The sequence below is a fragment of the Pseudomonas sp. SDO524_S393 genome (assembly GCF_054071875.1).
In genome coordinates, this window is sequence record NZ_JBSVVZ010000044.1 from 1 (window position 1) to 53,717 (window position 53,717).

A 53,717-nucleotide genomic window follows, 5' to 3' on the forward strand; every position below is an offset into this window, starting at 1 on the left:
ACTCCTCCAGTGACTGACACACCGCTATCGCAGGCAAGCCAGCTCCCACATTAGATCGATGTATGCCCTTAAAAGCTTTTTGACAGCGCGCCAATTCAACAGGTTAGAATCGCTGGCACGCGGACTGCATGGTCAGTTTGCGTCCCGTCCCTATTGCTCATGGAGTACTGCCTTTGAATGCGACGACCATCAACAGCCTGTTCTTGATCGGCGCGTTGCTGGTGGGTGCGAGCATTCTGGTCAGTTCTCTTTCGTCCCGCCTGGGGATTCCGATCCTGGTGATCATCCTGGCCGTGGGCATGGTCGCCGGCGTCGACGGCGGCGGCATCATTTTCGACAACTACCCGACCGCCTACCTGGTGGGTAACCTGGCACTGGCCGTGATCCTGCTCGACGGCGGCCTGCGCACGCGGGTGGCGAGTTTCCGCGTGGCCTTGTGGCCGGCGCTGTCGCTGGCCACGGTGGGGGTGCTGATCACCACCGGCCTCACCGGCATGGCCGCCGCCTGGCTGTTCGACCTCAATATCATTCAAGGCTTGCTGATCGGCGCCATCGTCGGCTCCACCGATGCCGCAGCGGTGTTCTCGCTACTGGGCGGCAAAGGCCTGAACGAACGGGTTACCGCCAGCCTGGAAATCGAGTCCGGCAGCAACGACCCGATGGCGGTGTTCCTCACCGTCACCCTGATCGACATGCTCGCCAGTGGCCAGACCGGCCTGCATTGGAGCCTGCTGACGCATCTGGTGCGTGAATTCGGCATCGGCGGCGTCGTCGGCCTGGGCGGCGGCTGGCTCATGCTGCAAATGGTCAACCGCATCAACCTGGCCACCGGCCTGTACCCGATCCTGGTGATCGCCGGTGGCCTGGTGGTGTTCGCCCTGACCAACGCCCTGCATGGCAGCGGCTTCCTGGCCGTGTACCTGTGCGGCCTGGTGATCGGCAACCGCCCGGTGCGCAGCCGTCATGGCATTCTGCATATGCTCGACGGCATGGCCTGGCTGGCCCAGATCGGCATGTTCCTGGTGCTGGGCCTGCTGGTCACGCCCCACGACCTGCTGCCCATCGCGTTGCCGGCCCTGGGCCTGGCGTTGTGGATGATCCTGTTCGCGCGGCCTTTGTCGGTGATCGTCGGCCTGCTGCCATTCAAGGCGTTCCACGGTCGCGAAAAAGCCTTTATCGCCTGGGTGGGCCTGCGCGGCGCGGTACCGATCATCCTCGCGGTGTTCCCGCTCATGGCCGGGCTGCCCCATGCGCAGCTGTACTTCAACCTGGCGTTCTTTATCGTGCTGGTCTCGCTGCTGGTGCAGGGCACGAGCCTGCCGTGGGTGGCCAAACTGCTGAAAGTCACCGTCCCGCCGGACCCGGCGCCGATCTCCCGCGCCGCCCTGGAAGTGCACGTCACCAGCGAGTGGGAGTTGTTCGTCTATCGCCTCGGCGCAGAAAAATGGTGCATCGGCGCCGCCCTGCGCGAGCTGAAAATGCCCGAAGGCACGCGGATCGCCGCACTGTTCCGTGGCCAGCAACTGCTCCATCCGTCGGGTAGTACGGTGCTGGAAGTCGGCGATCTGCTCTGCGTGATCGGCCATGAACACAACCTGCCGGCCTTGGGCAAACTGTTCAGCCAGGCGCCGCAACGCGGCCTCGACCTGCGCTTCTTCGGCGACTTCGTATTGGAAGGCGACGCCCAGCTGGGCGCGGTGTCCGCCCTGTACGGCCTGAAGCTGGAAGGCATCGACCCGGACATGCCGCTGAGCCGCTTCATTACCCAGAAAGTCGGCGGCGCACCGGTGGTGGGCGACCAGGTGGAGTGGAACAACACCATCTGGACGGTCGCGGTCATGGACGGGAACAAGATCGGCAAAGTGGGCGTCAGATTCCCCGAAGGAAGTCGCCCGGGCCCCGGACTCTTCCTCTAAACTGCGGAGCGACAGCACGCTCCCTTTTTCTCCATCTTGCTCGACCGGTCTCTATGCCAACCCTGCGCACTTTTCTCGCCACTGCCCTGCTGGGCCTGACCCTCTGTGTCGGCAGCGTGTACGCCGCCGACCCGCCCAGCGCCGACGCCATCCAGCAAAGCCTGGACAAGCTGCCCGACCGCAAGCTGCCCGACGCCGACATGAAGGCGCTGCAAACCATCCTGCAACAGACCCTGACTTACCTGGGCAACAAGCAGGATTACGACCAGCGGCTCATCGACCTCAAGCGCCAGCTCGAAGAGGCACCACGCCAGACCAGCGACAACCAGCGCGAGCTGACCCGGCTCAAGGCGACCAAAATCATTCCCGTAGCCCAACGCTACGCCACCTTGCCGGTGCCGCAGCTTGAGCAACTGCTGGTCCAGCGCAGCACCCAGCAAGGTGATCTGCAAAAAGACCTGGCCGATGCCAACAGCCTGACCATCGCGGCACAGACCCGCCCCGAGCGCGCCCAGACCGAAATCAGCAGCAGCCAGACACGCATCCAGCAGATCAACGCCACCCTCAAGCTGGGCAAGGACAACGGCAAGGCCCTCAGCGGCGACCAACGCAACCAGCTCAACGCTGAACTCGCGGCCCTGAACGCACTGATCCCCCTGCGTCGCCAGGAACTGGCCGGCAACAGCCAGTTGCAAGACCTGGGCAACAGCCAGCACGACCTGGTGGTGGAAAAAACCGCGCGCCTGGAACAGGAAATCCAGGACCTGCAAACCCTGATCAACCAGAAACGCCTGGCCCAATCCCAGGAGACGGTGACCCAGCAGTCCATCGAGGCCCAAAAGGCCGGTGGCAGCAGCCTGCTCGCCACCGAAAGCGCCGCCAACCTGAAACTGTCCGACTACCTGCTCAAAAGCACCGACCGGCTCAACGCGCTGACCCAGAAGAACCTGCAAACCAAGCAGCAGCTGGACACCGTGACCCAGAGCGATTCGGCACTGGACGAACAGATCAACGTGCTCAAGGGCAGCCTGCTGCTGTCCAAGATCCTCTACAAACAGAAGCAGGCCCTGCCGCGCCTCACGGTGGACCGCGACCTGGCGGACGACATCGCCAACATTCGCCTGTACCAGTTCGAGGTCAACCAGCAACGCGAACTGATCAGCTCACCCGGCACCTATGTGGATAACCTGCTGGCGAATCAGTCGCCGGAGGACGTCACCCCGCAATTGCGGCGCACCCTGCTGGAACTGGCGATCACCCGCAGCGATCTGCTCGAACGCCTGAGCCGCGAACTGAGTGCACTGCTCAATGAATCCATCACGCTGCAACTGAACCAGAAACAACTGCTCAGCACCGCCACCACCCTGCGCGCCACGCTGGACGAACAGATGTTCTGGATCCCCAGCAACAAGCCGCTGGACACCGAATGGCTGGAAACGGTGCCGTCGCACCTGAGCAAGCAAGTGGCCACCCTGCCCTGGGCCTCCAGCGTCAGCGAACTGTATGACGGCCTGACCCAGCGCCCGCTGTTGTTCCTGCCGTTGTTGCTGCTGATCGGCGCCCTGCTGTGGCGGCGCAAGCACCTGTATCAGCGCTTGAGCAAGGTCCACCTGGATATCGGCCACTTCAAGCGTGACAGCCAGTGGCACACGCCCCAGGCCATCCTGATCAATATCCTGCTGGCGATGCCGGTGGCCCTGGGCCTGGCGTTGTGCGGCTACGCGTTGCAGATCGACGCCCGCGGGCAAAACGCCAACCTGGGTGCCGCACTGCTGCAGATCGCCCAGGCGTGGCTGGTGTTCTACACCGCTTACCGCATCCTCGCGCCGGGCGGTGTGGCCGAGCTGCACTTCCGTTGGGAAAAACCCCAGGTCGAATTCCTCCAGGGCTGGGTGCGCAAACTCGGCCTGGTGGTGTTGGCCCTGGTAGCCGTGGTGGCCATCGCCGAACACCAGCCGGCGGCGCTCGCCGACGATGTACTGGGCATCGGCGTGGTGTTGCTGTGCTACGCGTTGATGGCCTGGCTGCTGGGCCGCTTGCTGCTGAACAGCCCGACCCACGAAAAAGCCTCGCTGTTCCGCAAGGCCGTGGGCTTGCTGTTTACCGCCCTGCCCATCGCGCTGTTCGTGGCCGTGTGCTTCGGCTACTACTACACCGCGCTCAAGCTCAGCGACCGGCTGATCAATACCCTGTACCTGCTGATGTTCTGGCTGGTGATCGAAGCCACCTTCGTCCGCGGCCTGGGCGTTGCCGCACGACGCCTGGCCTATGCCCGCGCCCTGGCCAAACGCCAGGCTGCCAAGGAAGCCGGGGAAGGCGAAGCCGTCATCGAAGAGCCAACCCTGGACATCGAACAGGTCAACGAACAATCCATGCGCCTGATCCGCCTGGCCCTGCTCGGCGGCTTTATCGCCGCGCTGTATTGGGTGTGGGCAGACCTGATCTCGGTGTTCTCCTACCTGGACAACGTCACCCTCTACGAATACACCAGCGGCACCGGGGCCAATATCAGCATGGTGCCGATCAGCATCGGCGACTTGCTGGGTGCGCTGATCATCATCGGTATCACCTTTGCCCTGGCGCGCAACCTGCCCGGTTTGCTGGAGGTGCTGGTGCTGTCCAAGCTGGACCTGGCCCAGGGCAGTGCATACGCGACGACCACGCTGCTGTCCTACGTGATCGCCGGCGTGGGCTTCGTGTCGACGCTGTCGACCCTCGGCGTGAGCTGGGACAAGTTGCAATGGCTGGTGGCGGCACTGTCGGTGGGCCTGGGTTTCGGTATGCAGGAGATCTTCGCCAACTTCATCTCCGGCATCATGATCCTGTTCGAACGCCCGGTGCGCATCGGCGACACCATCACCATCGGCAACCTGTCGGGTACGGTGAGCAAGATCCGCATCCGTGCCACCACGATCACCGACTTTGACCGAAAGGACATCATTGTTCCGAACAAGACGTTCATCACCGGGCAATTGATCAACTGGTCGCTGACCGACACCATCACCCGCGTCACCCTCAAACTCGGCGTGGACTACGGCTCCGACCTGGACCGCGTGAAGGAATTGCTGCTCAAGGCCGCCCGTGAAAACCCGCGGGTGCTCAAGGAACCGGAGCCCCACGTGTACTTCCTGAACTTCGGCGAAAGCACCCTCGACCACGAACTGCGCATGCACGTGCGCGACCTGGGCGACCGCAACCCGGTCATCGACGAGGTGAACCGCTTTATCAACCGCGAGTTCAAGAAAGAACACATCAACATCTCTTTCCGCCAGATGGAGGTCTACCTCAAGAACCTCCATGGCCAGGAATACAAACTGGTGGAAGTCGACGCACCGACCAAGCCCGCCAACGATGGCGGCGTGCAGGAACCACCGCCCACCAAGCTCGACTAACCGCGCTATCCCCAGCAGAATGCTCGGACATTCTGCTGGAGATGGCCGGTGAAAGCCCTCGACGAACTCACCTTCGACAACCGCTTCGCACGCCTGGGCGACGCGTTTTCGACCCACGTATTGCCTGAACCCCTCGACAACCCCCGCCTGGTCGTGGCGAGTGATGCCGCCATGGCCTTGCTCGACCTTGACCCCGCCGTGGCCGAAACCCCGGTATTTGCCGAACTGTTTGGCGGCCACAAACTGTGGGCCGAGGCGGAACCCCGGGCGATGGTGTATTCAGGGCATCAGTTCGGCGGCTACACCCCGCAACTGGGTGATGGTCGCGGGTTGCTGTTGGGTGAGGTGTACAACGCGGCCGGCGAGCACTGGGACTTGCACCTCAAAGGTGCCGGCATGACGCCTTACTCGCGCATGGGCGATGGTCGCGCGGTGCTGCGCTCGTCGATCCGCGAGTTTCTGGCCTCCGAGGCGCTGCATGCGCTGGGCATCCCCAGCAGCCGCGCGCTGTGCGTAATCGGCTCCGACACCCCGGTGTGGCGCGAGAAACAGGAACGCGGCGCGATGGTATTGCGCATGGCGCCCAGTCATATCCGCTTCGGCCACTTCGAATATTTCTACTACACCCAGAAATCCGAACAGCAAGCGCAACTGGCCGAACACGTACTGAACCTGCACTACCCCGAGTGCCGCGAACAGCCTGAGCCGTACCTGGCGATGTTCCGCGAAATCGTCGAGCGCAATGCCGAACTGATCGCCAAATGGCAGGCTTATGGCTTCTGCCACGGCGTGATGAACACCGACAACATGTCGATCCTGGGGATCACCTTCGACTTCGGGCCGTTCGCGTTCCTGGATGATTTTGACGCGCACTTCATCTGCAACCATTCGGATCACGAAGGGCGCTATTCCTTCAGCAATCAGGTGCCGATCGGGCAGTGGAACCTCAGCGCACTGGCACAAGCATTGACGCCGTTCATCAGCGTCGATGCCTTGAAAGAAGCGCTTGGGCTCTACCTGCCGCTGTACCAGGCCAACTATCTGGACCTGATGCGCCGCCGCCTGGGGCTCACCACCGCCGAAGACGCTGACCAACAGTTGGTCGAGCAACTGTTGAAACTGATGCAGAACAGCGGCGTGGATTACACCCTGTTCTTCCGGCGCCTGGGAGATGAATCGGCGGCGTTGGCCCTGGCGCGCTTACGTGATGACTTTGTCGACCTGGCCGGGTTCGATGCCTGGGCCGAGCGGTACAAGGCGCGTGTTGCACGGGACGGGGACGACAGCCAAGCGCAACGCCGGGCGCGGATGCATGGGGTGAACCCGCTCTATATCCTGCGCAACTACCTGGCGCAAAACGCCATCGCTGCTGCCGAGTCTGGGGATTACAGCGAAGTAAGACGCCTGCATGAAGTGCTTTCCAAGCCGTTTGAGGAACAGACGGGGATGGAGCAATACGCGCAGAGGCCGCCGGATTGGGGCAAGCATTTGGAGATTAGTTGCTCCTCATAAAAACCTTTAGATGAAGGTTTCTACTGAAACACTGAATCGCTCGGCCAGCCAACGAATTTGACGTATGTTGAGCTGGCGTTTACCGCTTAACACCTCAGAGACCACCGACTGGGCGCCCACCCCCGGCAGGTCGCTCTGAGTAAGATTGTGTTCACGCATCATGTACCGCAATACTTCAGCACCACTGGCGACGGGCATGGGGCGGTGCTCATGATCGTAGGCTTCGATCCAGTCACTGAGGATATCCACCAGACTCATCAACGGGCTGTCTTCATTTTCACCGATCAGGGTCAGCAACTCATCCAAACCACATACCAGCGCATCGTAGTCTGCTTCGTTCTCTGGTTTGCGCATCACTGGCGAAACGAATTGCCAATGTTCGGCCGCTACTCGCATAAGCGCGCTCATCTGTTTTTTTCCTTCCATTTGTCTTTCTCATAATCGCGATGATCAAGCAGATGCTTGATGTAAACGCGCTGCGCCCGATACTCCACACCCGCAATCAACCTCAGCTTGTTCCCTCCAATATCGAATACGTGAAATTCCCCAACCTTATCCGTGGCGGGAAACATGGCTTTCATCGCTGCGAAATCCTTGGGGAAATTTCGCTTCATTATCCGATACCACTGATCCAATGCCGTTGCTGACCGCGGCCACTTTTCCTTTGCCTCCCAGATCCTTTTCTCACTGATCACTCGCATGCAACATCCTTATCGCATCTTGCTATGAAGGCTAGACCCGTCGCTTGAATATCGCAATTTGCTATAGCCATAAACAGACCAATGGAGCCAAAACAGAACAAGCGCTAACAGCCTAGATAGGCGACCGCGCATCAGCACGGGCGACATTGTGAGTGGATGAGTCCTCCCCTTCCCGCCTTGATAAACCCAAGACCCGACTCCAAATAAAGTCCATTGGCCACATCCAAGGAGCCTCACCATGTCCGACCCACTTGTCATCCCCTGCCCACATTGCAACGGCCTCAACCGCATCCCCGGCGAACGCCTGGGCGATGCGCCCAAATGCGGGCGCTGCAAGCAGCCCGTGTTGCTGAACAAGCCGTTTGAGCTGAAGCAAGGCGACTATGCCAGCCAGATCAAGGGCGATTTGCCGTTGCTGGTGGATGTATGGGCCGACTGGTGTGGGCCATGCAAATCGTTTGCGCCAGTGTTCGAGCAGGCGGCCGGGCAGTTGGAAGGCAAGTGCCGGCTGGCCAAGCTGGACAGCGAGGCCAATCAACAGTTGTCGGCGCAGTTGGGGATTCGCTCGATTCCCAGTTTGATTCTGTTCAAGAACGGCCGCGAAGTGGCGCGCCAGAGCGGGGCGTTTCCGTTACCGCAGTTGATGGCGTGGCTGGGCAGCCAGGGTGTGTAACTCGGTCAAATGTGGGAGCTGGCTTGCCTGCGATGCAGGGACCCGGTCTGCCTGATACACCGAGGCGATGCCATCGCAGCGGTGCGAAGATTCGACAAGCCAGCTCCCCCACTGATCGCATTTCAAACTCAGGTCCGCGCTGCCTGTCAGATCACGCGTTTTCCAGCAGGTTATGCAACTCCACAAACTGCTGCGTCAGCTTGTGCCGTGGGTCGAGGTGGATCAGCGGCCTGCTCTCCTGGTGCGACTCACGCATACGCACGGAACTGGCCAGGTACACCGGCAGTACCGGCAACCCTTCTGCAATCAGCTCATCAAGCATCTGCTGGGGCAGGCTCGCCCGGGCCTGGAACTGGTTGACCACGATGCCTTCCACTTCGAGTCCTTCGTTGTGGTCTTCTTTCAACTCTTCGATTTCCGCCAGCAGGCCATACAGCGCCTGGCGCGAGAAACTGTCACAATCGAAGGGAATCAGCACGCGATCAGCAGCAATCAGCGCCGAAACCGCATAAAAATTCAACGCTGGCGGCGTATCCAGGTAAATCCGATCGTAATCCTCACTCAGATCATCCAGCAGCTTTCTCAGCTTGTTGATCTTGTGCTTGGCCTCGAGCTTGGGTTGCAGGTCGGCCAACTCCGGGGTCGCGGTAATGACGTGCAGGTTGTCGAACGGTGTTTCGTAGATATCCACCTTGTTCTTCTTGGAAAACGGCCCGGAAGACAGGGTTTGCTTGAAAAAATCCGCGATCCCCATGGGGATATCGTCACCGGTCAATCCGGTGAGGTACTGGGTTGAGTTGGCTTGTGCATCGAGGTCCACCAACAGGGTTCGATAGCCTTCGCTGGCGCTGACCGCCGCCAGGTTGCAGGCAATGCTGGACTTGCCAACACCGCCTTTCTGATTGAACACCACACGCCGCATGGAAAAACCTCCGTGTATCAATGAATGTCCGAGTGTAGAGGGCAAAAGCGCCTGTTAGCTACCTCGTTCATCCATGCACGCCTGCATCAACGGCAGTGGGCGACCCGACTCTCATACGCAACCGACATCTGAAGAGGAAGGGGCCGACAATACAGTCAGCGGTCAGGTAAAGGACAATCTGTAATTCTTTCCAACCAATTTGTAATCATCCGTGAACAATTCTTTACCAAAGTTTGCTAGAACCCCGCAGCACCGGGATAATGCGCGCCACTCGGCTCTTGCTCTCTGTCCCGGTAAACCGGGCCAACGGCCGCACATGGAAGCCCGCAGGGGCGGGATAACTTCTCAGTGATCACTTTCAACATCGCCCAATGGCGCGCATGGGCGCCTGGCCTGGACAGCGCGGACGACTGGCACGCCTGGTGCCGCGACCCGGTGTTGCTGCCCGCAAGCGATTCGGCCCCCGACGTGTCGTTCCTGCCGGCCATGCAGCGCCGCCGCCTGAGCCGCCTGGCACGCATGGCGTTCAGCGTCGGCTGGCCATTGGCCGAGGGCCTGCAGAATCTGCCGCTGGTGTTCATCTCCCGGCACGGCGAAACCCCGCGTACCCTCGACATCCTCAGCGACCTGGCCAATGACCAGCCGCTGTCGCCGACCCAATTCAGCCTGTCGGTACACAACGCCGTGATTGGGCTGTGGTCGATCCTGCGCAATGAAACCAGCGAAATGACCGCCCTCGCCGCCGCTGGAGACGGTCTGGAGCACGGCATGCTCGAAGCTGCCGCGCTGCTCGACGAAGGCGCCCCGGCGGTATTGCTGGTGATCACCGAAGAACAACCGCCTGCAGCCTACAGCCGCTGGATCAGCGATGTGCCTTTCCCCTATGCCCTCGGCCTGCTGCTGACCCCGGGCGACGAGTGGCAGCTGGAACTGCGCACCGGCACTGTCCAACCCACGAAAACCCAGTGGCCACACGCCCTGGACCTGCTGCGCACCCTGCTCACTGAACAGGTCGCCTGCCAACATGCCTGGAAGAACCGCGTATGGAACTGGCAACGCAAGCCGTGACCGATAAACCACGGGACGCCTATTACTGGCGCCTGTTCGCCACCGCCGCCAGCTTCTTCCTGTTTGGCGTCGGCGGGCTGTGCCTGCGTCTGCTGGTGTTTCCGCTGCTCAGTTGCCTGCCGGGCGGTGTGGAAAAACATCGGCGCCGTGCCCGCCATACCGTCAGCAAGCTGTTCTGGTTCTTCATCCGGTTGATGCAGCGTGCCGGCGTGCTCACCTACAGCGTCGAAGGTGCCGAGAAACTGGGGCGCCCCGGCCAGATGATCGTTGCCAACCACCCGTCGCTGATCGACGTGGTGTTTCTGATCGGCCTGGTGCGCCAGGCCAACTGCGTGGTCAAGAAGAGCCTCTGGCAAAACCCCTGCACGCGAGGCCCGGTGCGGGATGCCGGCTATATCAGCAACGACGGCAGCGCCGACATGCTGGACGCCGCCGCCGATGCGCTGCTGGCCGGCCAGACCCTGATCATCTTTCCCGAAGGCACCCGCACCACACCCGGCGCGGCGCCTGCCTTTCATCGCGGGGGCGCCGCCATCGCACTGCGCGGTGCGACAATCATCACCCCCGTGGTGATCAAGGTCAGCCCCACCACCCTGACCAAGGCCGAACCCTGGTACCGCATCCCCAAATGCCGCGTGCACTTCAGTTTGCGGGTGGGTGCCGATATAGAACCACACGCGTTCAGTGCGCTCGGGCCCGCGCCCCAGGCGTCACGCAAGCTTAACGATTACCTGCATCACTATTTCATTAAGGAGCTCGCCGAAGATGAGCGACCAACACCGCCTTGAGCACGATATAAAGGCCCTGATCATCGAGGCCCTGGGCCTGGAAGACATCAGCGTCGACGACATTGGCAGCGATCAGATCCTGTTCGGCGAAGGCCTGGGCCTGGACTCGGTCGACGCCCTGGAATTGGGCCTGGCCATCCAGAAAAAGTACGGCATCAAGATCGACGCCGACGCCAAGGACACCCGCAATCACTTCACCAACGTGGCCAGCCTCGCGGCGTTCGTCACGGCCAGACAGGCAGCTTGAGACCGGACCATGCAAACTCGTGACGATATTTTCAACACCCTGCGCGATGCTCTGGTGGAACTGTTCGAACTGGACCCTGCACGCGTCACCCTTGACGCCAACCTGTACCAGGACCTGGAAATCGACAGCATCGATGCCGTGGACCTGATCGACCATATCAAGCGCCAGACCGGCAAGAAGATCGCCGCCGAAGAATTCAAGGCCGTAAGCACCGTGAACGATGTGGTTGAGGCGGTATACCGCCTGGTGCAACCGGCCGCATGAGCCGGCTGATCGGCCTTGGCCTGTTGCTGGCGGGGCTGCTGTACCCCTTTGCGGTGTATTACGGCACTGAGCACTTCGCCCCCTGGCAATTCGGCCTGCTGCTCGGCGGCCTGTGGCTGTTGCGCGCACTGACGGGCGCGCGCCGCCCCGGCAGCCGCTGGATGGCAGTCGCGGTGATCCTGTTCTGCCTGTTGCTGGCCTGGCTCGATGACCCGCACCTGTTGCGCTGGTACCCGAGCCTGGTCAACGGCTTCATGCTCGTGCTGTTCGGCCTGAGCCTGAAATACGGCCCGCCCATGGTGGAACGCCTGGCCCGCATGACCGACCCGGTGCTGCCGGCCCACGCCATTGTGTATACGCGCCAGGTCACCGTGGTGTGGAGTGTGTTTTTTCTGTGCAATGGCCTGCTCGCCACCGCCCTCACCCTGTGGGCGCCGCTGAGCTGGTGGACGTTGTACAACGGCCTGATCGCCTACGGGCTGATGGGACTGTTGTTTGCCGTGGAATGGCTGGTACGACAAAGGGTTCGAGGCCGCGTATGAATGGGTTGAAACTTGAGCACATGCTGCTTGAGCCGCTGGAGCAGCGTCCGGTCACCACCGAACCTGCGATGAATCACGCCCAGTTGTGGGTGCAATCCCTGAGCCTGGCGGCAGGCCTGCAAGCGCGCGGCATACGGCGCCTGGCCGTGTACCTGGAAGACGCCGGCCTGCTGGCGATTGCCCTGCTGGGTGCCTGGCGCGCGGGCGTCAGCGTACTGCTGCCCGCCGACCTGCAACCCCAGACCCGCCAGCGCTGGAGCGATGCCGTCGACGCCTGGCTGGTTGCACCCGACGATCTCGGCGCGCTGTATCAAGCGCCGTTGAGCGCCGCTGCGCTGGACCTGGACACCTGCCAACTGAGCCTGCGCACTTCCGGCTCCAGCGGCGAGCCCAAGCGTATCGACAAGACCCTGCGCCAGCTGGCCAATGAAGTGCAGGCCCTGGAAGCCTTGTGGGGTTCGGACCTCAAGGACGCCTGCATCATTGGCAGCGTCGCCACCCAGCACATCTACGGCTTGCTGTTCCGGGTGCTGTGGCCGCTGTGCGCTGGCCGTACTTTCGTGCGCAGGCAACTGGCGTTCCCCGAAGACCTGCAGCGCGCCAGCCGCGAGCACCCGCAGTTCGCCTGGGTGGCAAGCCCGGCACTGCTCAAGCGCATGGGCGACAACCTCGACTGGCCGGCCCTGAGCCGAGTGGCGCGGGTGTTCTCCTCAGGCGGCGCCTTGCCTATCGAAGCGGCGGGCGAGCTTTACGACCGCTTGCAGCAATGGCCGACGGAAATCCTCGGCAGTTCGGAAACCGGCGGCATCGCCTGGCGCCAGGGTGCGCAACCCTGGCAGCCTTTCGCCGATGTACAACTGAGCCAGGATGCCGACGGCGCCCTGCGCATCGCATCGCCCTACCTGCCTGCCGGACATATCGAACAGACCGCCGACGCTGCGCGCATCCATGCCGATGGCCGTTTCGAGCTGCTGGGGCGCCTGGACCGCATCGTCAAGCTGGAAGAAAAACGCATCTCCCTGCCCATGCTCGAACAGGCGCTGATGAGCCACCCGTGGGTCGCCGAAACCCGCCTGGGCGTGGTGCGGGAAAACCGCGCGTCCCTCGGCGCGCTGGTGGTACTCAGCGCCGATGGCTTGCACGCCTTGCGCAATCAGGGCCGGCGCAGCGTCACCCAAACCCTGCGCGAGCATTTGAGCCAGCATTGTGAAGCCCTGGCCCTGCCCCGTCGCTGGCGCCTGCTGCGCCAGTTGCCCCTGAACAGCCAAGGCAAATTGCCCCAGGCCGACATCGAAACGCTGCTGCTGGCGCCGCGCCCCAAAGCGCCAGAGGTGCTGGAGCAAGTCGAAGCCGACGGCGAATGGACCCTGCAACTGAGCGTCCCGCCGGATCTGGCCCATTTCAGCGGACACTTCCCGGTGACCCCGGTGCTGCCGGGCGTGGTGCAGGTGGAATGGGCGTTCAACCTGGGCCAGCAACTGCTCGACCTGCCGCCGACCTTTGCCGGGATGGAAGTGCTCAAGTTCCAGCAGCTGGTGCGCCCGGGCGATGCGATCGAACTGCACCTGCGCTTTGATCAGGAGCGCGGCAAGTTGTACTTCGCCTATCGCAATGGCGTCGCGGCGTGTTCCAGCGGGCGGATTTTGCTGGAGACCGTCGATGCATAACCCCTGCGTCCTCATCCCGGTCTACAACCACGAAGCCGCCGTGCCCGCCGTGGTCCACAGCCTGCTGAACAGTGGACTGCCCTGCCTGCTGGTCGACGACGGCAGCAGCCCGGCCTGCGCGGCAGTATTGGCACAGCTGGCCACGCTGGAGAACGTCACCCTGCTGACCCTGCCCAGCAACCAAGGCAAAGGCGGTGCGGTAATGGCCGGTTTCCGCGAGGCCGCGCGCCTGGGCTTCAGCCACGCCCTGCAAGTCGACGCCGACGGCCAACACGACCTGCGCGAAGTCGAGACCTTTCTCGACAGCTCGCGCCGTCACCCCGACGCCATTATCTGCGGCTACCCCGAATATGACGACAGCGTGCCCAAAGGCCGCCTGTACGCGCGCTACCTGACCCACGTGTGGGTGTGGATCAACACCTTGTCCCTGCAAATCCGCGACTCCATGTGCGGCTTTCGCGTGTACCCGCTGGCGCCGGTGCTGGCACTGATGGACGCGGCCTGCATCGGCACGCGCATGGACTTCGACTCCGACATCCTGGTACGCCTGGCCTGGCGCAACCAGCCGATGCGCTGGTTGCCGACCCAAGTGCATTACCCTGCCGATGGCCTGTCGCACTTCCGGCTGTTTCGCGACAACGTGCGCATCTCGGCGATGCACACCCGGCTGTTCTTCGGCATGCTGGTGCGCGCGCCGATGATCCTGTGGCGACGGTGGCAAGCATGAGCGACAGCGGCAAACACTGGGCAGACCGCGAGGAGCGCGGCAGCTACTGGCTGATGAAGCTCACCGCCTTCGCCGCCAAAGTGCTGGGCCGTCGCCTGCTCAGCCCATTGCTGTACGGCATCGTGCTGTATTTTTTCCTGTTTGGCCGCACCGCGCGCCAGAGCGCCTGGCAGTACCAGCAGCGCCTGGCCGACTGGAGTGGCCGCGACGAACTGCGCCCCAACCACCGCAAGGTCTTCGGCCAGTTCATGGCCTTCGCCGACTCCTTGCTCGACAAGCTCGACGTGTGGAACGGCAAACTTCGCATCGAACAAATCGAGATCGACGACCCCGCGCAATTGCGCGGGCAACTGCGTGGCGAGCGCGGGCAGATGCTGGTGGGCGCACATTTGGGCAACCTGGAAGTGTGCCGCGCACTCGCCGAAATCGGCGAACAAGTCACCATGAACGTGCTGGTGCATACCAAGCACGCCGAGCAATTCAACCGTCTGCTGGGCGAAGCGGGTGCCACCCATTTGCGCTTGATCCAAGTAAGCGAACTGGACCCGGCCACCATGCTGTTGCTCAGCCAACGCCTGGATGACGGCGAATGGCTGGCGATTGCCGGCGACCGCGTGCCGCTGCACGGTGGGCGCACGGTGCGCGTGGATTTCCTCGGTCATGACGCCGCTTTCCCCCAAGGCCCGTGGCTGCTGGCCGGCCTGCTTAAATGCCCGGTCAACCTGCTGATGTGCCTCAAACACCAAAACCGCTATCGCCTGACCATCGAACCGTTCACGCAACGGATCGAATGGAAACGCACCAGCCGCGAGCAGGTCATAGCCCTGTGGACCGCGCGCTATGCCGCACGCCTGGGCCAGTTCTGCCTGGAAGCGCCCCAACAATGGTTCAACTTTTACCCTTTCTGGAAGACCGATGACGACGCATCTTGAGCCAGTCACCTTTGGCGAACGCCCCCTGCGCATCGAAGACGTACTGGCCCTGGCCAACCGTCAGGCGCCCACCCGCTTGCAGGACGATGCCGCGTATCGCCGACGTATCGCCAAGGGTGCGCAGTTTCTGGATTCGCTGCTGGACAAGGAAGGCGTGATCTACGGCGTGACCACCGGCTACGGCGACTCCTGCGTAGTGGCGGTGCCGTTGCAGCACGTCGAGGCGTTGCCGCGTCACCTGTACACCTTCCACGGTTGCGGGCTGGGCAAACTGCTCGATGCCCAGGCCACCCGTGCGGTACTGGCGGCGCGCTTGCAGTCGCTGTGCCACGGCGTGTCCGGGGTGCGTGTGGAATTGCTGGAGCGCCTGCATGCCTTCCTGGAACACGACATGCTGCCACTGATCCCGGAAGAAGGTTCGGTGGGCGCGAGCGGCGACCTGACACCGCTGTCCTATGTGGCCGCAACCCTGTCCGGCGAGCGTGAAGTAATGTTCCGTGGCGAACGCCGCCAGGCCGCCGACGTGCACCGCGAGCTGGGCTGGGACCCGCTGGTGTTGCGCCCCAAGGAAGCCCTGGCGCTGATGAACGGCACCGCCGTGATGACCGGCCTCGCGTGCCTGGCCTTCGCCCGCGCCGACTACCTGTTGCAACTGGCCACGCGCATCACCGCGCTGAACGTGGTGGCGCTGCAAGGCAACCCGGAACACTTCGACGAGCGCCTGTTCGCCGCCAAGCCGCACCCCGGGCAGATGCAAGTGGCCGCCTGGCTGCGCAAGGACCTGGCCATCGACGCGCCGACTGCGCCGCTGCATCGCTTGCAGGACCGCTACTCGCTGCGCTGCGCGCCCCATGTGCTGGGCGTGCTGGCCGACAGCCTGGGCTGGTTGCGCGGTTTCATTGAGACCGAACTGAACAGCGCCAACGACAACCCGATCATCGACGCCGAAGAAGAACGCGTGCTGCACGGCGGTCATTTCTACGGCGGCCACATTGCTTTCGCCATGGACAGCCTCAAGACCCTGGTGGCCAACGTCGCCGACCTGCTCGACCGTCAACTCGCGCTGCTGGTGGACGTGCGCTACAACCACGGCCTGCCGAGCAACCTGTCGGGCGCGCCAGCCGACCGCGCCATGATCAATCACGGCTTCAAGGCCGTGCAGATCGGCGCCAGCGCCTGGACCGCCGAGGCGCTGAAAAACACCATGCCGGCCAGTGTGTTCTCGCGCTCCACCGAGTGCCATAACCAGGACAAGGTGAGCATGGGCACCATCGCCGCCCGCGATGCGATCCGCGTGCTGGAACTCACCGAGCAGGTCGCCGCCGCCACGCTGCTCGCCGCCAACCAGGGCGTGTGGCTACGCGCCCAGGCCGACGATGCACGCCCCTTGCCACCGGCCCTGGCCGCCATGCATGAGCAACTGGCCAAGGACTTCCCGCCGGTGATCGAAGACCGCGCCCTGGAAGGCGAACTGCGCCTGTGCCTGCAACGTATTGCCGAGCAACACTGGAGGCTGCATGCGTAGCCCTGGCGTACTGCATTGCGACACCGAAATCCTGGTGCCGTTTTTCGACGTCGACACCATGAACGTGGTGTGGCACGGGCACTATGTGAAGTACCTGGAAGTGGCGCGCTGTGCGCTGCTGGACAAGCTCGGCCACAACTACACGCACATGCTCGAATCGGGCTACGCCTGGCCGGTGATCGACCTGCAACTGCGCTACGTGCGCGGTGCCGTGTTCGGCCAGACGATCAACGTGCGTGCGAGCCTGGTGGAATGGGAGAACCGCTTGAAGGTCAATTACCTGATTACCGACCTGGCCAGCGGCGAGCGCTTGACCCGCGCCAGCACCGTGCAGGTGGCGGTGGAAATCGCCAGCCGCGAGATGCAGTTGGCCTCCCCAAAAATCTTCACAGACGCCGTAGAGAGAGCTCTGAAATGCTGACTACTGTGGGAGCGGGCTTGCTCGCGAAGATCCTGGGGGCCCTGCATAGTGTCAGGCTACCCGCGTCATCGTTAACGTCCTTCGCGGGCAAGTCGAATCGTCGCACCGCCACTCCCACATTTTTGATCGGGTTGTTCTTGAGCTTTAGCGCTCATGCTTTTGACTTGCAGCAGCTCAGCGACCAACTCGCCAAACCCTCCGTGATCCACGGCAGCTTCACCCAGGAAAAACACCTGCGCGCCCTGCCCCAGCCCCTGGTCAGCAAAGGCACCTTCGTGCTCGCCAAAGACCACGGCCTGTTGTGGCTGCTCAAGACGCCCTTGCAACAGGACTACCGCATCAGCGCCCAGGGCATTGCCCGTCGCGATGCCAACGGCTGGCAACTGCTGCCGAACAAAAGCGCCGGCGCCGAACAGAATCGTCTGTTCCTCGCCGTGCTGCAGGGTGACAGCAGCGGTTTGCAGCGCGACTTCGAATTGCAACTGCAAGGCGAGCCCAAGCAGTGGACGCTCACGCTGATCCCGCGCTCGCTGTTGCTCAAGCAGGTCTTCACCCGGATCAATATCGACGGCGGCGAGCTGGTGCAGACCATCGAGCTGCTGGAAACCCAGGGCGACAGCACCGTGTTGCGTATGCAAGACAGCACCGCCGGCCAGCCCTTGAGTGATGCGGAGCAGCACGACTTTGCCCAGTGAACGCCTGTTGCCGCGCCTGTTCCTGATCCTGCTGGTGGCCGTGCTGGCCCTGGCCGGCTGGCAGTGGCGTCAGGGCGCGCCGTTGTCGGCCAACCTGATGGAGCTGGTGCCGGGCAACACGCCGGACGCCCTGGAACAACAGGCCGAGCAGCGCATGCAGGAACCCCTGAACCGCGAAATGCTGGTGCTGGTGGGGCATGCCGATCGCCAGCAAGCGCTGGCCGTGGCGCAGCAACTGGGTGAGCGCTGGCAAGCCAGCGGGCTGTTTGAAAAGGTGCAGTGGAACCTGCAAGCCGACTTGCCGGCACTGCGCGAACAACTGCTGCACGGTCGCCTGGCGATGCTCTCGGCCAAGGATCGCGAACAACTGATCGAACACCCCGATGCGTTTATCCAGCAGCGGGTGCAAGCCCTGTTCGACCCCTTCACCGGCTTCAGCCTGGTGCCGAGCCAGGACGACTGGCTGGGCCTCACCGGACGCATCCAGAACAGCCAGCCGCAGCACGGCTCGGTGCAACTGGACATTGGCAGCGGTGCGTTGATCGCCGATGCCGACGGCAAAAGCTGGGTGCTGCTGCGCGCGCGTACTACCGGCAATGCGTTCGACATGAAGCTGCCGCTGCAAGTGGCGGATCTGCTCCAGGCCAGCCGCGAACACGCGGCAGGACAAGGCGCGCAACTGCTGGCCGCCAGTGGCTTGCTCTACGCCGCCAACGGGCAACAGCAGGCCACTCGGGAAATCACCTGGGTCGGCGGCGGCGCGACCGTCGGCATCCTGTTGCTGCTATTGCTCGCCTTCCGGCGCTGGCGGGTATTGCTGGCGTTCGTGCCGGTGCTGGTGGGCATGCTGTTTGGCGCGGTGGCCTGTGTGGCGCTGTTTGGCCACATGCATGTGATGACGCTGGTGCTGGGCTCCAGCCTGATTGGCGTAGCGGTGGACTACCCGCTGCACTACCTGTCGAAGAGCTGGAGCCTGAAGCCGTGGCGCAGTTGGCCGGCGCTGCGCCTGACACTGCCGGGACTGAGCCTGAGCCTGGCCACCAGTTGCATTGGCTACCTCGCACTGGCCTGGACGCCGTTCCCGGCCCTGACGCAAATCGCGGTGTTCTCCGCCGCCGGCCTGGTTGGCGCCTACCTGTCGGCGGTGTGCCTGTTACCGGCACTGCTCAAAGGCGTGGAACTGCGCCCGGCGCAATGGCCGCTGCGCATCGCCGAGGTCCTGTGGCTCGCGCGCAGCGCCTTGCTCAAGCGCGTGCCGAGCCCAGTGCTGCTGGCGCTGGTGCTGCTGTTTTGCGCCGGTGGCCTGTGGCACCTCGACAGCAAGAACGATATCCGCCAATGGATCGGCGCACCGCCGCAGTTGCTGCAAGAAGCGCAGGCCGTGGCGCGCATCACCGGATTCCAGCCCACCAGCCAGTTTTTCCTGGTACGTGCGCAAAACCAGCAACAGTTGCTGGAGCGCCAGGCCGCACTGGGCCAACGTCTGGATCAACTGGTGAGCATGGACAAGCTCCAGGGCTATCTGGCGCTCAATCAACTGGTCAGCCCGCCCGTCGAACAGCAACGGCTGCGCGATGCGCTGAACAGACTGCCGCAACACTGGCAACCGCTACTGGACCTTGGCGTGCCCGTCAGCGCCCTGCAAACCGAAGTCGCGCAACTGCAAGCACTGCCCGCCCAAGACATCGACGCTGCGTTGGCAGGCCCGCTGGCCGAGCCCTGGCGCACATTGTGGCTAGGTCAGGTGGATGGCGGCGTCGCGGCCATGGTCAGTTTGCAAGGCTTGAGCAACCCGGCGTTATTGCGGGTGCAGGCGGTGGATTTGCCCGGCGTGCAACTGGTGGATCGTCTGGGCGATCTGAACCGGGTGTTTGCCGATACGCAGGTCAGCGCCGCTGAACTGAAGTTGATGTCGTGCGTGCTGATCGTGCTGCTGCTGATACTGCCCTTCGGTTTTGGCGGTGCCCTGCGCATCGTTGCGCTGCCCTTGCTGGCAGCGCTGTGCAGCCTGGCCAGCCTTGGCTGGCTCGGCCAGCCACTGACCCTGTTCAGCCTGTTCGGTCTGCTGCTGGTCACCGCCATCAGCGTGGATTACGCGATCCTCATGCGCGAGCAGATCGGCGGCCCGGCGGTGAGCCTGCTGGGCACTCTACTTGCCGCCGTGACCACCTGGTTGTCGTTCGGCCTGCTGGCGATCTCCAGCACGCCGGCGGTGAGCAATTTCGGCCTGTCGGTCAGCCTTGGCCTGGCGTTCAGCTTTATGCTGGCGCCCTGGGCCGGTCAGCAGAAGCACGCCTCATGATGATTAACGCCAACGCGGCAAGGAGCCCATGTGCCAACAGTTGAAATGGAACGCCGCCAAGTGGTGGTGATCGGCGCCGGGCCGTCCGGTGCCATCGCCGCCGCGCTGCTCAAGCGCAACGGGCACGATGTGCTGGTCATCGAACGCCAGCACTTCCCGCGCTTCTCGATCGGCGAAAGCCTGCTGTCCCACTGCATCGATTTCATCGAAGAAGCCGGCATGCTCGAGGCCGTGCAAGCCGCAGGTTTCCAGCTGAAGACCGGTGCGGCGTTCGCCTGGGGCGAGCGCTACAGTGCGTTCGATTTCAGCGATACGTTCAGCCACGGCAAGCCGACCACCTTCCAAGTGCAGCGCGGTGAATTCGACAAGTTGCTGGCGGACCAGGCCGCCTTGCAGGGCGTGGAAATCCGCTACGGCGAAACCCTCGTCGGTGTGGACTTCAAGGACGAGTGCCGCTACCTGCACGTGCGTCGCGAGAACGGCAGCGAGTACCACCTCAAAGCCAGGTTCGTGCTCGACGCCAGCGGCTATGGCCGCGTACTGCCGCGCCTGCTGGACCTGGATGTACCGTCTGATTTCCCCGTGCGCCAGGCGGTGTTCACCCATATTGAAGACCGCATCGAACACCCGGGCTTCGACCGCACCAAAATCCTCGTCACCACCCACCCGACGAAGCGCGATATCTGGTTCTGGACCATCCCGTTCAGCAACGGTCGCTGCTCGGTGGGCGTGGTCGCGGCCAAGGCGCACTTCGACGGGCGGGACAGCGACCTCGACGCCTGCCTGCGCGGCTTCATCGACGAAACCCCGAGCCTGTCCGGCGTGCTGCAAAACGCTGTGTGGGACACGCCCGCGCGGACCATCGGCGGCTACGCGGCCAACGTCAAGACCCTGCATGGCCCCGGCTTTGCGCTGCTGGGCAACGCCGCAGAATTTCTCGACCCGGTGTTTTCTTCCGGCGTGACCATCGCCATGCGCTCGGCCAGCATGGCCGCCGGGCTGCTGCACCGTCAGTTGCAGGGTGAAACCGTGGACTGGCAGACCGAGTTTGCCGAGCCCTTGAAACGCGGGGTCGACACCTTCCGTTGCTACGTCGAAGGCTGGTACGCCGGTACGTTCCAGGACGTGATTTTCCACCCGGGCAGTTCACCGGAGATTCGCCGGATGATCAGCTCGATTCTCGCCGGTTACGCGTGGGACGAACGCAACCCGTTTGTCAGCGAGCCGAAGCGACGGCTACGGATGCTGTCTGAAATTTGTGCAGGGGATGCCGCATGAGCACTCACTATCTGAGTAAAAACTACGTCGAAGAAACCCGTTTCGGCTTCTGGTTCCTGCGTAGCCATACCTGGCAGCACCATGTCTTGCGCGTCGCGATCAACGACCTGCGCGGCCTGTTCAGCGAGCCATTGCCGCAGGCTCCGGTGCTGCTGGACGCCGGTTGCGGCCAGGGCAAGTCTTTCAAGCTGTTGCAGCAGGTGTTCGCGCCCGAACGCTTGATCGGTCTGGACGCCGACCCCCACAGCCTGACCCTGAGCCGCGCGGAAGCCGAACGCCAGGGCCTGGCCGTCGAGCTGATCGGCAGCGACTGCGCCACCCTGCAAATGCCCGACGAAAGCGTCGACATCCTGTTCTGCCACCAGACTTTTCATCACCTGGTGGAACAGCATCGCGCCCTGAAAGAGTTCTACCGGGTACTCAAGCCCGGCGGCTATCTGCTGTTCGCCGAATCCACCGAGGCGTACATCGATACCTGGGTGATCCGCTGGCTGTTCCGTCACCCCATGCACGTGCAGAAAAGCGCCGAGGAATATCTGGACATGCTCCGCGAGCAGGGTTTTGAGTTCGGCCCGCAGAACGTTTCGTATCCGTACCTGTGGTGGAGCCGTTCCAGCGATTTCGGCCTGCTGGAGCGCTGGGGCCTGCGCAATCCGCCGCCGGTGGGCCAACGCGAAGAGACCCTGGTCAACTGCGTGGCACGCAAACCCCTGGAGGCTGCTACACCATGATCCGTTTGCTGTTGATGGCGTGCGTGTTACTGCTGGGCGCTTGCGTCAGCCAGCCGCCGCTGCCCGAAAAAACCCCCGCCCTGGCGTTGCCGATGCAGTTGCACGTGCAGCGCCTGGCCGAAGGTCAGCGCCAGGACTGGTTATTGGTGATCCAGCGTGAAGGCAGCGGCATCCGCTGGTCGATGATGGACCCGCTGGGCATCCCCCAGGCGCGGCAGAAACTGATCGACGGCCAATGGCAGGCCGACGGCCTGTTGCCGCCCAACCCTCAGGCGCGGGCGCTGTTCGCCGCCCTGCTGTTTGCCCTGACCTCGTCGGATGACGTGCGCGCGCTCTACCCCGGCGCCCAGGCGATGGACCTGACGCGCACCCTGCCCGGCCACTGGCAGATCGTGTACCAGTCTTCCGAGGTGTTCACCGTGAACATGAGCGTGCAGCCGCCCTTGAGCTATCGCATCACACCGCTGGGAGCGGGCCAATGACGGCCTACCTCAACGCCCTCGGTGTCATTTGTGCACTGGGCCGGGGCCAGGCCGAAGTCAGCCGCAATTTGTTTGCCGGCGACTGTTCCGGCATGCGCGCCGAAGGCGGCTGGGTGCCGGAGCGCGTGTTGCCGGTGGCCGGCGTGCACAGTGAACTGGCGCCCCTGCCGGCACACCTGAACCAGCACCACAGCCGCAACAACCAGTTGCTGCTGGATGCCGCGTTGCAGATCGAGGACGAGATCCGTCAGGCGATCCACACCCATGGCGCCGCGCGGGTGGCTATCGTGCTGGGCACCAGCACGTCGGGCATCGACGAGGCCAGCCAAGGCATCGCTCACTACCTGCGGGACCAGCACTTCCCCGCCGACTACGACTACCAGCAACAGGAACTCAGCGCCCCGGCGACCTTCCTCGCCGACTGGTTGCAGGTAAGCGGCCCGGCCTATGTGATTTCCACTGCGTGCACCTCCAGCGCCCGCGCACTGATGAGTGCCCAGCGCCTGTTGAACCTGGGACTGTGCGACGCGGTGATCTGCGGCGGGGTCGACAGCCTGTGCAAATTGACACTCAACGGCTTCGTCTCGCTGGAGGCCGTGTCGAGCGAACGGTGCAACCCGTTTTCGGTGAACCGCAACGGCATCAACATCGGTGAAGCGGCGGTGCTGTTCCTGATGACCCGCGAACCGGCGCCCATCGCCCTGCTCGGCAGCGGCGCCAGCTGCGACGCCCACCATATTTCTGCGCCCGAGCCCACCGGCAAGGGCGCGCTGCAAGCCATGCGCAAGGCACTGGTCAGCGCAAAACGACAGCCCGAGCAGATCGGTTACCTGAACCTGCACGGCACCGCCACGGTGCATAACGACGCCATGGAAAGCCTGGCCGTCGCCAGCCTGTTTCCCAAAGGTGTGGCCTGTGCGTCGACCAAACCCATGAGCGGCCACACCCTGGGCGCCGCCGGCGCGCTGGAAGCGGCGTTCTGCTGGTTGAGCCTGGTACACGACCGCGTGCCGCCCCATGTGTGGGACGCTCAAACCGACCCGGAGCTACCCGTTCTGCGCTGGGCGCAAGCGGGAGACGCCCTGGAACAACGCTGCCTGATGAGTAACTCGTTTGCCTTCGGCGGCAACAACGTCAGCCTGATTATCGGAGAGGCCCCATGATCGATTGGCCACTCGCCGAACTGCTGCCCCATGCCGGCGACATGATCCTGATCGATCAGGTGCTGTCGTTCGATGAGGAGCAGATTCACACCCGCGTCACCGTCAAGCCCGGTGGCTTGTTCAACCACCCGGATGGCAGCCTGCCGGCCTGGGTCGGCATCGAGCTGATGGCGCAGAGCGTGGCCGCCTACGCGGGTTGTCACGCACGCCGCAACGGTGAAGCCGTGGCGCTGGGTTTTCTGCTGGGCACCCGCAAGTTCGCGTGCAACGTGGCGCATTTTCCGGCAGGTGCCGAACTGAGCATCCACGGCATGCGCTCTCTGGAAGACGACAACGGCATGGGTGTGTTCGAATGCCACCTGACCGGTGATGGCATTTTGGCCAGCGCCCGCTTGAATGTATTTCGACCGCCCCAGGCGGCCAATTATTTAGATGAATCGAAGGACGTAACGCCATGACTGAATCCGTACTGGTCACCGGCTCCAGCCGTGGCATCGGTCGCGCCATTGCCCTGCGCCTGGCCCAGGCCGGCCATGACATCGTGCTGCATTGCCGCAGCGGTCGCGCCGAAGCCGACGCGGTGCGGGCCGAGGTCGAGGCCCTGGGCCGCCAGGCGCGGGTACTGCAATTCGATGTGGCGGATCGTGCTGCGTGCAAGGCCATCCTTGAGGCTGACGTGGAGCAGCACGGCGCCTACTACGGCGTGGTGCTCAATGCCGGCCTGACCCGTGACGGCGCTTTCCCGGCCTTGTCGGAGGACGACTGGGACGACGTATTGCGCACCAATCTCGACGGTTTCTACAACGTGCTGCACCCGGTGATGATGCCGATGATTCGGCGCCGCACCGCCGGGCGCATCGTGTGCATCACCTCGGTTTCCGGCCTGATCGGCAACCGTGGCCAGGTCAACTACAGCGCCTCGAAAGCCGGCCTGATCGGCGCCGCCAAGGCCCTGGCCATCGAGCTGGGCAAGCGCAAGATCACCGTCAACTGTGTCGCCCCCGGTTTGATCGACACCGCGATGCTGGACGAAAACGTACCGGTGGAAGAACTGATGAAGATGATCCCGGCACAACGCATGGGCACCCCGGAAGAGGTGGCGGGCGCGGTGAATTTCCTGATGTCGGCCGAAGCCGGCTATATCACCCGCCAGGTCCTGGCCGTGAATGGAGGTCTGTGCTGATGAAGCGCGTCGTCGTCACCGGCATGGCCGGCATGACTTCCCTGGGCAGCGACTGGGACACCATCGCCGCCAACTTCCGCGCCAACCGCAGCGGCATTCGGCGCATGGACGAGTGGGATCGCTTCAGCGAATTGAACACACGCCTGGCCGGGCCCATCGATGACTTCGTGGTGCCCGCCCACTGGACACGCAAGCAACTGCGCAGCATGGGCCGTGTGTCGCGCCTGGCGGTGTGGGCAGCGGAACGCGCGTTGCAAGACGCCGGTTTGCTTGGCGATGAGTCGATCAAGGACGGGCGCATGGGCGTGGCGTGCGGTTCGTCCACCGGTAGCACCGACGAGATCAAGGCGTTCGGCAACATGCTGCTGAACTCGGTGGCCGAAGGGCTCAATGCCAACTCCTATGTGCGCATGATGCCCCATACCACGGCGGCGAATATCAGCATCTTCTTTGGCCTCACAGGGCGGCTGATCCCCACGTCCAGCGCCTGCACCAGTGGCAGCCAGGGCATCGGCTACGCCTATGAAGCGATCAAGTTCGGGCGCCTGCCGTTGATGCTCGCCGGCGGCGCTGAAGAACTGTGCCCCACCGAAGCCATGGTGTTCGATGCGCTCTACGCCACCAGCCTGAAGAACGATGCGCCCCAGAGCAGCCCACGCCCGTACGACAGCGGTCGCGATGGCCTGGTGATCGGCGAAGGCGGTGGCATGCTGGTGCTGGAAGAACTGGAACATGCCCTGGCGCGAGGTGCGCATATTCATGCGGAGATCGTCGGTTTTGGCAGCAATGCCGACGGCCAGCACACCACCCGCCCGGAACAACAAACCATGCGCCGTGCGATGGAACTGGCCCTGGAAGACGCGGGGCTGGCACCTGTGGCCATCGGCTACGTCAACGGGCACGGCACTGCCACCGACCAGGGCGATATCGCCGAAACCCTGGCCACCAGCAGCCTGTTCGGCAGTCGCATGCCCATCAGCTCGCAGAAAAGCTTTCTTGGACACACCCTGGGCGCGTGCGGCGCGCTGGAATCGTGGTTCAGCATCGAGATGATGAACCGCGACCAGTACGTGCACACCTTCAACCTGGACAGCGTTGACCCGCAATGCGGCGAGCTGGATTACCTGCAGGGTGAGTTCCGCGAGATGCACCACGACTACGTGATGAACAACAACTTTGCGTTTGGCGGCGTCAACACGTCGCTGATCTTTCGCCGCTGGCCCTGAATTTCAATCGACTGGAGAAAACGGAATGTCTTCCTTGCTACGCGCCACCCTGATCACCCTGGCCTTGCTGACCACCGCGGGGTGCACCAACAAGCCGATCCTCAATACCCAGCACGATATCCCGGCCACCGGGCAGGTCAGCGAAGAGAAAGTCCGGCAGGTCATCGTCAATGCCCTGCAAAAACGTGAATGGTCCGTCCAGCGCCTGAGCCCGCAACTGGTGCAGGCCGAGATCACCGTGCGCAATCAGTTCCATGCTGAAATCGACATCCGCTACACCCGCAACAGCTACGCCATCACCTACCGCGACAGCCGTGACCTGGGCTACAAGAACGGCACCATCCATCGCAACTACAACCGCTGGGTGAGCATGCTGGACCGGGACATCCTGGCGGGGCTGCGCGCCTACGGAGTGAACGAGGCGAATACGTCGCAGCAGAATTGAAGCGCGCTTGACTGGCAGGGCGCCAGAAACGACAAAGGGCGCCTTTCGGCGCCCTCTTCACAAACAGGTTGGCTGGTCATCGCCGCGTCCTGCCTGGCTCTGCGATGGCTGGCGGCGGTGCGACGATTCGACTTGCCCGCGAATGCGGAGTGTCAGTCGACACACATGCCAACTGGCCCACCGCTTTCGCAGGCAAGCCAGCTCCCACAAAGAGCTGCTTCGTTTTAAAGTCCGTTTTTTATTGAACAGCCTTGCGCGTCAACAACTCCACAAACGCCTCGGCCATCGGGGTTTGCCCTCCTTTGCGTTGCACCAGCCACACGGACGTCACCGCGTCCGGGTCGAGGAGCGTGCGATACGCCACCCCATCGATTCGAATGCGCTGGTACGAGGCCGGCAGCACTGACACCCCCAACCCCGCTGCAACCAGGCCGATGATGGTCATGGCCTCGCCCGCTTCCTGGGCGAAGTGCGGGCTGAAGCCGGCATCACGTGCCAGGTTGAGCAGTTGGGCGTACAGGCCGCTGCCGTAGGTTCGCGGGAAAAACACGAACGGCTCTTCAGCCAACTGCGCCAGATGCAAACCGCGCTCACTGCCCGTCACCAGCGGATGGCCGGCATTCAACACGGCCACCAGCGGCTCGCGCATCAGTTCGATCAGGCTGAGGGAGTCGGGCAACGGCAGTGGCCGCATCAGCCCCACCTGGATCGACTCATCCACCAGAGATTCGGCCACTTGGGTACTGCTCATCTCCTGCAGGTTCAGATGCACCGCCGGGAACGCCTGGCGAAACGCAAAGATCGCCTGGGGGATGCTGGCGTTGAACGGTGCCGACGACGTGAAGCCGATCTTCAGTTCGCCCAGCTCACCCAACTGCGCCCGTCGCGCGACATCCGCAGCCTTGTCGACCTGCGCCAGCGCCAGCCGCGCTTCATGCAGGAACAATCGTCCCGCCTCGCTCAGCTCGACCCGACGATTGGTACGCTCAAACAACCGTGCGCCGACCTCCTGCTCCAGCGCCTGGATCTGCTGACTCAATGGCGGTTGAGAGATGCCCAGCACCTGTGCGGCGCGGCCAAAGTGCAGCTCCTCGGCGACGGCGATGAAGTAGCGCAGATGTCGTAATTCCATCCAAACCTCATTAGGTCGTAAAAGCTATCAAACAGGTCGAACAATATATTGGAAAGAATCGTTAGCCAGCTATATTCTTTTTTGCAGTGCCGGTTTCGGCGCACTCTTGCTCCCCGAGGTCCCCCGTGAAAGCTGCTGTCGCGCCCTATGCTCAAGAAGTCCCACCGAACGCCCTGGATGAGGTGGTGGCCCAGCTCAACGAGCAATACATCGAAAAAGACACGCCCATGTTCATGCGCACGGTACTGGCGCTGTTCTCTGGCGGTTTCGCGACCTTTGCTCTGTTGTATTGCGTGCAGCCGATGATGCCCGCGCTGTCCCGGGAGTTTTCCATCAATGCGGCGCAAAGCAGCCTGATTCTGTCGGTGGCCACGGCGATGCTGGCACTCGGGTTGCTGATCACCGGGCCGATTTCCGACACCCTGGGACGCAAGCCAGTGATGGTCGCCGCGTTGTTCAGCGCCGCGCTGTGCACCATTGCCAGCGGTCTGATGCCGACCTGGGAAGGCATCCTGCTGATGCGCGCGCTGGTGGGCCTGTCCCTGAGCGGCCTGGCCGCCGTGGCGATGACCTACCTGAGCGAAGAAATCCACCCACAACACATCGGCCTGGCCATGGGTCTGTACATCGGCGGCAACGCCATTGGCGGCATGAGCGGACGTCTGATCATCGGCGTGTTGATCGACTTCGTCAGCTGGCACACCGCAATGCTGATCATCGGCGCCCTGGCGCTGATCGCAGCGACCGTGTTCTGGAAAATCCTCCCCGAGTCGCGCAACTTCCGCGCCAGCAGCCTCAAGCCGCGCAACCTGCTGGACGGTTTTGTCATGCACTTCAAGGACGCGGGCCTGCCGTGGCTATTCCTTGAGGCGTTCCTGCTGATGGGCGCGTTCGTGACGATGTTCAACTACATCGGCTACCGCTTGCTGGCCTCGCCCTATGAACTGAGCCAGGCGGTGGTCGGTTTGCTGTCGCTGGTGTACCTCACCGGCATCTACAGCTCGGCAAAAATCGGCTCGCTGGCCGACCGCCTCGGTCGCCGCCGCGTCCTGTGGGGAACGATCGTGCTGATGCTCGCCGGCATGAGCCTGACCCTGTTCACACCGCTGTGGCTGGTGGTGCCAGGCATGCTGATCTTCACCTTCGGCTTCTTCGGCGCCCACTCGGTGGCCAGCAGCTGGATCGGGCGCCGCGCGGTGAAAGCCAAGGGGCAGGCGTCGTCGCTGTACCTGTTCTGCTACTACGTGGGATCGAGCATTGCAGGGACGGCGGGCGGGTTCTTCTGGCACTTTGCCGGGTGGAGCGGGATTGGCGCGTTCATCATCGCGCTGTTGATCGGCGCGTTGCTGGTGGCGTTGAGACTGGCGAAGCTGCCGCCGCTTGGGAATGTGTAGGCCTGATACGGCGTTGCTTTAAATGTGGGAGCAAGCCAGCTCCCACATTTGTTTTGCGTGTTATTCGTGGTACTGCGCCGACAGTTCATGCACCGCGCGCAGGAACGCGCCGGCATGCTCCGGGTTCACTTCCGGCGTGATGCCATGGCCCAGGTTGAACACATGCCCGGAGCCCTTGCCGTAGCTGGCGAGGATGCGGCCCACTTCAGTGCGGATCGCTTCCGGCTTGGCATACAGCACGGTCGGGTCCATGTTGCCTTGCAGCGCAACGCGGTTGCCCACGCGCCGGCGGGCTTCGCCGAGGTCACAGGTCCAGTCCAGGCCGAGGGCGTCGGCACCTGCATCGGCGATGCTTTCCAGCCAGAGGCCGCCGTTTTTGGTGAACAGGATCACCGGCACTTTGCGGCCTTCGTGTTCGCGGATCAGGCCGCCGACGATCTTGCGCATGTAGGCCAGGGAAAATTCCTGGTACGCCGCCGCCGACAGGTTGCCGCCCCAGGTGTCGAAGATCTGCACCGCTTGCGCACCGGCCTGGATCTGGCCGTTGAGGTAGGCGGTGACCGACTGCGCCAGCTTGTCCAGCAGCAGGTGCATGGCTTGCGGATTGTCGTAGAGCATGGCCTTGGTCTTGCGGAAGTCCTTCGACGAACCGCCTTCGACCATGTAGGTGGCCAGGGTCCACGGGCTGCCGGAGAAGCCGATCAGCGGCACGCGGCCGTTGAGTTCACGGCGGATGGTGCTCACGGCGTCCATCACGTAACCCAGGTCTTTGTGCGGGTCGGGGATCGGCAGCGCTTCGATGTCGGCCAGGGTGCTGACGACCTTCTTGAAACGCGGGCCTTCGCCGGTTTCGAAATACAGGCCCTGGCCCATGGCGTCAGGGATGGTGAGGATATCGGAGAAGAGGATGGCCGCGTCCAGTTCGGGGTAGCGGTCCAGCGGCTGCATCGTGACTTCGCAGGCGAACGCCGGGTTCATGCACAAGCTCATGAAGTCGCCGGCATTGGCACGACTGGCGCGGTATTCCGGCAGGTAGCGACCGGCCTGGCGCATCATCCACACAGGGGTGACGTCCACGGGTTGCTTGAGCAGGGCACGAAGGAAACGGTCGTTCTTGAGGGCAGTCATGTCGGCATCCGCAAAAAAAGTGCGGGCATTTTCTCAGAGCGCGACGCAAAAGGCACGGAATGCACCGTGCCTTTTATCTATCGGGTCAATTTGTCGCGGACATAAAAGCGCTGCAAAACAAATGTGGGAGCTGGCTTGCCTGCGATTGCGGTAGTTCAGTCGAGACATCCGGTGACTGTTACAGCGCTATCGCAGGCAAGCCAGCTCCCACCGTTTGATCCCATTTCAAGTTGGGATCGGGGTCAGACCTGCAGGTAATCCAGGATCCCTTCGGCGGCGTTGCGGCCTTCGAAGATCGCCGTGACCACCAGGTCCGAGCCGCGCACCATGTCACCACCGGCGAAGATCTTCGGGTTGCTGGTCTGGTGCTTGTACCGGCCTTGCTCAGGCGCCACGACGCGGCCCTGGCTGTCGGTCTGGATGTCGAACTGCTCGAACCACGGCGCCGGGCTTGGGCGGAAACCGAAAGCGATGACCACGGCGTCGGCCGGGATGATCTCTTCGGACCCCGGGATCGGCTCGGGGCTGCGACGGCCACGGGCGTCCGGCTCGCCGAGACGGGTCTCGACCACCTTCACGCCTTCGACCCGGTCTTCACCGACGATGGCGATCGGCTGGCGGTTGTAGAGGAATTTCACGCCTTCTTCCTTGGCGTTCTTCACCTCTTTGCGCGAGCCCGGCATGTTCGCTTCATCACGACGATAGGCACAGGTCACAGCCTTGGCGCCCTGGCGGATCGAGGTCCGGTTGCAGTCCATCGCGGTGTCGCCACCGCCCAGCACCACCACCTTCTTGCCTTTCATGTCGACGAAATCTTCCGGCGACTTTTCAAAGCCCAGGTTGCGGTTGACGTTGGCGATCAGGAAGTCCAGTGCGTCATACACACCCGGCAGGTCTTCGCCGGCAAAGCCGCCCTTCATGTAGGTGTAGGTGCCCATGCCCATGAACACGGCATCGTATTCGGCGAGCAGTTGCTCCATGGTCACGTCTTTGCCGACCTCGGTGTTCAGGCGGAACTCGATGCCCATGCCGGTGAACACTTCGCGACGGTTGCTCAGTACGGTTTTTTCCAGCTTGAACTCGGGGATGCCGAAGGTCAGCAGACCACCGATTTCCGGGTTCTTGTCGAACACCACCGGGGTCACGCCGCCACGCACCAGCACGTCGGCACAGCCCAGGCCGGCAGGACCGGCGCCGATGATGGCGACGCGCTTGCCGGTCGGCTTGACCTTGGACATGTCCGGGCGCCAGCCCATGGCGAACGCGGTGTCGGTGATGTACTTCTCCACCGAACCGATGGTCACCGCGCCGAAGCCGTCGTTGAGGGTGCAGGCACCCTCGCACAGACGGTCCTGCGGGCACACCCGGCCGCACACTTCCGGCAGGGTGTTGGTCTGGTGCGACAGCTCGGCAGCCGCAAGGATGTTGCCCTCGGCCACCAATTTGAGCCAATTGGGAATGAAGTTGTGCACCGGGCACTTCCATTCGCAATACGGGTTGCCGCAACCCAGGCAACGATGTGCCTGGTCGGACGACTGCTGGGGTTTGAAGGGCTCGTAGATTTCCACGAACTCTTTCTTGCGTTGACGCAACAGTTTCTTCTTCGGATCTTTGCGCCCGACATCGATGAACTGGAAGTCGTTATTCAGACGTTCAGCCATGTTAAAACCTCATCAAACTCTTCAGGCGCATATCACTGCGGGTTGGCACGGATGCTGGAAAGCAACGATTTCAGGTTGGCAGCCTTGGGCTTGACCAGCCAGAAACGACGCAGGTAATCATCGAGGTTTTCGGCGAGGTTACGTCCCCATTCGCTGCCGGTTTCCTCGACGTATTCATCCAGCACGTGTTGCAAGTGGTTCCGGTAGGACTCCATGGCTTCGCCGCTGATGCGCTGGATCTCGACCAACTCGTGGTTGACCTTGTCGACGAAGGTGTTGTCCTGGTCGAGCACATAGGCGAAACCGCCAGTCATGCCCGAACCGAAGTTGTAACCGGTCTTGCCCAGTACCGCGACAAAGCCTCCGGTCATGTACTCGCAGCAGTGATCGCCAGTGCCTTCCACCACGGTGTGGGCACCGGAGTTACGCACGGCGAAACGCTCACCGGCGGTACCGGCGGCGAACAGCTTGCCACCGGTGGCGCCGTACAGGCAGGTGTTGCCGACAATGGCGCTGTCCTGGGTCTTGTACACGCTGCCTTTGGGCGGAACGATGACCAGCTTGCCGCCGGTCATGCCCTTGCCCACGTAGTCGTTGGCGTCGCCTTCCAGGTACATGTGCAGACCGCCGGCGTTCCACACGCCGAAGCTCTGGCCCGCAGTACCCTTGAAGCGGAACGTGATCGGCGCCTTGGCCATGCCTTGGTTGCCGTGCTTGCGCGCGATTTCGCCGGAGATACGTGCACCGATGGAACGGTCGCAGTTGCAGATATCCAGTTCGAACTCGCCACCGCTGGCGTCGCTGATCGCGCCACCGGCAATTTCCACCATCTTCTCGGCCAGCAGGCCCTTGTCGAATGGCGGGTTGCGCTCCACACCGCAGAACTGCGGTTTGTCAGCCGGGATGTGATCGCTGCCGAGCAACGGCGTCAGGTCCAGGTGGTGTTGCTTGGCGGTCTGGCCTTCGAGAACTTCCAGCAGATCGGTGCGGCCGATCAGCTCTTCGAGGGAGCGCACGCCCAGCTTGGCCAGCCACTCACGGGTCTCTTCGGCGACGTAGGTGAAGAAATTCACCACCATGTCGACGGTGCCGATGTAGTGATCCTTGCGCAGCTTTTCGTTCTGGGTCGCCACGCCGGTGGCGCAGTTGTTCAGGTGGCAGATACGCAGGTATTTGCAGCCCAGGGCGATCATCGGCGCAGTACCGAAGCCGAAGCTTTCGGCGCCAAGGATCGCGGCCTTGATCACGTCGAGGCCGGTTTTCAGGCCACCGTCGGTCTGCACACGGACCTTGCCACGCAGGTCGTTGCCGCGCAGGGTCTGGTGGGTTTCGGCCAGGCCGAGTTCCCATGGTGCGCCGGCATACTTGATGGAGGTCAGCGGCGATGCGCCGGTGCCACCGTCGTAACCGGAGATGGTGATCAGGTCGGCATACGCCTTGGCCACACCGGCGGCGATGGTGCCCACACCGGCTTCCGCCACCAGTTTCACCGAGACCAGCGCCTGCGGGTTGACTTGTTTCAGGTCGAAAATCAGCTGCGACAAATCTTCGATCGAGTAGATGTCGTGGTGCGGCGGTGGCGAGATCAGGGTCACGCCCGGTACCGCATAACGCAGCTTGGCGATCAGGCCGTTGACCTTGCCGCCAGGCAGCTGGCCGCCTTCGCCGGGCTTGGCGCCCTGGGCCACTTTGATTTGCAGCACTTCGGCGTTGACCAGGTATTCCGGCGTGACACCGAAGCGACCGGTGGCCACTTGCTTGATTTTCGAGCTCTTGATGGTGCCGTAGCGCGCCGGGTCTTCGCCGCCTTCGCCGGAGTTGGAACGCGCACCCAGGCGGTTCATGGCTTCGGCCAAGGCTTCATGGGCCTCGGGCGACAAGGCGCCCAGGGAAATACCGGCGGAGTCGAAGCGCTTGAGGATCGCGTCCAATGGTTCGACTTCGCTGATGTCCATCGCGGTGTCCAGGGTCTTCACCTTGAACAGGTCGCGGATCATCGACACCGGGCGGTTGTCCACCAGCGCGGTGTATTCCTTGAACTTGGCGTAGTCGCCCTGCTGCACGGCGGCTTGCAGGGTGTTCACCACGTCCGGGTTGTACGCGTGGTATTCGCCACCGTGCACGAACTTGAGCAGGCCGCCTTGCTGGATCGGCTTGCGCGCGCTCCAGGCTTCGGCGGCCAGGGCTTTCTGTTCGGCTTCGATGTCGACGAAACGCGCGCCCTTGATACGGCTTGGCACGCCGCGGAAGCTCAAATCGCAGACTTCTTCGGACAGGCCGATGGCCTCGAACAGCTGCGCGCCCCGGTACGACGTGATGGTGGAGATACCCATCTTCGACAGGATTTTCAGCAGGCCCTTGGTGATGCCTTTACGGTAGTTCTTGAACACTTCGTAGAGGTCACCCAGCACTTCGCCGGTACGGATCAGGTCGCCCAGCACTTCGTAGGCCAGGAACGGGTACACCGCCGAGGCGCCGAAACCGATCAGCACCGCAAAGTGATGCGGGTCGCGGGCGGTGGCGGTTTCCACGAGGATGTTGGAGTCGCAGCGCAGGCCTTTTTCGGTCAGGCGGTGGTGTACCGCGCCGGTGGCCAGCGACGCGTGGATCGGCAGTTTGCCCGGCGCGATATGACGGTCGCTCAGTACGATCTGGGTACGACCGGCGCGCACGGCTTCTTCAGCCTGATCGGCGACGTTGCGCACCGCGGCTTCAAGGCCGACGCTCTCGTCGTAGTTCAGGTCGATGATCTGGCGATCGAAGCCCGGGCGATCCAGGGTCATCAGCGAGCGCCATTTGGCCGGGGAAATCACGGGCGAACTGAGGATCACGCGGGAGGCGTGCTCAGGCGACTCCTGGAAGATGTTGCGCTCGGCACCGAGGCACACTTCCAGGGACATCACGATAGCTTCGCGCAGCGGGTCGATCGGTGGGTTGGTCACCTGGGCGAACTGCTGGCGGAAATAGTCGTACGGCGTGCGCACGCGCTGGGACAGTACGGCCATCGGCGTGTCGTCGCCCATGGAACCTACCGCCTCATAGCCTTGCTCGCCGAGCGGACGCAACACCTGGTCGCGCTCTTCGAACGTGACCTGGTACATCTTCATGTACTGCTTGAGCTGGTCGACGTCGTAGAAAGCCGAACCGTGGTCGTTGTCTTCCATGGTCGCCTGGATACGCAGGGCGTTCTTGCGCAGCCATTGTTTGTACGGGTGACGCGACTTCAAGCGGTTGTCGATGGCGTCGGTGTCGAGGATCTGCCCGGTTTCGGTGTCCACGGCCAGGATCTGGCCGGGGCCCACGCGGCCTTTGGCGATGACGTCTTCGGGCTTGTAGTCCCACACGCCGATTTCCGACGCGAGGGTGATGAAACCGTTGGTGGTCGTGACCCAACGCGCCGGGCGCAGACCGTTACGGTCGAGCAGGCACACCGCGTAGCGGCCGTCGGTCATTACCACGCCGGCCGGGCCGTCCCACGGCTCCATGTGCATCGAGTTGTACTCGTAGAATGCACGCAGGTCCGGGTCCATGGTCTCGACGTTCTGCCACGCTGGCGGAATGATCATCCGCACGCCACGGAACAGGTCGATGCCGCAGGTAACCATCAGCTCGAGCATGTTGTCCATGCTCGAGGAGTCGGAACCCACGCGGTTGACCAGCGGGCCGAGCTCTTCCAGGTCCATCAGGTCGTTGGTGAACTTGGTGCGACGGGCCTGGGCCCAGTTGCGGTTACCGGTGATGGTGTTGATCTCGCCGTTGTGGGCGAGGAAGCGGAATGGCTGGGCCAGCGGCCATTTCGGCAGGGTGTTGGTGGAGAAGCGCTGGTGGAACACGCAGATTGCGGTCTGCAGGCGCTCGTCGCTCAGGTCCGGATAAAAGGCGGTGAGGTCCGCCGGCATCATCAGGCCTTTATAAATGATGGTCTTGTGGGAAAAGCTGCAGATGTAGTGATCGACATCTGCGGCGTTGGCCACGGACGAACGGCGACGGGCGCTGAACAGCTTGATCGCCATGTCCTGGTCGCTCAAGCCGTCACCCGCGATGAACACTTGCTCGATCTGCGGCAGACGCTCGTGGGCCAGACGGCCGAGTACGCTGGTGTCGATCGGCACTTTACGCCAGCCGACGAGCTGCAGGCCTTCGGCCAGGATCTCGCGGTTCATGTTCTCGCGAGCGGCTTCGGCTTTGACCGGATCCTGGTTGAAGAACACCATGCCCACGGCGTACTGCTTGGGCAGGTCGACAGCAAATTGTTCTTTTGCGACAGCGCGCAGAAACAGGTCGGGCTTTTGAATCAGCAAGCCACAACCGTCACCGGTCTTGCCGTCGGCGTTGATCCCACCACGGTGGGTCATGCAGGTCAGGGCCTCGATGGCCGTTTGCAAAAGGGTATGACTGGGCTCGCCCTGCATATGGGCTATCAGGCCGAAACCGCAGTTATCCTTGAATTCATCGGGTTGGTACAGACCTGCTTTCATAGACACTTTCTCACCAGGCTGCCTCTTCTATCGAGGCAAATTTCTTTTCAATTCAACCGGTTACCTTCCACGCCGAACGTACGCCGGCTTAGCGGGGGCAAAAGGGAGGTCATTGTACACACCGACACGAACGCTCACAAATTTAGCGACGAAATGTCGCAAATCTATGTCGCATTTATGAAAGGTTTAAAGCGATACGCTGTGCTAGTCAAAACTTTTTTAATTCTGACTGCCGCGACTCAAAAGCTACTGTGACGCAGACACCACAAAGCGCGCGGCCTTCAGGGCTGCACGCTGTTGTAGTTTTTTTGAGGTGCCGGGAGGGCGGCCTGGGTAAGGCCGCCGGATCTTCAGCGAGTTGTTGCGAGTTCTTGTTGAACGCTGGCAACAGTGCGAGGCCAAGGTTTACCAGCCTGAACCTTCGCTGGCAAGGCTTTGATGGCAGAATCAGCCGCGGCACGGCTTGCAAAGTTGCCATAAGTGATCACGTAGAGAGGCTTGCCGTTGAGCACTTTCTTGAAATAACGGTACTCGCCGCCCTGCTCTTTCACGAACGCCTGGGCGTTGGCTTCGGAGCTGGTGCCAAGGATCTGCACAACAAAGTTGCTGGCCGGCTGGCTGCCGTACCAGCCACTGCCTGCGGCGCCAGCCTTGGCGACGGTGGCAGCGGGCTTCTCGGCCGGTTTGGCTGCGGGTGCTGGCGCTGGCTTGGCGGCAGGTGCAGGCGCAGCCAGCTTGGTCACTGGCGCAGGCTTGGCAGTTGCGACCGTAGGTGCCGGTGTGGGCTTGGCGGCTGGCTGGCCGGCTGGCACGCCTGCAGGTGGCGCAGTGGTGGTGACCGTCGGCGGGGTCGCGCTGGAACCTTCCACCGGCACACCGTCGTCCCCTTCGGAGATACCACCGGCCTCTTCAGCCAGCGGGCCGCGCATCACGGGCTGGCCGACCATCGGCAGGTTGGTCGGCTGGCCGGAGTTGGCGAATTCGACATTTGGCGTGGGTTTGCCCAGTGGCAATTGCGCCTGTTCGGTTGGCGTGCCGGCAGTCGTCGGTGCCTTGCTGCGCCCCGGAATCAACCAGGCGGCGGCAACGGCGACCACGACAACGGCGGAGATAGCCAGTACGTGCTTCTTAGGCATAGTGAACCCCATCTTTGGACGCTTCACCGCGGAACGGCTGGCAATCATGGCTTCGATCATGGCATCGCGGGCGACCTGGTTGATGGTGCCAGGCCAGCCGTCGGAGCTTTCGTGAATATCAGAGATCTGCTGAGCGGAGAAAAGTTCGATACCCGCCCCTGCGCCTTCGAGGCGTTGAGCCAGGTATTCGCGGGTTTCTTCCTCTTCGTACGGCTGCAATTCGATGACGTGGAACAGTTCCTGGTCGCCACTGATCTGCTCCAGCTCGGCGATCAGCGAAGACTCACCGAACAGGAACACATGGGGGCGGCCTTCCGGTGTGCCCGCCGCCAGCGCCAGCAACGCCTCCAGGGCGGACTCGTCGAGCTGCTCGGCGTCGTCCACCAGCAGATAGACTTCCTGGCCGGTCAGGCCCAGCTGCACCACCTGCTTGAGGATCGCGTTCGGCTCGGCGTTTGCCACGTCCAGGGCCTGGGCCACTTGGCGCAACACACCCGCCGCATCACCGGCACCACGGGCCGACACCACCACGCTCTGCACCGACTGCTTGTTGGTGCTGGCCACCAGCGCCTGGCGCAGCAGGGTCTTGCCACTGCCCAACGGGCCGGTCACGACCAGCAGCAATTGGCTATAGCGCGCCAGGTGATGCAACTGGCCGAGCACCGGCTTGCGCTGGGCCGGGAAAAATTTGAAGCCGGGCACCCGTGGAGCAAAAGGGTCATGGCTCAGGTGGTAATGGCCGAGGAACGCCTCGTCGGCATGCAAACTAGTCATCGGGATCTTATTAACCTTTAAGCTGGGCCAGGGCGCGGTAATCCGCTCCCAGCGTGGCCTGTAAAATCTCTTTCGGATAATCGTCGGTCACCACCGCTTCGCCCATGCGGCGCAGCAGCACCAGTCGCAGTCGACCGTCGATCACTTTCTTGTCTATCGCCATATGTTCGAGGAAGTCGGCCTCGGTCATCTCCTCCGGCGGGATAACCGGCAAGCCGGCTCGCTGGAACAGACGGATGCCGCGGTCCCGCTCCTTTGCGGTGATCCAGCCCAGACGCTGCGACATCTCCAGTGCCATCACCGTGCCAGCCGCTACGGCCTCCCCGTGCAACCAGACACCATAGCCCATGTGCGTTTCGATCGCATGGCCGAAGGTGTGGCCCAGGTTCAAGGTGGCCCGCACGCCGGACTCCCGCTCGTCGGCATTTACCACCAGCGCCTTGGCGGCACAGGAACGGGAAATGGCTTCGGTGAGGGCCGCCTGGTCGAGGTTGCGCAGCGCATCCACATGCTCTTCCAGCCAGGTAAGGAACGGCTCGTCGCAGATCAGGCCGTACTTGATGACTTCCGCCAGGCCGGCCGACAGCTCGCGCGGCGGCAGGGTGTTGAGGGTGGCAGTGTCGATCAGCACGGCATTGGGCTGGTAGAAAGCACCCACCATGTTCTTGCCCAGCGGATGGTTGATACCGGTCTTGCCTCCCACCGACGAATCGACCTGGGACAGCAGGGTGGTCGGCACCTGGATAAAGTCCACGCCACGCTGATAGCAGGCGGCCGCGAAGCCGGCCATATCGCCGATCACACCGCCGCCCAGGGCGACCACAGTGGTGCGGCGGTCGTGGCGAGCGGTGAGCAGGCCATCGAAGATCAGTTGCAGGGTTTCCCAGTTCTTGTGGGCTTCACCGTCGGGCAGGATCACGGAAATCACCGAATACGCCGACAGGCTGCGGCTCAGACGCTCAAGATACAGCGGCGCGACCGTTTCATTGGAGATGATCGCCACCTGCCGCCCGGCAATATGAGGCGCGAGCAACTCGGGCTGGTCCAACAGCCCCTCGCCAATATGGATCGGGTAGCTGCGCTCGCCTAGATCGACCTTAAGTGTCTGCATGTGTCCCCGCGTTGAAGATGTATTGACGACCGGTAACATTGAAATCTGACGCCACCTAATGGCTCTACGCCACACTCCGGCGGGTGATAGCGCGCCGCCGAGAATAGCGCATTTCGGGCCAGGCTTTAACGGGGTGGCAGTTGCTGCAAGCGCTCGAGAATATCGAGCACCACCATCCGCGGCGGCCGCTCATCGGTTTCCACCACCAGGTCGGCGATTTCCCGATACAGCGGATCGCGCAGCGTCAGCAGGTCTCGCAGGGTTTTCTCCGGGTTGGCCGTGCGCAGCAACGGACGATTGCGATCGCGGGCAGTGCGGCCCACCTGCTGCTCGACCGACGCATGCAGATAGACCACCCGACCACCGGCATGCAATGCGCGACGGTTTTCATCGCGCATTACCGCGCCACCGCCGGTCGCCAATACCACGCCGTCGCAGCCGCACAGCTCGGCGATCATCGCCTGCTCGCGGTCACGAAAGCCCAGTTCGCCTTCCTTATCGAAGATCCATGGGATATTGGCGCCCGTGCGCAATTCAATTTCCTTGTCGGAATCTTTGAACGGCAGGCGCAGCTCTTTGGCCAGCAAACGGCCGATGGTGCTTTTTCCAGCGCCCATCGGACCTACAAGAATCAAATTTCGCACAGAATCAACGACTCACAGCAATCGCCTGGTTATTCATGATACGCGGAGTCAGGAATACCAGCAGCTCGGATTTTTTCTCCGCCAGCACATCGCGCCGGAAAAGGCGGCCAAGATACGGCACATCGCCCAAAAATGGCACTTTATCTACCACTTTGCTTTGGGTATTGGAGAAAACACCGCCAATGACGATGGTCTCGCCATCCTTGACCAGAACCTTGGCGTTGACCTCGTTTTTCTTGATCGGCGGCACGTCGTTGAGCTTGTTCAAGTAGTCAGGCTCATCCTTGGTGACCTTGACCTCCATGATCACGCGGTCATCCGGGGTGATCTGCGGGGTCACTTCCAGCGAGAGCGAGGCCTCCTTGAACGACACCGACGTGGCGCCACTGGAGCTGGATTCCTGATAGGGAATTTCGGTGCCCTTGAGGATGCGCGCGGTTTCCTTGTCGGACGTAACCACCTTGGGTTGGGAAACAATTTCCCCGTTACCGGTCTTTTCCATGGCGGTCAGTTCCAGATCCAGCAACAGGTTGTCGGTGATGAAGGCAAGACCCAGCCCCGACGTGCCGGTAAAAGCCCCCATATCGACGAACGGCGAACTGGGCGGGCTTTCCGGCGGCGTCGCGCCTTCGGGCAAAGGTTTGTCGATGCCACCCGCCGACCAATTCCCGCGATTGAGCCGCCCGCCCCAGCGCACTCCCAGGCTTTTGTCATAGTCGACGTTGGCCTCGACGATCCGCGCCTCGATCATCACCTGACGCACCGGCACATCCAGTTGCGCCACGATTCGCCGTAACTCCTCCAGCCGCTCGCCGGTCTGGTAAGCAATGATGTTATTGGTGCGATCATCCACCGCCACCGAGCCACGTTCATCGGCGCCGTCTTCCAGCCCCGTCACCGACTGGAACAGCTTGGCCAGGTCCGCCGCCTTCGCGTAGTTGACCTGCAACAACTCCCGACGCAACGGCGCCAATTCGGCCATTTGCTTGCGCGCCTCCAGCGTCAGGAGCTCGCGAGCCGCCAATTCATCGGCAGGCGCCACCAGCAAAACACCCGCCTTGACCCGCTTGTCCAACCCCTTGGCTTGCAGCACCAGGTCCAGCGCCTGGTCCCAGGGCACGTCCTTGAGTCGCAGGGTGATCGTGCCCTGCACATCGTCGCTGGCAACCAGGTTCAGGCCGGCCACATCGGCAATCTGCTGCAAGACCGCACGCAGGTCGATGTTCTGGAAGTTGAGGCTCAGTTTGCCTCCGGTATAGGTACCCTGAGCCGCGCTGCCAGGGGGTGGCAGCTGGATCAGGTCCACGCGATTGGGCACAGCGACAGCCATCGGTGCCGTGAACGCTATCCATAGCGCCGCACCGAAGGACGAGAAAATCCTTTTCATTGATTCGATTCCGTTATGAGTTGACGTTCAACACAAGACTGCGCGAGCGCTCCAGCCAGGCGCCCTGTTCATCAGGAAAAAGCTCGACCAGTTCGACATGGTCGTCATGAATGGCCGTGATGCGGCCATGGTCCGGCCCGAGATAGTCGCCGACAGCCAGTCGGTGCACCTCCGAGGCGGCACGCAGCAGAGCGAAGGTCTGCGCACCGCGGGACAAGGTGCCGACCATTTCGAACCGGTCGATAGCCAGTCCTTCCAGCGCCCCTCGCGGACGGGCGAGGTCCGGCGCCGGAACGGTACGGCCAGGTGCCCGAGCGACCTGCACAGCCAGCGGCCGAAACGGGTCGCGCAGCGCAGCGGCGTCGTAGGCGAAGCCAGGCACCGGCGCAATGATGTCTTCGGACACACCGTGCCTTCCAGCCTGCTCACGCCAGTAACTGCTGGCCAACAGGTCGAGCCGCAGTCCCGGGCCCACGGAGCGCAGGGTAATGTCGCGCACGATGACCAGGCGCCCCAGCCCGCCCAGGGCACTGACGAATGTCGCCAGGTCGTGATAGCCCCCAGCGACCGTCACTTGCAAGGACTGCTCGGAATACAGCGACTGCGCCTGCTGCTCCAGGGGAGCGACCGCCTCGACCAGCAGACCGTTGACTGCCGCCAACCGGGCGATATCGTCCAACAGGGCAGGCACTTCGGACCTGCCGGGCAATGACTGCCATAACATTTCAACCTTTTCCTGCATGACCTGCAGTCGACGCACACGGTCTTCAAGGCTGGCAGACAAGGTCGTCTTGTGTGCGAGTTGCTGCTGCAACTCCCCTTCCCGCACCTCGGCCTGCTGCAAACGCTCCCGGGACGGCCCCAGAGACAGGCACTCACCCACCACCAGCACCAGCCCCGCCAGGGCACAGCCCAGCAGGACCTTGCCAGGCAAGGGCCATTTTGCAGCGTTGTGAGAAAGTGCGGAAAAGTCGAGCCCCGACAGGCTCAAGGTTGCGCCTCGGTCGAGTCGCCCTGACGCACCATCAATTGAAATTCATTTTGACCGTGCTCACCTTCAGCGCGCACATGCTGCAAGCGGGTGGCATGGGTCCCTTCGGACGCCTCCAGCCGGCGCATCAACTGGGCGATATCCTGGCTGGATTCGGCACTGCCGCTGATGCTGACCGTATCCCCCCTGGCGACCACTTCGTGCAGATGAACGCCTTCAGGCACCGCACGGGCCAATTGATCGAACAATCGGGCATTGGTCGAGCGGCCATCATGCAGGTCTTGCACGACCCTCATGCGCTCCGCCAGTTGCTGGCTTTGCTCCTGGAGATCATCAATGGTCTTGATACGCGCATCCTGGACAGCGACTTCCTTGACCAGGTGGTTATTGCGCGCTGCTTGCCGGTCGATCGCCTGATCGATCACCTGGTCCGCCAGCCACACTGCCGCGAGCGCCGCGCAGGCGAACGCCAACAAAAAGATGAGGAAATATTTGCGCCGACGTTCGGCCAGTACCTGGCGCCAAGGCAAAAGGTTGATTCGTGTCATCAAGCGAAACTCCTCAGGGCCAACCCGCAAGCAATTCCCATCCCTTGGGCATCCACGGCCCATTGTGCACCATCGACTCGATGGCCCGGCGTGAAGCTGGCGAAATCCTGACGGCAAGCGCGCTCCAATGCAAACGCTTCGACATCCACCACCCGCGGCACCAGCCCGGCCAGAGCCAAAACGGCCTCGCGCGCTTCGACCTGCTCCTTCAGGCAAGCCGCCAGCAGCACCTCCACTCGCGCCGGGTCCCGAGGCGAAACACCCTTGACCTGAAAGTCGATGGCCACCTCGTCCAGGGGATAAGGAATGTATTGGTCCGCCTCCATCTGAATCTTCCAGACCATCTCGTCGTCGCTGAGCCCCACCTCCAGCTCGATCACCCGCGTGATGACCGACGGTCCCGCCACGGCAACCGCAGCGCCCCGGGCGACAGTATTCATTTTTCCCCACGCCTCGCGCAGCGCCCGCCCGACTCCGTCGAGGTCCAACAACGTGCCATCGACCACCGCATGGGCCGGCAATGCCTGGGAAACGTAGCCTTGAACACGGTAACCGTGACCCGAACGTTCCAGCTCGACGAGCCGCAAGCTCGTGTCATTGATGTCGACACCCAGGACGGCATCGACTTTTCGCCTGAAAAATCCCTTTATCATAAAACTCCCCAAAACTTTCCCTGTCATACCGCCTGATCGGCGCCGGGCAACGTGCAATCGGTCGACTTGTTTGAGTGGTGCGAATGACGCCCCAAGCCGAAAAATGCTTTAATGCCCAGCGTTTTTTCCCGCTTTTATCTGCAGCTCGGGTCGATCCATCGTTTGCCATGCATGCCCCGGCGCCTAACCCATTCTTTTCTCTGGAAATCCAAAAGCCTTGATTCGTCTGCTGAAGTTTTTCGGGTACTCCATTGTCGCCATCGTCTGCGGGCTGCTGCTCGTACTCAGCGGTGCCTACCTCTACCTTAGTCCGGGTTTGCCCTCCGTAGAGGCGCTTAGAAGTATCCAGTTGCAGATTCCTTTGCGGGTCTACAGCAGCGATGAAAAGCTGATCGCGGAGTTCGGCGAAATGCGCCGCACACCGATCCGTTTTGCCGATATTCCGCCCAATTTCATCAGCGCCCTGCTCTCGGCAGAGGACGATAACTTCGCCAACCACTACGGTGTCGACCCCAGCAGCCTGGTGCGTGCGGCGACTCAGTTGGTAAAAAGCGGACACATTCAGTCCGGCGGCAGCACCATTACCATGCAGGTGGCGAAGAACTTCTTCCTTACCAGCGAACGCAGTTTTTCACGCAAGGCCACCGAGATCCTGCTGGCGCTGCAAATCGAACGTCAGCTGACCAAGGACGAGATCCTCGAGCTGTACGTCAACAAGATCTATCTGGGTAACCGCGCCTATGGCATCGAAGCCGCGTCCCAGGTCTATTACGGCAAGTCGATTCGCGAAGCCAGCCTGGCGCAGATGGCCATGATTGCCGGCCTGCCCAAGGCGCCGTCGCGCTTCAACCCCCTGGCCAACCCGGCGCGCAGCAAGGAGCGCCGCGACTGGATCCTGGGCCGCATGTACAAGCTGGGCAAGATCGACCAGGCAGCTTATGAAAGCGCCGTGGCCGAACCGCTGAACGCCAGCTACCACGTGCCGACGCCGGAAGTGAACGCCCCCTACATTGCCGAGATGGCCCGCGCCGAAATGGTTGGCCGTTATGGCAGCGATGCCTATACCGAAGGTTTCCGCGTCACCACGACCGTTCCAAGCGACCTGCAGGAAATCGCCAACAACTCGGTGCACGAAGGCCTGATCACCTACGACCAGCGCCACGGCTACCGCGGCCCCGAGTCGCGCCTGCCTGGCAAGACCCTGAGCGCCTGGGCCACCGAACTGGGCAAACAGCGCCCGATCAGTGGCCTGGAGCCAGCCATCGTCACCCAAGTGAAGAAGGACGGTCTGCAAGTGCTGACCCGCACCGGCGAAGCGCATGTGTCGTGGGACAGCATGAAATGGGCGCGCCCGTTCCTGAACACCAACAGCATGGGCGCCCTGCCCAGGCAGCCGTCGGATGTGGCGCAGGTGGGCGACTTGATCCGCGTGAAACGCCAGAAGGACGACAGCCTGAAATTCAGCCAGGTGCCAGTGGCCCAGGGTGCTCTGGTGTCCCTCGACCCGCAAAACGGTGCCATCCGTGCCCTGGTGGGCGGTTTTGCTTTCGAGCAGAGCAACTACAACCGCGCCACCCAGGCCAAGCGCCAGCCGGGTTCGAGCTTCAAACCGTTCATCTACAGTGCCGCGCTGGATAACGGCTACACCGCCGCCAGCCTGGTCAACGACGCCCCGATCGTGTTCGTCGACGAGTACCTGGACAAGGTCTGGCGCCCGAAGAACGACACCAATACCTTCCTCGGCCCGATCCGCGTCCGCGAAGCCCTGTACAAGTCGCGCAACCTGGTGTCGATCCGCCTGCTGCAAGCGATGGGCGTCGGCAAGACCATCGACTACATCACACGCTTCGGCTTCAACAAGTCCGACCTGCCGCCGAACCTGTCCCTGGCACTGGGTACGGCGACCCTCACACCAATGGAAATCGCCACCGGCTGGAGCACCTTCGCCAACGGCGGCTACAAGATCAGCCCATACCTGATCGACAAGATCGAGAGTCGCAACGGCGAAACCCTGTTCACCGCCAACCCGCCACGAGTGCCGGGCGACGTGGTCAACGGCGTGGCCGCCACCGATGGCCTGGCCGCTCCGAGCCATGGCGGCATCACCATTGAGCCGACGCCGGGCGTTGCAGCAGCGGCCACCGCCGCCACAACACCGAACGAGCCACAGACACCCGCCGTGGCCGAGCGTGTGGTGGATGGGCGCACCACGTTTATCCTCAACAGCATTCTCGAGGACGTGATCAAGAAAGGCACCGGCCGTCGCGCCCTGGCCCTGGGCCGCGCAGACATCGCGGGCAAGACCGGTACCACCAACGAATCCAAGGACGCGTGGTTCTCCGGCTACAACGCCGACTACGTGACCACCGTGTGGACCGGCTACGACCAACCGGAAAGCCTGGGCCGCCGCGAGTTCGGCGGTACCGTGGCCCTGCCGATCTGGATGAGCTACATGGGCGCAGCCCTGAAGGACAAGCCGCTGCATACCCAGCCGGAGCCGGAAGGCATCCTCAGCTTGCGAATCGATCCGGTAAGTGGCCGGGTGGCGTCGCCCAGCACGCCAAACGCCTTTTTCGAACTGTTCAAGAGCGAGGACACGCCGCCGTCGGTCAACGAGTTGGGCAACGGCGTTGCACCGGGCAGCCCATTGCCGGCAGATGAGGCGGCGCCGATTGATCTCTTCTAACCAGTGATATCCCGTGTGAGAGCGGGCTTGCCCGCGAATGCGGTGGGTCAGTCGCCAGATTTTATTGACTGACATTGCGCTTTCGCGGGCAAGCCCGCTCCCACATTGTGATCGTGCGCAGGCCTTGGGCTTATCGCCAGGCAACAAAAAGCCCCGACTCGCAAGAGCCGGGGCTTTTTGTTGGTGCGCTACAACGGCTTAGCCGTTGAACACATCATCCACGCTTTTCAGCGGGTAGTGCTTCGGATACGGCAGGGTCGCCACGCCAGTCTCGATGGCAGCCTTGGCCACAGCATCGGAGATCAGGGTGATCAGGCGCTTGTCCATCGGTTTCGGGATGATGTACTCACGACCGAATTCCAGCTTGATGCCACCGTAGGCGTCGCTCACTTCCTGAGGCACCGGCAGCTTGGCCAGTTCACGCAGGGCGTTGGCGGCAGCGACTTTCATCTCTTCGTTGATACGTTTGGCGCGAACGTCCAGGGCACCACGGAAGATGAACGGGAAGCCCAGTACGTTGTTGACCTGGTTCGGGTAGTCCGAACGACCGGTGGCCATGATCACGTCGCTACGGGTGGCGTGAGCCAGTTCCGGCGAAATCTCTGGATCCGGGTTGGAGCAGGCGAACACGATCGGGTCGGCCGCCATGGACTTGAGGCCTTCGGCGCTCAGCAGGTTCGGGCCGGACAGGCCGACGAACACGTCTGCACCGTCGAGGGCGTCTGCCAGGGTGCGCTTCTCGGTCGCGTGGGCAAACATCGCCTTGTACTGGTTCAGGTCGGTACGCTCGGACTGGACCACGCCCTTGCTGTCGACCATGAAGATGTTTTCCAGCTTGGCGCCCATGCTCACCAGCAGTTTCATGCAGGAGATGGCGGCAGCACCGGCACCCAGGCAGACGATTTTGGCGTCAGCCAGGGTTTTGCCGGCGATTTCCAGGGCATTGATCATGCCCGCAGCGGTCACGATCGCGGTGCCGTGCTGGTCATCGTGGAAAACCGGGATGTCGCATTGTTCGATCAGGGCCTTTTCGATCTCGAAGCACTCAGGTGCCTTGATGTCTTCCAGGTTGATGCCACCGAAGGTGATGGAAATGCGCTTGACCGTGTCGATGAAAGCCTGCGGGCTTTCGGAGTCGACTTCGATGTCGAAAACGTCGATGCCGGCAAAGCGTTTGAACAGCACGCCCTTACCTTCCATGACTGGCTTGGAGGCCAATGGGCCGAGGTTGCCCAGGCCGAGAATCGCGGTGCCATCGGAAATCACTGCAACCAGGTTGCCCTTGCCGGTGTACTTGTACGCCAGTTCAGGGTCGCGGGCGATTTCACGTACGGGCTCGGCAACACCAGGGCTGTAGGCCAGCGACAGGTCGCGGGCAGTGGCAGTGGCTTTGGTGAGCTCTACACTCAGCTTTCCTGGACGAGGATTGGCATGATATTCGAGAGCGGCAGTTTTCAAATCAGACATATCGGCATTCCGCTTTTACTGTTGGTCGACGGACCGCCGAGGATACGCGTGTCGTAAAGTCCCTACAAGACTGGGCAGTCACAGGTGTCAAGGGCCCTGCGCTACGACTTTCGGCCAAGAGCCACGGGATACAAGGGCTCAACTGTTCACAATCACAAGTAAAAATGTCTACAATTTTTTCTTGCAGTGCCCCGAGGTCAAATCTCGGGTACAAAAAAGGCGCCCCTGGGGACGCCTTTTTCATCAGCCTGGAAAAACCGCAGGGGTTTCCCAGGTTGATCGGCCTCAGGCCTTTTTGGCACCGAAAGCACCGAAGCGATCGGCGAACTTCTGAACGCGGCCGCCGGTGTCCAGAGTCTTCTGCTTGCCGGTGTAGAACGGGTGGCACTCGTTGCACACGTCAGTGCTCAGCGGCTTGGCCAGGTTCGAACGGGTTACGAACGAGTTGCCGCAGCTGCAGGTAACTTGGATTTCTTCGTATACAGGATGGATATCGGCTTTCATGGCACTTCCTCAGGCTAGCGTGCCGCCACTCGACACTATTGTCGAATACCGCACGTAATTAGGCCGCGGATTCTACCAGAGCTTTTTAAACGCGCAAGCGGCGGTGCCGGTCGATTCCGCACATATAAGCCCCTTTCATCAGAAATTCCTATGCACACCCTACTTCCCTGTGGGAGCGGGCTTACTTGCGAAAGCGCTGTATCAGTCGCTGGAGATAGCGGCTGTTCTACCGTATTCGCGAGCAAGCCCGCTCCCACAATGGATGGCAGTGTTCTGAAGGCCCAATTCCGGTACCCGAGACGGGACACCCCCACCGCAGGTCTGCTAGGCTCCCGCCCCTGCGCCACCGCCTGCCTTCATATGAGACCCCCGCGTGCCCGACGCCATTTTGCGCCTAGCCCTGCCCTCGCCCCTGCGCCGCCTGTTCGATTACCAGGCCCCCGCCGGCGTGTCGCGCGCCAGCTTGCAACCCGGCATGCGCGTGCGGGTGCCGTTCGGTCGGCGCGAGATGATCGGCATCCTGGTGGAAGTCGCCGACCACAGCGAAGTGCCCGCCGACAAGCTCAAACCGGCGCTTGCCATCCTCGACACCACGGCGCCGTTGCCTCCGGCACTGTTCAAGCTGTGCCTGTGGACCGCCCAGTATTACCAGCACAGCCTGGGTGACACCCTGAGCTGGGCGTTGCCGGTACTGTTGCGCCAGGGCGAGTTGGCCGAAGCGCGCCAGGAGCGCTTCTGGTCGATGGTTCCCGGCGCGCGCCTGGATGATCCGCGTATCGCCCGCGCACCGCGCCAGCGTGAAGCCTTGGCGACCCTGGGCCAACACCCCCACGGCGTGGCCCATCAGTTGCTGAGCAAGCTGATGCTGAGCAAGGACAGCCTCGACCTGCTGCTCGCCAAAGGCCTGGTGCAAGTGGAAATCCGCAAGCACGCCCCCGACGCACGCCATGAACACTGGCTGGCCCAACCGGAACTGCCGCTGAACAGCGAGCAACGCGCAGCCTATGAAGCGATTCGCGCAGGCTTCGACAGTTTTCACGCCTTCCTGCTGGCCGGCGTCACCGGCAGCGGCAAGACCGAAGTCTATTTGCAGTTGATCCGCGAAACCCTGCAGGCCGGCAAGCAAGCCCTGGTGCTGATTCCCGAGATCAACCTCGGGCCGCAGACCCTGGCGCGTTTCGAGCAGCGCTTCAACGCCCGTATTGCGCTGGTCCACTCGGCGGTCAATGACCGTGAGCGCCTGGAGTCCTGGCTGGCCGCGCGGGACGGCGAGGCCGACATCATTATCGGCACCCGTTCGGCACTGTTCACTCCGATGAAGCACCCCGGGCTGATCATCATCGACGAGGAACACGACGGCTCCTATAAACAGCAGGAAGGCTTGCGCTACCACGCCCGCGACCTGGCACTGGTTCGGGCGCGCCAGGAAGACATCCCGATTGTGCTGGGCTCGGCCACTCCTTCCCTGGAAAGCCTGCACAACGCTTACACCGGCCGTTACGGCCTGCTGCGTCTCAACGAGCGGGCCGGCGGCGCCAAACAGCCGCGCTTCCTGCGCCTGGATGTCAAAAGCCGTCCGCTGGACAGCGGCATTTCCGGGCCGATGCAGCAAGCCATCGGCCAGACCCTCGCCGCCGGCCAGCAAGTCCTGGTGTTCCTCAACCGCCGGGGCTTTGCGCCGACGCTGTTGTGCCATGACTGTGGCTGGATGTCCGAGTGCGAGCGCTGCGACGCGCGCATGACCGTGCACCAACGCTACGGCGAGTTGCGCTGCCATCACTGCGGCCATGTGGAACGGGTGCCGCGCCAGTGCCCGCAGTGCGGCAAAGTCGACCTGCGCCCCGTCGGCGCAGGCACCGAACGGGCCGAGGAGCGCCTGGGCATTTTGTTCCCGGACTACCCGGTGCTGCGGGTCGACCGCGACAGCACCTCGCGCAAGGACGCAATGAACCAGCTGTTCGCCACCATCCAGAAGGGCCACCCGTGCATCCTGGTCGGTACGCAGATGCTCGCCAAGGGCCACCACTTTCCCCGGGTGACCCTGGTGTCGATCCTCGATGCCGACGGCGGGCTGTTCTCCGGTGATTTCCGCGCCAGCGAGCGCATGGCGCAGTTGATCGTGCAGGTGGCAGGCCGCGCCGGACGTGCCGAAGAGCCTGGCCGAGTGATCATCCAGACACACCTGGCCGACCACCCGCTGTTGATCCAACTGACCGAACAAGGCTACTTCGCCTTCGCCGAGCAAGCGCTGAGCGAACGCCGCGCCGCCGGCCTGCCGCCCTTTGCCCATCTGGCCCTGCTGCGGGCCGAGGCCCACAAGCCTGGGCAAGCCGAGGGTTTTCTCGATGAAGCGTGCAGCGCCGCCGAGGGTTTGCTGGGCGAACTGGGTTTGACCGGCATCGAATTGCTCGGTCCGGTCCCCGCCCCCATGGAGCGCCGCGCCGGGCGTTATCGCGCTCAGCTACTCTTGCAGGCAACCGCTCGCGCGCCACTGCATCGGTTATTGAGCAGTTGGTTGCTTGCGCTGGAGCAAATGCCCAGTGGCCGGCAAGTGCGATGGTCGCTGGATGTAGACCCGGTAGATTTGTACTAACCCTGGCCACAGGTCCCGCGAAGGTTGGCAAGCCCGCCCTCGCCACGGATAATGCCCAGTTTTTCCACCCGCGCATCGCGCGCCGCCGCTTGCGGCACACAGAGAACACCATGAAAGACACCATTCGCCAGCTGATCCAACAAGCCCTCACCCAACTCGTCAACGAAGGTGTGTTGCCTGAAGGCCTGACGCCGGCGATCCAGGTGGAAAACACCCGCGACAAGACCCACGGCGACTTCGCCAGCAACATCGCGATGATGCTGTCCAAGCCGGCCGGCATGAAGCCACGCGACCTGGCGGAGAAAATCATCGCGGCGCTGCCTGCCGACGAGAGCGTCACCAAGGCTGAAATCGCCGGCCCCGGCTTTATCAACTTCTTCCAGAACACCCAGGCCCTGGCTTCGCGCCTGGACGCCGCCCTGGCCGACACCAAGATCGGCGTGCGCAAGGCGGGCCCGCTGCAACGCGTGGCGATTGACCTGTCCGCACCTAACCTGGCCAAAGAAATGCACGTGGGCCACCTGCGTTCCACCATCATCGGCGACGGCGTGGCGCGGGTGCTGGAGTTCCTCGGCGACACCGTGATCCGCCAGAACCACGTGGGCGACTGGGGCACCCAGTTCGGCATGCTGATGGCCTACCTGCAGGAAAACCCGATCACCAGCAACGAGCTGTCGGACCTGGAGAACTTCTACCGCGCCGCGAAAAAACGCTTCGACGAATCCGAGGCGTTCGCCGACCGCGCCCGTGGCCTGGTGGTCAAGCTGCAAGCCGGTGACGAGGAATGCCTGGCACTGTGGAACCGCTTCCGCGAGATTTCGCTGTCCCACTGCCAGGAAATCTACGAACTGCTCAACGTCAAACTGACCATGGCCGACGTGATGGGCGAAAGCGCCTACAACGACGACCTGATCAATGTGGTCAACGACCTCAAGGCCAAGGGCCTGCTGGTGGAGAGCAATGGTGCACAGTGCGTGTTCCTCGACGAATTCAAGACCGCCGAGGGCGAGCCGCTGCCGGTGATCATCGTCAAGGCCGATGGCGGCTACCTGTACGCCACCACCGACTTGGCCGCCGTGCGCTACCGCAGCGGCGTGCTCAAGGCAGACCGCGCGCTGTATTTCGTCGACCAGCGCCAGGCCCTGCACTTCCAGCAGGTGTTCGAAGTGGCACGCCGTGCGGGCTTCATCACTCACCCGATGCACATGGAGCACATGGGCTTCGGCACCATGAACGGCGCCGACGGTCGTCCGTTCAAGACCCGCGACGGCGGCACCGTGAAGCTGATCGACCTGCTGACCGAAGCCCAGGAGCGTGCCTACACCCTGGTGAAGGAAAAGAACCCGGAACTGGCCGAAGCCGACCTGCGCAACATTGCCCGCGTAGTGGGTATCGGCGCGGTGAAATACGCCGACCTGTCCAAGCACCGCACCAGCGACTACAGCTTCAACTTCGAACTGATGCTCAACTTCGAAGGCAACACCGCGCCGTACCTGCTGTACGCCTACACCCGTGTATCCGGCGTATTCCGCAAGCTGGGCAAGGACTTCAGCGAAGTCGACGGCCAGATCGTCCTGCAAGCGCCACACGAACAGGACCTGGCCGCCAAGCTGGCGCAATTCGGCGAAGTGCTGAACAGCGTCGGCGAGAAAGGCACGCCGCATATCCTGTGCACCTACCTGTATGAAGTGGCCGGCCTGTTCTCCAGCTTCTACGAGAATTGCCCCATCCTCAGCGCCGACGACGAAGCGCAAAAGCAAAGTCGCCTGCGCCTCGCCGCACTGGCCGGACGGACCCTCAAGCAAGGCCTGGAACTGTTGGGCCTGGAAACCCTGGAGCGTATGTAAGTTGGCTGCCAAGAAAAAACCTGCACCCAAGCGCGGCGCCAGCCGCTACCAGGCCCCGGCGAAGAAACCGATCCCGGGTTGGCTGTGGATGGCCATCGGCCTCACGGTCGGCGCATTTGTGGTCTTCCTGATGAAGCTGGACCCGGGCAAGGGCGATGACGTCAAGCGGGTCAAGCAGGAACAGCAGAAGGCCACGAAAATAGCCGAAGCCAACAAGACCACGCCCAGCCCGACTGCACCGGTGAAGCCCAAGTACGACTTCTACACCCTGCTGCCGGAATCGGAAGTGATCGTGCCGCCCGACGCCGTGCCGGAGAAAACCCTGCCGACGCCGCAGGTGCCGACCACCCCGGTCACCCCTGCCGAAGCGGCCAAGATCGATACCGCCCGCGCCCAGGCTGCGCTGGCGGGGATCACTCCGCCGCCGGCGCCCCCGGTGGCGGAAACCAAGGCAGCGCCGGTGACCAAGTTCTTCCTGCAAGCGGGTTCGTTCCCCAAACAAGCGGATGCCGACCGCGTGCGGGCGCAGATCATTCTGCTGGGCCAGTCGGTATCGGTGGAGTCCGGCACGGTGAAGGATGCGACCTGGTACCGCGTGCTGGTCGGGCCGTTCAGCAATCGTGAACAGCTGACCGTGGCGCAGAAACAATTGGCTGGCGCAGGGTTTAGCAACCTGTTGTTACAACAACGCCAGAGTCGCTGAGCCAAGCTCCACACAGGTCAAAATGTGGGAGCTGGCTTGCCTGCGATAGCGGTGCAACAGTCAATATTTCCAGTGACT

44 protein-coding genes and 1 pseudogene are annotated in these 53,717 nt (G+C 62.7%); 29 read left to right on the top strand and 16 right to left on the bottom strand.

Annotation, left to right across the window (positions count from 1 at the left end; all coding sequences use genetic code 11):
• Nucleotides 1–173 precede the first annotated feature (173 nt).
• The 3 genes from ACW9IB_RS19025 to selO are packed head-to-tail and all read left to right on the top strand — an operon-like array spanning nt 174 to nt 6,820.
• Complete coding sequence (locus tag ACW9IB_RS19025) at nt 174–1,916, top strand: potassium/proton antiporter (protein WP_457367469.1); 1,743 nt, start codon at nt 174–176, stop codon at nt 1,914–1,916.
• A 53-nt stretch (nt 1,917–1,969) separates the two neighbouring features.
• The gene (gene mscK / locus ACW9IB_RS19030; RefSeq protein WP_457414892.1) at nt 1,970–5,308 is read left to right on the top strand and encodes a mechanosensitive channel MscK; all 3,339 of its coding nucleotides are present in this window, start codon (nt 1,970–1,972) and stop codon (nt 5,306–5,308) included.
• A 48-nt stretch (nt 5,309–5,356) separates the two neighbouring features.
• Nucleotides 5,357–6,820 (top strand): protein adenylyltransferase SelO, encoded by a 1,464-nt coding sequence (gene selO / locus ACW9IB_RS19035; RefSeq protein ID WP_457414894.1) that lies wholly within the window; start codon nt 5,357–5,359, stop codon nt 6,818–6,820.
• A 6-nt stretch (nt 6,821–6,826) separates the two neighbouring features.
• On the opposite strand, the gene ACW9IB_RS19040 is transcribed toward selO, so the two are convergent.
• Both ACW9IB_RS19040 and ACW9IB_RS19045 read right to left on the bottom strand, forming a co-directional pair.
• Entirely contained in the window at nt 6,827–7,228 is a 402-nt protein-coding gene (locus ACW9IB_RS19040; RefSeq protein WP_457414896.1) for a helix-turn-helix domain-containing protein, read from the bottom strand.
• Nucleotides 7,225–7,521: a type II toxin-antitoxin system HigB family toxin gene (locus tag ACW9IB_RS19045; protein WP_457414898.1), complete on the bottom strand. Its 297-nt coding sequence runs from the start codon at nt 7,519–7,521 to the stop codon at nt 7,225–7,227. Before ACW9IB_RS19045 ends, ACW9IB_RS19040 begins: the two co-directional genes overlap by 4 nt.
• A gap of 238 nt (nt 7,522–7,759) precedes the next feature.
• On the opposite strand from ACW9IB_RS19045, the gene trxC reads away from it, so the two are divergent.
• Nucleotides 7,760–8,194 (top strand): thioredoxin TrxC, encoded by a 435-nt coding sequence (gene trxC, locus ACW9IB_RS19050; RefSeq protein ID WP_286840553.1) that lies wholly within the window; start codon nt 7,760–7,762, stop codon nt 8,192–8,194.
• Between the two features lie 151 nt (nt 8,195–8,345).
• Here trxC and ACW9IB_RS19055 read toward each other — a convergent pair whose 3' ends face one another.
• Nucleotides 8,346–9,116, bottom strand: coding sequence for a ParA family protein (locus tag ACW9IB_RS19055; protein ID WP_457367473.1), 771 nt, complete (start codon nt 9,114–9,116; stop codon nt 8,346–8,348).
• Between the two features lie 348 nt (nt 9,117–9,464).
• Between ACW9IB_RS19055 and ACW9IB_RS19060 the strand changes: the two genes are divergently transcribed.
• Genes ACW9IB_RS19060 through ACW9IB_RS19155 form a run of 20 tightly spaced genes read left to right on the top strand, consistent with a single transcriptional unit; the run spans nt 9,465 to nt 26,802 of the window.
• Nucleotides 9,465–10,184: a beta-ketoacyl synthase chain length factor gene (locus tag ACW9IB_RS19060; protein ID WP_457414899.1), complete on the top strand. Its 720-nt coding sequence runs from the start codon at nt 9,465–9,467 to the stop codon at nt 10,182–10,184.
• Nucleotides 10,160–10,972, top strand: a complete 813-nt coding sequence (locus ACW9IB_RS19065; protein ID WP_457414901.1) for a lysophospholipid acyltransferase family protein — start codon at nt 10,160–10,162, stop codon at nt 10,970–10,972. Before ACW9IB_RS19060 ends, ACW9IB_RS19065 begins: the two co-directional genes overlap by 25 nt.
• On the top strand, nt 10,950–11,219 hold the full coding sequence (locus ACW9IB_RS19070) for a phosphopantetheine-binding protein (protein WP_457367476.1): 270 nt from the start codon (nt 10,950–10,952) through the stop codon (nt 11,217–11,219). Before ACW9IB_RS19065 ends, ACW9IB_RS19070 begins: the two co-directional genes overlap by 23 nt.
• Nucleotides 11,220–11,228: 9 nt before the next feature.
• Nucleotides 11,229–11,483 (top strand): acyl carrier protein, encoded by a 255-nt coding sequence (locus tag ACW9IB_RS19075; RefSeq protein ID WP_457414903.1) that lies wholly within the window; start codon nt 11,229–11,231, stop codon nt 11,481–11,483.
• Entirely contained in the window at nt 11,480–12,025 is a 546-nt protein-coding gene (locus tag ACW9IB_RS19080; protein WP_457414904.1) for a hypothetical protein, read from the top strand. Before ACW9IB_RS19075 ends, ACW9IB_RS19080 begins: the two co-directional genes overlap by 4 nt.
• On the top strand, nt 12,022–13,692 hold the full coding sequence (locus ACW9IB_RS19085) for an ApeI family dehydratase (RefSeq protein WP_457414906.1): 1,671 nt from the start codon (nt 12,022–12,024) through the stop codon (nt 13,690–13,692). Before ACW9IB_RS19080 ends, ACW9IB_RS19085 begins: the two co-directional genes overlap by 4 nt.
• A complete protein-coding gene (locus ACW9IB_RS19090; protein ID WP_457414907.1) occupies nt 13,685–14,419 on the top strand; it encodes a glycosyltransferase family 2 protein in 735 nt (244 codons plus the stop codon). The genes ACW9IB_RS19085 and ACW9IB_RS19090 overlap by 8 nt, the downstream gene beginning before the upstream one ends.
• Nucleotides 14,416–15,351, top strand: coding sequence for an LpxL/LpxP family acyltransferase (locus ACW9IB_RS19095; protein ID WP_457414909.1), 936 nt, complete (start codon nt 14,416–14,418; stop codon nt 15,349–15,351). The genes ACW9IB_RS19090 and ACW9IB_RS19095 overlap by 4 nt, the downstream gene beginning before the upstream one ends.
• The gene (locus ACW9IB_RS19100; RefSeq protein WP_457414911.1) at nt 15,335–16,876 is read left to right on the top strand and encodes an HAL/PAL/TAL family ammonia-lyase; all 1,542 of its coding nucleotides are present in this window, start codon (nt 15,335–15,337) and stop codon (nt 16,874–16,876) included. Before ACW9IB_RS19095 ends, ACW9IB_RS19100 begins: the two co-directional genes overlap by 17 nt.
• The gene (locus tag ACW9IB_RS19105) at nt 16,869–17,297 is read left to right on the top strand and encodes an acyl-CoA thioesterase (RefSeq protein ID WP_457414913.1); all 429 of its coding nucleotides are present in this window, start codon (nt 16,869–16,871) and stop codon (nt 17,295–17,297) included. Before ACW9IB_RS19100 ends, ACW9IB_RS19105 begins: the two co-directional genes overlap by 8 nt.
• Nucleotides 17,291–17,992: a LolA family protein gene (locus tag ACW9IB_RS19110; RefSeq protein WP_457414914.1), complete on the top strand. Its 702-nt coding sequence runs from the start codon at nt 17,291–17,293 to the stop codon at nt 17,990–17,992. Before ACW9IB_RS19105 ends, ACW9IB_RS19110 begins: the two co-directional genes overlap by 7 nt.
• A complete protein-coding gene (locus tag ACW9IB_RS19115; protein ID WP_457414916.1) occupies nt 17,982–20,294 on the top strand; it encodes an MMPL family transporter in 2,313 nt (770 codons plus the stop codon). The genes ACW9IB_RS19110 and ACW9IB_RS19115 overlap by 11 nt, the downstream gene beginning before the upstream one ends.
• Before the next feature lie 30 nt (nt 20,295–20,324).
• Nucleotides 20,325–21,572 (top strand): NAD(P)/FAD-dependent oxidoreductase, encoded by a 1,248-nt coding sequence (locus ACW9IB_RS19120; RefSeq protein WP_457414918.1) that lies wholly within the window; start codon nt 20,325–20,327, stop codon nt 21,570–21,572.
• Entirely contained in the window at nt 21,569–22,303 is a 735-nt protein-coding gene (locus ACW9IB_RS19125) for a class I SAM-dependent methyltransferase (protein ID WP_457367486.1), read from the top strand. Before ACW9IB_RS19120 ends, ACW9IB_RS19125 begins: the two co-directional genes overlap by 4 nt.
• The gene (locus ACW9IB_RS19130; RefSeq protein WP_457414920.1) at nt 22,300–22,785 is read left to right on the top strand and encodes a hypothetical protein; all 486 of its coding nucleotides are present in this window, start codon (nt 22,300–22,302) and stop codon (nt 22,783–22,785) included. Before ACW9IB_RS19125 ends, ACW9IB_RS19130 begins: the two co-directional genes overlap by 4 nt.
• The gene (locus tag ACW9IB_RS19135) at nt 22,782–23,948 is read left to right on the top strand and encodes a beta-ketoacyl-[acyl-carrier-protein] synthase family protein (RefSeq protein ID WP_457414922.1); all 1,167 of its coding nucleotides are present in this window, start codon (nt 22,782–22,784) and stop codon (nt 23,946–23,948) included. Before ACW9IB_RS19130 ends, ACW9IB_RS19135 begins: the two co-directional genes overlap by 4 nt.
• On the top strand, nt 23,945–24,406 hold the full coding sequence (locus ACW9IB_RS19140) for a hotdog family protein (protein ID WP_457367489.1): 462 nt from the start codon (nt 23,945–23,947) through the stop codon (nt 24,404–24,406). Before ACW9IB_RS19135 ends, ACW9IB_RS19140 begins: the two co-directional genes overlap by 4 nt.
• Nucleotides 24,403–25,131: a 3-oxoacyl-ACP reductase FabG gene (fabG, locus tag ACW9IB_RS19145; RefSeq protein ID WP_457367490.1), complete on the top strand. Its 729-nt coding sequence runs from the start codon at nt 24,403–24,405 to the stop codon at nt 25,129–25,131. The genes ACW9IB_RS19140 and fabG overlap by 4 nt, the downstream gene beginning before the upstream one ends.
• On the top strand, nt 25,131–26,357 hold the full coding sequence (locus ACW9IB_RS19150) for a beta-ketoacyl-ACP synthase (protein WP_457414923.1): 1,227 nt from the start codon (nt 25,131–25,133) through the stop codon (nt 26,355–26,357). Before fabG ends, ACW9IB_RS19150 begins: the two co-directional genes overlap by 1 nt.
• A 25-nt stretch (nt 26,358–26,382) precedes the next feature.
• On the top strand, nt 26,383–26,802 hold the full coding sequence (locus ACW9IB_RS19155) for a hypothetical protein (protein WP_457414924.1): 420 nt from the start codon (nt 26,383–26,385) through the stop codon (nt 26,800–26,802).
• A 238-nt stretch (nt 26,803–27,040) separates the two neighbouring features.
• On the opposite strand, the gene ACW9IB_RS19160 is transcribed toward ACW9IB_RS19155, so the two are convergent.
• Nucleotides 27,041–27,934, bottom strand: coding sequence for a LysR family transcriptional regulator (locus ACW9IB_RS19160; RefSeq protein WP_457367493.1), 894 nt, complete (start codon nt 27,932–27,934; stop codon nt 27,041–27,043).
• Between the two features lie 125 nt (nt 27,935–28,059).
• On the opposite strand from ACW9IB_RS19160, the gene ACW9IB_RS19165 reads away from it, so the two are divergent.
• On the top strand, nt 28,060–29,328 hold the full coding sequence (locus ACW9IB_RS19165) for an MFS transporter (RefSeq protein WP_457414925.1): 1,269 nt from the start codon (nt 28,060–28,062) through the stop codon (nt 29,326–29,328).
• A 60-nt stretch (nt 29,329–29,388) separates the two neighbouring features.
• Here the strand turns inward: ACW9IB_RS19165 and hemE are convergent, their stop codons facing one another.
• The 10 genes and pseudogenes from hemE to pilM form a co-directional block, all read right to left on the bottom strand.
• A complete protein-coding gene (gene hemE, locus ACW9IB_RS19170; protein ID WP_457414926.1) occupies nt 29,389–30,456 on the bottom strand; it encodes a uroporphyrinogen decarboxylase in 1,068 nt (355 codons plus the stop codon).
• A gap of 242 nt (nt 30,457–30,698) precedes the next feature.
• A complete protein-coding gene (locus ACW9IB_RS19175; protein ID WP_457367495.1) occupies nt 30,699–32,117 on the bottom strand; it encodes an FAD-dependent oxidoreductase in 1,419 nt (472 codons plus the stop codon).
• A gap of 32 nt (nt 32,118–32,149) precedes the next feature.
• Nucleotides 32,150–36,595 carry a glutamate synthase large subunit gene (gene gltB / locus ACW9IB_RS19180; protein WP_457414928.1) on the bottom strand — a complete coding sequence of 1,482 codons (4,446 nt, stop codon included), beginning with the start codon at nt 36,593–36,595 and terminating at the stop codon, nt 32,150–32,152.
• Between the two features lie 350 nt (nt 36,596–36,945).
• Nucleotides 36,946–38,505, bottom strand: coding sequence for an AAA family ATPase (locus ACW9IB_RS19185; protein WP_457414930.1), 1,560 nt, complete (start codon nt 38,503–38,505; stop codon nt 36,946–36,948).
• Between the two features lie 10 nt (nt 38,506–38,515).
• Complete coding sequence (aroB, locus tag ACW9IB_RS19190; protein ID WP_457414931.1) at nt 38,516–39,616, bottom strand: 3-dehydroquinate synthase; 1,101 nt, start codon at nt 39,614–39,616, stop codon at nt 38,516–38,518.
• A gap of 125 nt (nt 39,617–39,741) precedes the next feature.
• A complete protein-coding gene (gene aroK / locus ACW9IB_RS19195) occupies nt 39,742–40,260 on the bottom strand; it encodes a shikimate kinase AroK (protein WP_457367499.1) in 519 nt (172 codons plus the stop codon).
• Between the two features lie 4 nt (nt 40,261–40,264).
• A pseudogene (locus ACW9IB_RS19200) lies at nt 40,265–41,518 on the bottom strand (type IV pilus secretin PilQ); the annotation flags it as partial.
• Between the two features lie 142 nt (nt 41,519–41,660).
• On the bottom strand, nt 41,661–42,638 hold the full coding sequence (locus ACW9IB_RS19205) for a pilus assembly protein PilP (RefSeq protein ID WP_457414933.1): 978 nt from the start codon (nt 42,636–42,638) through the stop codon (nt 41,661–41,663).
• Complete coding sequence (locus tag ACW9IB_RS19210) at nt 42,635–43,186, bottom strand: PilN domain-containing protein (RefSeq protein ID WP_457367501.1); 552 nt, start codon at nt 43,184–43,186, stop codon at nt 42,635–42,637. Before ACW9IB_RS19210 ends, ACW9IB_RS19205 begins: the two co-directional genes overlap by 4 nt.
• On the bottom strand, nt 43,186–43,839 hold the full coding sequence (gene pilM / locus ACW9IB_RS19215) for a type IV pilus assembly protein PilM (protein ID WP_457414934.1): 654 nt from the start codon (nt 43,837–43,839) through the stop codon (nt 43,186–43,188). The genes ACW9IB_RS19210 and pilM overlap by 1 nt, the downstream gene beginning before the upstream one ends.
• Nucleotides 43,840–44,059: 220 nt before the next feature.
• Here pilM and ACW9IB_RS19220 point away from each other — a divergent pair, with 220 nt between their 5' ends.
• A complete protein-coding gene (locus tag ACW9IB_RS19220; RefSeq protein WP_457414939.1) occupies nt 44,060–46,525 on the top strand; it encodes a penicillin-binding protein 1A in 2,466 nt (821 codons plus the stop codon).
• A gap of 198 nt (nt 46,526–46,723) precedes the next feature.
• Here the strand turns inward: ACW9IB_RS19220 and ACW9IB_RS19225 are convergent, their stop codons facing one another.
• Both ACW9IB_RS19225 and rpmE read right to left on the bottom strand, forming a co-directional pair.
• A complete protein-coding gene (locus tag ACW9IB_RS19225; RefSeq protein WP_457367503.1) occupies nt 46,724–47,992 on the bottom strand; it encodes a malic enzyme-like NAD(P)-binding protein in 1,269 nt (422 codons plus the stop codon).
• Nucleotides 47,993–48,277: 285 nt separating this feature from the next.
• The gene (rpmE, locus tag ACW9IB_RS19230; protein WP_457367504.1) at nt 48,278–48,496 is read right to left on the bottom strand and encodes a 50S ribosomal protein L31; all 219 of its coding nucleotides are present in this window, start codon (nt 48,494–48,496) and stop codon (nt 48,278–48,280) included.
• Nucleotides 48,497–48,869: 373 nt separating this feature from the next.
• On the opposite strand from rpmE, the gene ACW9IB_RS19235 reads away from it, so the two are divergent.
• The 3 genes from ACW9IB_RS19235 to ACW9IB_RS19245 all read left to right on the top strand — a co-directional run bounded on the left by ACW9IB_RS19235 (nt 48,870) and on the right by ACW9IB_RS19245 (nt 53,639).
• Nucleotides 48,870–51,089, top strand: a complete 2,220-nt coding sequence (locus tag ACW9IB_RS19235) for a primosomal protein N' (RefSeq protein ID WP_457414936.1) — start codon at nt 48,870–48,872, stop codon at nt 51,087–51,089.
• Between the two features lie 110 nt (nt 51,090–51,199).
• Complete coding sequence (gene argS, locus ACW9IB_RS19240; RefSeq protein WP_457414938.1) at nt 51,200–52,936, top strand: arginine--tRNA ligase; 1,737 nt, start codon at nt 51,200–51,202, stop codon at nt 52,934–52,936.
• 1 nt (nt 52,937) lies between these two features.
• Entirely contained in the window at nt 52,938–53,639 is a 702-nt protein-coding gene (locus ACW9IB_RS19245) for an SPOR domain-containing protein (RefSeq protein ID WP_457367507.1), read from the top strand.
• Nucleotides 53,640–53,717: the final 78 nt, after the last annotated feature.

Excerpts from the sequence above, each read along its gene's own strand:
- ACW9IB_RS19090 (WP_457414907.1), top strand. The coding sequence starts at position 13,685 with ATGCATAACCCCTGCGTCCTCATCCCGGTCTACAACCACGAAGCCGCC.
- ACW9IB_RS19075 (WP_457414903.1), top strand. The coding sequence starts at position 11,229 with ATGCAAACTCGTGACGATATTTTCAACACCCTGCGCGATGCTCTGGTG.
- ACW9IB_RS19110 (WP_457414914.1), top strand. The coding sequence starts at position 17,291 with ATGCTGACTACTGTGGGAGCGGGCTTGCTCGCGAAGATCCTGGGGGCC.
- fabG (WP_457367490.1), top strand. The coding sequence starts at position 24,403 with ATGACTGAATCCGTACTGGTCACCGGCTCCAGCCGTGGCATCGGTCGC.
- argS (WP_457414938.1), top strand. The coding sequence starts at position 51,200 with ATGAAAGACACCATTCGCCAGCTGATCCAACAAGCCCTCACCCAACTC.
- ACW9IB_RS19100 (WP_457414911.1), top strand. The coding sequence starts at position 15,335 with ATGACGACGCATCTTGAGCCAGTCACCTTTGGCGAACGCCCCCTGCGC.
- gltB (WP_457414928.1), bottom strand. The coding sequence starts at position 36,595 with ATGAAAGCAGGTCTGTACCAACCCGATGAATTCAAGGATAACTGCGGT.
- ACW9IB_RS19150 (WP_457414923.1), top strand. The coding sequence starts at position 25,131 with ATGAAGCGCGTCGTCGTCACCGGCATGGCCGGCATGACTTCCCTGGGC.
- ACW9IB_RS19105 (WP_457414913.1), top strand. The coding sequence starts at position 16,869 with ATGCGTAGCCCTGGCGTACTGCATTGCGACACCGAAATCCTGGTGCCG.
- ACW9IB_RS19225 (WP_457367503.1), bottom strand. The coding sequence starts at position 47,992 with ATGTCTGATTTGAAAACTGCCGCTCTCGAATATCATGCCAATCCTCGT.
- ACW9IB_RS19045 (WP_457414898.1), bottom strand. The coding sequence starts at position 7,521 with ATGCGAGTGATCAGTGAGAAAAGGATCTGGGAGGCAAAGGAAAAGTGG.
- aroB (WP_457414931.1), bottom strand. The coding sequence starts at position 39,616 with ATGCAGACACTTAAGGTCGATCTAGGCGAGCGCAGCTACCCGATCCAT.
- hemE (WP_457414926.1), bottom strand. The coding sequence starts at position 30,456 with ATGACTGCCCTCAAGAACGACCGTTTCCTTCGTGCCCTGCTCAAGCAA.
- ACW9IB_RS19055 (WP_457367473.1), bottom strand. The coding sequence starts at position 9,116 with ATGCGGCGTGTGGTGTTCAATCAGAAAGGCGGTGTTGGCAAGTCCAGC.
- ACW9IB_RS19140 (WP_457367489.1), top strand. The coding sequence starts at position 23,945 with ATGATCGATTGGCCACTCGCCGAACTGCTGCCCCATGCCGGCGACATG.
- ACW9IB_RS19130 (WP_457414920.1), top strand. The coding sequence starts at position 22,300 with ATGATCCGTTTGCTGTTGATGGCGTGCGTGTTACTGCTGGGCGCTTGC.
- ACW9IB_RS19155 (WP_457414924.1), top strand. The coding sequence starts at position 26,383 with ATGTCTTCCTTGCTACGCGCCACCCTGATCACCCTGGCCTTGCTGACC.
- ACW9IB_RS19065 (WP_457414901.1), top strand. The coding sequence starts at position 10,160 with ATGGAACTGGCAACGCAAGCCGTGACCGATAAACCACGGGACGCCTAT.
- mscK (WP_457414892.1), top strand. The coding sequence starts at position 1,970 with ATGCCAACCCTGCGCACTTTTCTCGCCACTGCCCTGCTGGGCCTGACC.
- ACW9IB_RS19175 (WP_457367495.1), bottom strand. The coding sequence starts at position 32,117 with ATGGCTGAACGTCTGAATAACGACTTCCAGTTCATCGATGTCGGGCGC.
- ACW9IB_RS19135 (WP_457414922.1), top strand. The coding sequence starts at position 22,782 with ATGACGGCCTACCTCAACGCCCTCGGTGTCATTTGTGCACTGGGCCGG.
- ACW9IB_RS19185 (WP_457414930.1), bottom strand. The coding sequence starts at position 38,505 with ATGACTAGTTTGCATGCCGACGAGGCGTTCCTCGGCCATTACCACCTG.
- ACW9IB_RS19040 (WP_457414896.1), bottom strand. The coding sequence starts at position 7,228 with ATGAGCGCGCTTATGCGAGTAGCGGCCGAACATTGGCAATTCGTTTCG.
- ACW9IB_RS19080 (WP_457414904.1), top strand. The coding sequence starts at position 11,480 with ATGAGCCGGCTGATCGGCCTTGGCCTGTTGCTGGCGGGGCTGCTGTAC.
- ACW9IB_RS19085 (WP_457414906.1), top strand. The coding sequence starts at position 12,022 with ATGAATGGGTTGAAACTTGAGCACATGCTGCTTGAGCCGCTGGAGCAG.
- trxC (WP_286840553.1), top strand. The coding sequence starts at position 7,760 with ATGTCCGACCCACTTGTCATCCCCTGCCCACATTGCAACGGCCTCAAC.
- ACW9IB_RS19095 (WP_457414909.1), top strand. The coding sequence starts at position 14,416 with ATGAGCGACAGCGGCAAACACTGGGCAGACCGCGAGGAGCGCGGCAGC.
- ACW9IB_RS19125 (WP_457367486.1), top strand. The coding sequence starts at position 21,569 with ATGAGCACTCACTATCTGAGTAAAAACTACGTCGAAGAAACCCGTTTC.
- ACW9IB_RS19210 (WP_457367501.1), bottom strand. The coding sequence starts at position 43,186 with ATGACACGAATCAACCTTTTGCCTTGGCGCCAGGTACTGGCCGAACGT.
- ACW9IB_RS19070 (WP_457367476.1), top strand. The coding sequence starts at position 10,950 with ATGAGCGACCAACACCGCCTTGAGCACGATATAAAGGCCCTGATCATC.
- rpmE (WP_457367504.1), bottom strand. The coding sequence starts at position 48,496 with ATGAAAGCCGATATCCATCCTGTATACGAAGAAATCCAAGTTACCTGC.
- ACW9IB_RS19160 (WP_457367493.1), bottom strand. The coding sequence starts at position 27,934 with ATGGAATTACGACATCTGCGCTACTTCATCGCCGTCGCCGAGGAGCTG.
- pilM (WP_457414934.1), bottom strand. The coding sequence starts at position 43,839 with ATGATAAAGGGATTTTTCAGGCGAAAAGTCGATGCCGTCCTGGGTGTC.